Here is a 53252-nt window from a genome sequence, read left to right as displayed (position 1 = left end):
AATCCTCCTATCTGGCGGCCGCGGCTGCTTTGATCTGGCTGGCGCTCTATTACCTACCGGTTGGTGGAGCTCTGTTCCGCCTTGCCTTGCCTCTGCCACTCGCCCTGCTGGCGGTCCGGCGAGGTGCCCGTGCCGGGGTCGAGGGCCTAGCTGTGGCGATTCTTTTGCTGATCGCGTTGATGGGGCCGGTGCGTGGACCCTTGATGCTGTTTCCCTATGGCCTGCTGTCCATTTGGCTCGGCTGGTGCTGGCTGCATCGCTGCAGCTGGTGGCTGAGCTGGGGGATCGGCCTGCTGATCGGTGCTGCCGGATTCCTTGTAAGGGTTGTTGCGCTTTCTCTGTTGGTGGGTGAAAACCTTTGGGTGATCATCACCCGAGCTGGTGCAGGGCTGCTTGACAGGTTGCTGGAATTGCTGCAATTACCGCTTGCACCTGATCTGTTGCTGGTTCAACTGATGGCGCTCGCTCTTGTGCTCATTCAGCAACTGGTGTACGTCCTCGCTCTCCACGCCCTGGCCTACTGGATTTTCCCCCGGTTGCAGGCCCCCGTCCCTGACCCTCCACCGCTGCTTCATGGACTGGTCGCCCTCGACCCCCTCTGACCCTCCGTTTGGGGTGCGTCGTCTGACCGGCTCGCCGGCCACGGTTCAAGCAACTCGCTTTGCAAGCCTCTGGTCTGACCCGGCGCAACCGCTGCCGGATCTGTTGTTGGTGCTCGCGTCCACTAGGACCGCTGAACAACCGGGAATCTCCGCGGCGGGCTGCACCCCAGCAGCACGCCGTACAACGGCTCTGGCCGATGCGGAACTGCTGCTGAGGGGGCCATCCGTGCCTCCTCTCTGGTGCCTGCCACCTCTCCCTGCGGGGGTGTCACCAGCCTTGATCAGCTGGGTGGTCTGCCAGCAGCTCGGTCTCGATCCGCAGATTGCAGCTCTTGGATTGCCGATGCCACCGCAGTTTCCCCATCTCCGCTTTGAAGATCCAGCTTCCGGTCTGGCTGGGTGCGTCTCCAGCGGCCATGCGATGCAGCCCAAACGGGTGCAGCAGCTGTTGGATCGTGGTCGGCGCCTTGGGGAACGACTGCGTCGTCCACTGCTGCTGGCGGAATGTGTTCCTGGCGGCACCACCACAGCCCTGGCCGTGTTGACGGGGCTGGGGTTGCCTGTTCAAGCACTCGTCAGTGGCAGTGCTTTGCATCCCCCCATGGCGCTCAAGCAGCAGCTGGTGAGCGAGGGTCTGTCTCGCCTGCCTGCCCCCCCAAGCATCGATGCACAGGCCTTGCTCGCGGCCGTGGGTGATCCTTTTCAGGCCCTTGCTACAGGGCTGTTACTCGGGGTGCTCGATGCGGATCAGCCCGTTCTGCTTGCCGGTGGCAGTCAGATGGCTGCGGTGCTTGCGCTGGCGCTTCATGCGGTTCCCGTTGAGCGTCGTCAGCAGCTCTGCGATCGGGTTCTGATCGGAACGACTGCATGGCTTGCCGCGGAGCGTCTGCAGGCTGGAACATCTGACTCTTCCTTGATCACGCTGCTCAGCAATGTGGAGCAGCACTACTCTGTTTCACTCCAGGCCTATGCCGCTGGCCTGCGATTCTCTGCGAGCCGCCACGCGCGCCTGCGCGACTTCGAGCAGGGCCACGTGAAGGAAGGAGTTGGTGCCGGTGGCCTGGCTCTCCTGGCTCAATGGAGAGGGGTTTCCGTTGACACTCTCGTGCAGTCTTGTGATCGGGCCGTCGATCAGTTGCTCGCGGCTGGCCATGCAGGCACTGTCGCCCCGTAGGTTCGGAGCATGAACCCTGTTGTCGTCCCGGCGCCATTGCTGAACCGTCGTCGGTTTCTCCAGTTCGCTGCTTTGACAGCTGCTGGTGGGCTCAGCGGCTGCAGCCGGGGAGGATCGGTTCCCACGCTGCGTGCATCACCAGAAACTCTGCCGTCCATTTGGCGTCGTGATCTGCCGGGCCCCTGGCATTTCCATGCGCTTTCAGGGACGACTGCTCTAGAGAGTCCGTGGCCGTCGCCAACGGACCTGTTGGCTTTGAACGACGGCTGGTTGTCGGTGATCAGCCCTGAGCGTTTGCAGGCGATCGCTGCTGAGGCTCTTCAGTCGAGGATCGGCCCTCTTGGCCAACGCTTCCTCAACGAGGCTCCTTTGGTTTGGAAGAACCTGCTGTTGCCGGTGGCCTTCAGCCCGTGGGTCATGGTGATTCGGCGTGATGGCAAGACATCTCCAGCGCTGGAGGCCGGCTGGGACGCTTTGCTCGACCCGGAGCTCAAGGGCAAGCTGCTGCTGCCTTCCAGCCCGAGATTGCTGATCTCTCTCGCCGAGAGAATGGGAGATGGCAATGCCTTGCGTCGCCTGCGTGCGTCGGCTCTCAGTTTTGATGACCGTTTCGGCATGAACTGGCTGCTGCAGGGCGATGCCAGGGTTGCCGTGCTGCCTCTGCAGCGCTGCATGGCGACCCTCCAGCGCGATCCCAGGCTCACGGCTGTGCTGCCAGAGAAAGGCGCACCACTGCATTGGACGCTGCTGGTTCGGCCTTCACAGACCGCTGAACCCATCCCCCAGGACTGGGTGCTGAAGGCCTGGAAGCAACCGTTGCTGTCTCGTTTGTTGGCACAGGGCTGGATTCCGCCACTGCCCAGGGGGGAGCTTGTTGGAGCGCAAGGTCGGATTTCGCTGCGACTGCGCCCTCTCGTGCTTCCGCAGCAATCGGTCTGGGAACAAAGCTGGATGCTGTTGCCACCCGATGCTGCCGAGCAGCAACGTTTGCAGCAGCTCTGGGAGGCGTCAGCCCCATAGCCGCCGTCGCGGCGCGGCTGCCAGCAGTCGATGGGTCTCCGCCAGCAGCTCGGGGATTGGCAGCTGGTGCGGGCAGCGCGGTAGGCAGTCACCGCAGCGGTCGCATTGGCTCGCATCGACCGTTTCCCACCAGTGCCCGGCACGGCCGATCAGGTTGTAGCGCTCCCCGGCGAATTCCATCAGGTCATGGCCATGGGCAAGATTGCGCAACCTCAGTAGCTCTGGGATTGGAACGTCATTGGGGCATGGCAGGCAGGCACGGCACTGGCCGCAGAGCTCATGCCCCAGACGACTCTCCCGCAGCTGCTCAAGCTGTGCGAGCGCCCTTTGCTCCTCGAGATCCAATGGACCGTCGCTGGATGCGAGTGATCGAGCCAGTTTGAGGTCTGCGGCGCTCTGGGCTCCCACGGTGAGTGTGCTGATGCCAGCTGCGAGCAGAAAGCGATAAGCCAGCTGCAGGGGCTGGAAGGGACTGCAGTCAGCTTTGAGAAGATCACTCGGTGCCTGCAGGCGACCACCCTTGTCTGCTGGTGAAATCGCAAGTACGCCCATAGACCGCTCCAGAGCTCGCTGTGCCAGAGGCATGCGCGTTGGGTCTAGTAGATGCAGATGCAGGCAACAGAACCGAAAGCGGTCACTGGCGATTGCACGCTCGATCAGAGCATTGGACCCGTGGCTGCTGAAGCCCACCTGGCGGACCTTGCCACTTGTGAGGGCCCAGTCGATCAGCCGGGCTCCCTCGCCGGAGAGCACCCAGTCGAGATGGCTGTCCAGGTTCAGGCCATGAATGGCCAGATTGTCCAGGGTGTTGATCCCGAGCCTGCCGAGGCTGGCCTCGAGAGCCTTGCGCCCAGCCTGAAAACTCTGTCCGGGAAGCAGCTTGCTGGTGATCACCCAGCCACCGTCGGCAGGTGCTGAGCCTTCCTTGTTGAGTTGTGCCAGGGCCTTGCCCAGAAAAGCTTCAGCGGGCCCATAGGCCGGTGCTGTCTCGAGATGGTTGATGCCAGCCGCAATAGTTGCGCGTAACACCTGCAGCATCTGCTCCGGAGACTGGAGGGCGCGCATGGTGCCGAGCGTGAACAGGCTCACATCGGCTCCATCGCCAAATGAGCGACGCAGAACAGGCCGGGGGAGTGTGCTGCTCAAGGGGCCGGCGTGTCGCCCTGGGCGTCTCTGGGGTCCCCCGGCTGGCGTGATTCCAGGTGTCGTCCCAGGGCTGCGGGACTGATCCCGTCGAGGAAGCGACGGAATTCATCGCGATCCTCTGCATCCGCTTCGGCATCCACGGCAATCGAGGCTTCCGCAACGACCTCCTCAAGCATCCAGATGCTGCTGCCGGTGCGGATGGCCAGTGCGATCGCATCACTGGGGCGTGCATCGATCTCCAGGAGGTTGTCATCCGCGTCCACAGCAGCCTCAAGGTCATCTGTTTCGGCCATCGTCGTGTCGCTATCGCTGTCGCAAAGGCGTAGGACGGCCCTGAAGGTGCTGTCTTCAATCGCGTGAATAATCACCCGCTCCAGCTGCAATCCCCCTGCGTCGAGCAATGCAGCCATCAAGTCGTGGCTGAGGGGTCTGGGCTGAGGCGAGTCATTGAGGCCAGCCATGATGTTGTGCGCCTGAGCCTGATCAATCCAGATCGGCACCTGGCGACTTCGGGATGGGTCCCGCAGCAGCACGATCGGACTGCGGCTGCTGGCATCCAGGGCGATTCCCGCCACGCTCATCTCGATCAAGTACGGCTCCGCCGCTCTCTCGATTATGACCAGTGCAGAGGGGATGGAGATGGGCAATGTTCACGGGGTTGGTCCAGGCGGTCGGTCAGGTCGAGCGACGTGGTCGTGCTCTGCTCGTCGAGGGCTGCAGCGCTTTCTCTCCACTGCAGCTTGGTGACAGCGTCGCCGTCGACGGTGTCTGCCTCACGGTGGCTTCACTGGTGGGTGACGGCTTTCTGGCGGATGTGAGTGAGGAGACGCTGCAGCGCACCACCCTGGGTGCGAAGGCCGCCGGAGGAGGATCGGTGAATCTCGAACCTGCACTGCGTCTGTCCGACCGTTTGGGCGGACATCTTGTGAGCGGCCATGTGGACGGCATCGGTGAAGTGGTCGCAGTGGAGTCTCTGCCCCAGTCATGGCATCTGGAACTGCGCTGGCGGGATGCGGACTTCGGTCGCTATATCTGCGATAAAGCCAGTGTTGCGGTGAATGGCATCAGCCTCACGGTGGCGGGTTGTGCTGATGCAGGCGCACGGTTCTGGCTGGCCGTGATTCCCCACACGTGGTCGGTGACTGCCCTTCGTGATCTGCAGGTGGGTGATGAGGTGAATCTCGAGATCGATCTGCTGGCTCGCTACACGGAGCGGCTGATCAGTGCCGGTGGCCCCCAAGACAAAACACCCCCGGTCAGCGCTGCCTGGCTTGCTGAGCACGGCTGGGGTTGACCGGCGTCCACAAACCATGGCGGGATTTGTGAGGTCTCAATACCTTTCGGATGTTGTTCACTCTGAACTGTTCATGAATTCCGAGGACCGCTCTGAATCTCTGGGCACCTTCAAAGCCTTCTCAATCGCAGAGGGGATTCTGCTGATTGTCTTGGGCGTCCTGGCCCTGATTTTCCCAGTCATCGCTTCGTTCTGGACCACAGGTGTGATTGCCGTGCTGTTTCTCGTCGGCGGTGTGGTCGGCTGGATCAGCAACCTTGCTCGTTCCGGTCGGATGGGGCGTTGGATTTGCTTCTGGCGTTTGGTGGTGTCCACGTTGTTCATCGTGGCCGGCGGCTCGATGATCGGTAACTTCCGTGATCCCGGTGAAGCCGCAGAGCAAGTTGCTGCATTTGCCTTGGCCATCGGCATCGTCTTCCTTGTGGAGGGCGTCGTGGCCTTCTTCAACGGACTGGCCAACAGCGGTCAGCCCGGCGCTGGATGGGCGATTGCCAACGGCGTCATCACCTTCATCCTGGGCTTGCTCATCGTCACCCTTAAGTTCTGGGGTCTGCTATGGGTGCTCGGAACGCTGGTCGGCATCAGCTTCCTGTTCAGTGGAATCGAGCTGATTGCATTCAGCGCCAGCATCGATGAAGGCCAGGATCCTCCTGCCATCGCTTGAACAAAACCGCCGGAAACAACAAACCCAAGGAACAGCTGATCGCTGTCTCCTTGGGTGAATGCTTTGGCTGATCCCCTTGGATGATCGATGCCCTGACTGAACAGTCAGGGATGATTGAGTCAGCTGGATTCGGCCAGCGGCAGAAGCGTGATCGTGCCGGAATCCTTGTTCAGCTCAATCTTGAATTCCTGGCCAGGAACAAGATCAAGGCGTTTGGTGTAGGCATGGCCGATCAGAAGATTGCCGTTGCCATGAACGCGTGTGCGGAACTCGGCTTGACGTCCTCGGCTGCCTCCTCCTGAACCACCATTGCTGGAGGGAAGTTTGTACCCCTTGGCTTCCACCAGGGCTCTGTAAAAACTTTTGCGCATCAGGCGGCCACTCGGACCGACATAACCGCAACCTCGGGCGATTTCATCTTCAGGGCGGTTGCTCAGAGCTCGCGCCTTGTTCAGTAATTCCTCTCCAACCAGCATGTCTATCGGAAAAGACACATCAATTCTGACTCCAGACTGCAACCCGGGCAAGGATTACGTCGAAGTTCTTTCACTTGATTCGATCTTGATGCTCGTTAGATCAGGTACAGAATCACAAAAAGAATGACCCAGATTCCATCCACGAAATGCCAGTAGAGCTCGGCGGCCTCGAGCGGAAAATGATTGCTGGCGCTGACACGACCTGAAGGTGTGCGGCATTGCCACCACACAATCAGGATCATCAGGGTCCCCAGGGTGACGTGCAGACCGTGGAAGCCGGTGAGGGCGTAAAAGGTGCTGGCATAGAGATTGTCCGTGAGGCCAAAGGGCAAAGTGAAGTACTCCACCATCTGGCTGGCGAGAAAGGCCAGACCGAGACCGGCAGTCAGCATCAGCCAAAGCCGGCAGCGTTCGTTGTTCTGTCTGCGCAGATTCACGCCAGCGCGGTGAAAGGTTGCACTGCTCACCAACAGCAGAATGGTGTTGAGTGTTGGCAACGGCAGTTCAAGCTCATAAATCGCACCTGGCATCAACGGATTGACTGCCTTGAAGGTGAGATAAGCGGCGAAGAAGCCTGCGAAGGTCATGGCATCAGCCACGAGGAATGCGGCCAGGCCAAACATGCGGTGATCCGGATGTTCAGCCCCGTGCTCTGCTCCGTGATCATCAATGTGATCAAGCTGAGCATTTTGAGGAGTGAGGGATGTCATTGACCGCTTCTCCAAAGATCACTGCCGCTGGCGGAGTTCAGATCGATTTCGTCGGCGGGGGTGCCGTAGCCGTAGGGATGGGTCACCAGAGGGGGATCTCCTTTCCAGTTCTCAACCGGTGGTGGTGATGATGTCAGCCACTCAGGAGTGAGTGCTCTCCAGGGGTTATCGCCTGCGATGGCACCGTAAAAGGCGCTGGCGATCACATTCCAGAGGAAAGGAAGGGTGCTGATGGCCATCAACAGTGCTCCTGCGCTGCTGATCTGGTTGACGAGCTCAAACTGCGGGTCGTATTCGGCAACCCGTCGAGGCATGCCGTTCAGGCCAAGCCAGTGCTGGGGAGCAAAGCAGAGGTTGAAGCCAACGAAGGTCAGCAGGAAATGCAAACGCCCGAGATGCTCATCGAGCATGCGTCCGATGATTTTGGGGTACCAGTGATAGATCGAAGCGAAAATCACAAACACCGAGCCTCCGTAGACGATGTAGTGGAAATGGGCAACAACGAAGTAGGTGTCATGAACGTGAACGTCAAACGGAACCTGTGCGAGCGCGACACCAGTGATTCCTCCGAGCACGAAGTTCACAATGAAGCCACAGGAAAACAGCACAGCACTGTTCAAACTGATTCGACCTCCCCAGAGTGTTGCCAGCCAATTGAAGAATTTGATTCCAGTCGGAACCGCAATGAAGGCTGTCGCAATCGTGAAGAACAGACGCATCCAGGGTGGCGTGCCACTGGTGAACATGTGGTGAGCCCATACCACCAATCCAAGACCAACAATGGCCATGATCGAATACACCATGGTTGTGTATCCGAACAGAGGCTTTCGGCAGTGAACCGGAAGAATTTCACTCACCAGGCCAAAGGCAGGCAGCACCATGATGTAAACAGCTGGGTGAGAATAAAACCAGAAAAGGTGTTGGTAAACGACAACATTCCCGCCCATTCCAGGATTAAAGAAACCTGTGTGAGCAACAATATCGAAGCTCAACATAATGAGTGTGCCAGCAAGAACTGGAGTGGAGAGAACCACGAGAATGCTGGTGCCAAGCATCGCCCAGCAGTACATCGGAAGCTGCATCAGCTTCAGCCCAGGACGCCGGAGCTTGAGGATTGTGGCGATGAAATTAATGCCGCCGAAGATTGAACTTCCACCCAGAAGCAGAACACTCAGAATCCAGATGATCTGACCGGTAGCAGGCGTTGTGATGCTGAGCGGTGGATACGCTGTCCAGCCCGACTGGGCAGCACCCGTGATGAAATAGCTGCTGATAAGCATCAGTCCTGCTGGAGGAATCAGCCAAAAGGCAACCGCATTCAGCCTGGGATAGGCCATATCCCTGGCGCCCACATAGAAGGGAATCAGATAATTTCCGAAGGCTCCGTTCACCACCGGAACGATCCAGAGAAAGATCATCACCGTCCCGTGCAGGGTGAGGATCTGGTTGTAAACATCCCTGGCCATGAAGTCTGAAACCGGACTCAGCAGTTCGGTTCGGATCGCGCCTGCCATGGCGCCACCAACCAGATAGAAGGCAAATCCGCACACGAGATACTGCAGACCGATCACCTTGTGGTCGACGCTGAAGCTCAGATAGCGAAGCCATCCCGTTGGCTGCAGAGAAGGTGACGCAGGCGCTGTTTTTTTGGGAGCTGTGATTGTCATGCTTCAGCAGCGGGGAGCTTTCGGTTGGACTGGAGCCAGGTGTCGAAGTCATCGGCGCTGTCGACCACGACGCTCGAGCGCATGCCTCCGTGGTAAGGGCCGCAGAGCTCTGCGCATACGATCGAGTAACTGCCGGTGCGGGTTGGGGTGAAGTCGAGCACCGTCGGCTGTCCGGGGATCACGTCCTGCTTCAGGCGAAATTCCGGAATCCAGAAGGCATGAATCACGTCCTTGGCCTCCATCCGCAGTGAAACGGGTCGGTCGACAGGGACATGCATTTCTCCGGAAATGAAGTCACCCTCGGGGTAATGGAAGAGGAATGCGAACTGCATCGCTGTCACCTCGATGGGCAGGGGCGGGATCCCCGCCGTCGTGGCTGTCTGGGAGTCTTGCGTCGAGCCGATGCCACCCCAGACGCGCTCATCAACCACTGTCTCCGAACCATGGTTGCCATGGCCGAGTGGAACCATCCCACCCATGCGTTCGTAAATGTCGTAGCTGTAGAGACCAACAAAAAGAACGACGATTGCCGGTACTGCAGTCCAGAACACTTCAAGTGGAAGATTTCCCTCTAAAGCCAATCCATCGCCGATCTGTCCGGGGCGGCGACGGAAACGCACAAGACTGAAAAGAATTAATCCGACTATTCCTACGAAAAGGATTGTGCCGATACTGAACAAAACGCGAAACAACTCGTCGTAAATCGGCGCGTTGGCACTGGCATCAACTGGAAGAAGGTTGATGTTCTGACCGATCCACAGCCCCCCGAGGACGAGGAGCATTCCTAAGACCAGGGTGAGAATTGCTGAGGGGATGGGCACCCCGGACCTCAACTTGTGTCTCTTCAGGCTATGGAGGTTGGTTAATAATCACCACGCGTTGATTGTTAAGCAAGCCTGAAAATCCTTCGGCTTTTCTGAGTTCCAGGGCTCTCTTGTCAGCAAAGTCGCATCAAGTCTGAGATTGCAGATGTTGCAGTCGGCTACACATCGTGCCGTTCTGATTCAGACGGCTACGTTCCGTGGATAACCATCTCCATTAAGGAGTTTGCGTTGACTGCATCGTCTATCAATCCGATTCGTCTTCGTCTAGCTCAGTTGGCTGCCCATCTCGTGGTGGCCCTTGTGGCTCTGGTGGTGATCGGGGGAGCGACGAGGGTCATGGAGGCAGGTCTTGCCTGCCCTGATTGGCCTCTTTGTTACGGCAGTCTGCTGCCTGGTCGGCAGATGAACGTCCAGGTCTTCCTCGAATGGTTTCACCGTCTCGACGCCTTTGTTGTCGGTGTGGCACTGCTTGTGCAGATGTCAGTGGTGTGGTGGCACCGCCGCGACTTGCCCGGATGGTTGCTGCCGCTCAGCGCGCTTCTGGTGCTGATGGTTGTGCTGCAGGGAGGCCTTGGAGCGCTCACGGTGTTGAAGCTGTTGCCTTCCGGGGTGGTCACGGCTCATCTGGCCTTGGCTCTCATGCTGGTGATCACGGTCAGTGGTCTCACCCAGACTTTGCTCGCATCCCCCCAGTCCATTGCGGCCCCTCGCTGGTGGACCGTTCTTGGCTCATTCAGTGTGCTGGCGGTTTCAGCTCAGTGCCTTCTGGGTGCTGGCATGGCCACGTCCTGGGCCTCACAGCGCTGTCTTGAGGCTGGCCAGTCCTGTCAATGGCTGTCTTGGCATCGTGCCGCGGCCACGCCGGCTGCTCTTTGTGTGCTGCTGTTCGTGCTGGTGGCCTTGCTCAGTGGTCGCTGGGGTCGAGAGCAGTGGCCGCTTCTGCTGGCAGCTCCTTTGCTGGTGGGCACGCAGATCGGCCTTGGTGTCACAACGCTGCGTCTTGGCCTTTCACAGCCCGCAGTGACCGTGGCTCATCAGCTCGTGGCTTGTCTTCTGGTTGCCGTTCTCGCCGGCCTGACCTGCAGGCGTCAACCAGCTTCATCAAATCCACTGCCCGTCGTTCTCGACTCTTCCGCCCTGGAGGCCTGTCATGGCTAGTTCCACCACAGCTGCACCCTCGGCTCCACTAACGCGCGAACAGGTTGTTCCATCGCGCAAGCGCATCAAGCTGCCTCCCTGGCTTGAGGTGGCCAAGCCGCGACTGATCCCTCTGTTGTTGGCCACGACACTCGGGGGTATGGCTTTGAGCGAGGGCTGGCCACTCTCCTCTCCGCGGCTGGTCTGCACCCTCGGTGGTGGAGCTCTTGCGGCCGCAGCCGCAGGAGTCCTCAACTGTCTGTGGGAGCAGGAACTTGATGGCCGCATGCAGCGCACCAGCGGCCGTGCGCTGCCCTCGGGTCGACTGTCGCCAACAGCCGCTTTTATCGGCGCAATCTCCTGCACCCTGGCGGCGGCAACGCTGCTGGTTAGTGGTGTGAATTGTCTTGCCGCAGGGCTGTCGTTGCTCGGGCTCTGCAGCTATGTCTTGCTGTACACAGCCCTGCTCAAGCCAAGAACACCCCAGAACATCGTGGTTGGCGGTGTCGCTGGTGCCATTCCTCCTTTGGTGGGCGCAGCGGCAGCCACCGGACATGTGGGACTGAGCGGCTGGTGGCTCTTTGCGCTCGTGATGGTTTGGACGCCGGCGCATTTCTGGGCTTTGGCCCTGCTTCTGCGCGATGACTACCGAGCCGTTGGCATTCCCATGCTGCCTGTGGTGAAGGGGTCTGTGGTGACAGCTCGCGCCATTCGCCGTTATGGCTGGGCCACCGTGTTAATCAGCATGCTCGGGATCTGGGCACTGCCGGAGGGAGGATTGTTCTATGGCCTGCTGCTGCTTCCGTTCAACGGACGTTTGCTGCAGATGATCGGCAAACTCGCCGAAGAGCCTGACAGCATTGATCGAGCCAAAGGGCTGTTTCGCTGGTCGATTCTTTATCTGTTCGGGATCTGCTTGTTGCTGATCATCAGCCGTCTTCCTGCTGCTTCTCTGTTCGATCTGCAGCTGAGGGGATGGCTGATGACGCTGAGTGCAGGATTCCCTGGGATTGCTTCCTAGATTTCAAAGGATTGTTTCTGTGGGCGGGATGTCACTGCTTGAGCTGGATCAACTGGAAAAGTCCTATGGGACCGTTTCGGCTCTGAGCGGACTCAGCCTGTCGGTTCCCTCAGGCTGCCTGTACGGATTGCTGGGGCCGAATGGAGCTGGAAAGACCACCGCACTGCGCATCCTGGCCACACTGCTTGCTCCTGACCAAGGACGTGTCGTTGTTGCTGGGGTGGACGCGCTTCAGGAGCCTCGAACGGTTCGTCAACTGATGGGGTACGTGGCTCAGGAGGTGGCGATTGACAAGATCCTCACTGGCCGCGAACTCCTGGCACTCCAGGGTGATCTCTACCATCTGCCGCGGCAGGACCGGAACAATCGGATTGATCAACTGGTGGATCGGATGTCGATGGGTGACTGGATCGATCGTCGCTGCGGCACCTACTCCGGCGGCATGCGACGTCGCCTGGATCTTGCTTCCGGATTGCTGCATCAACCCCAGCTGCTTGTTCTGGATGAGCCGACGGTCGGTCTCGATATCGAGAGTCGCGCTGTGATCTGGGAGGTGCTTCGAGACCTTCGCGATCAGGGAACCACGATCCTGCTGAGCAGTCATTACCTCGAGGAAGTGGAAGCACTTGCTGATCGGATGGCGATTATCGATGCCGGTCGTGTGATCGCAGAGGGTGCCCCAGAAGCCCTGAAACGTGAGCTCGGTGGAGATCGGGTGACTCTGAGAGTGCGCGAATTTAGTGATCAGCCGGAAGCGGAACACGTTCGTCAACTTCTCGAAGTGGTGGACGGCGTGAGACGGATCGTGATTAATCGCGCTCAGGGTTATTCACTCAATCTCGTTGTCGACGGTGAGCATGTCCTTGCGGCGCTGAAGCAACGCTTGGCGAGCGAGGCTTTCGAAGTGTTTTCCCTGTCACAGAGTCGTCCCAGCCTCGACGATGTGTATCTGCAGGCCACGGGCCGCACGCTGATGGATGCCGAGCTTGCCGTGGCTGGTCAGCGCGATCCCAAGCAAGAGCGACGCCAGTCGATGCGTTGATGCCTCCCCTGATGTTCTTTCAGTTTCCGTCTTGTCAATGACCAGTCCTGCCCTCGGTACAAATCCCTCCAACTCCGACAACGGCTCGGCGATTGCCGAGCTTCTGCAGGAAACCCTCGCTCTCACGCGACGTCTGTTCCTTCAGCTGCAACGGAGGCCATCCACGTTGGTGGCCGGTGTGCTTCAGCCATTGATCTGGCTGGTTCTGTTTGGTGCACTGTTCTCACGCGCACCTGAGGGACTGCTGCCGGGAGGCATGAGCTATGGGCGTTTTCTCGGAGCGGGGGTGATTGTGTTCACCGCCTTCAGTGCTGCGCTCAATGCAGGGCTTCCAGTGATGTTCGACCGTGAATTCGGCTTTCTGAACCGCCTTTTGGTCGCTCCGCTGCGCAGTCGCAGTTCGATTGTTCTGGCCTCTGTGATTTACATCACGACGTTGAGTCTTGTGCAGAGTCTGGCGATCATGCTCACGGCATCTCTGCTCGGTTATGGGTGGCCAGGCGCGGCTGGTTTGCTGCTGGTGATGGTCACGTTGCTGCTGCTGGTGTTCGCAGTCACAGCATTGAGCCTCGGACTGGCCTTTGCCCTGCCAGGTCACATCGAACTGATTGCGGTGATCTTTGTGGCCAACTTGCCTCTGCTGTTCGCGAGCACGGCATTGGCCCCTTTGAGTTTCATGCCTCCCTGGCTGGGCTGGCTTGCATCGCTAAATCCCCTTACCTTCGCGATTGAACCCATTCGTGCCGCTTATGCCGGCCCGCTTGATCTGTCATCGGTTCTGTTGGAAGCGCCCTATGGATCCGTTACCGGCACCACCTGCCTTCTGGTGTTAACGCTGCTGACGGCCGCCTTGTTCCTCCTGATCCGCCCTCTGCTCAATCGCAAGCTTGCCTGATTCCGTGAACCATTCCCCTTACCAGCATCAGGACCCTCGTCAGATCAGCCTTCAGCAATTGATTGAAGAGGCGCTGCAACAGGACGATCACTCGTTGTTGACCCGGTTGGAACAGCAGTGGGTTCATCGCTTCGGTGTCGACTCCCTGCCGGAGGGTTTGCTGGCTTCTGAAGACTGTTCGCCACCATCCATGGCACAGCCAATGGCTGAGGTTGCTCCGATCGCTTCTCCTGAATCTTCTGCAGCGCCTGATGCGCCTGAGGCCAAACTCGAAGCAACATCAGCTGTGGAATCTGAGACCCCGAGTCCTGGGGTGAATCGTTTCAGCGCGTTGTTGAAAAACTGTCTGGATGACGTGGGTCGTGTTGTGGATCCTGAGATCAGTGCCGACACGCCGGCCCCGAGTCTTCGCCCGGTTCCAGCTGCCGGTCCTCAACGACTGCGTCGCTGGCTGACACCTCTCAGCGAGCATGATCTGCCCAAAGCGTCCTGAGACGTCATGGTCGTCTCGTCAGAGAATCGCTTGTCCCGGGACCATCTCCAGGGGGGCTTGATCATTTCGGTTCAGGCCCCGGAGGGTTCTCCGATGCGTCATCCCGATGTGATCGCCGCCATGGCCGAAGCCAGTCTTCGCAATGGTGCCGTCGGGGTGAGGCTTGAGAGCCCGGAGCACATCGGAGCGGTTCGGGAGCGTTGCCCGGATGCTCTGATCGTGGGCCTCTGGAAACGCTCCTTCCCTGACAGCTCCGTCTATATCACGCCTCGTTGGGAAGACATCAGGGCTGTCTGGGCTGCCGGTGCCGATGTGATTGCGCTGGATGCCACTGCTCGCAAGCGGCCCTCGGGCCAAGAGCTTGAGATGCTGATCGAGCAAGCGAGAACAGAGCTTGGTGCAACTCTGATGGCGGATGTCGACAGTGTTGAAAACGGCCTGAGGGCTGCGGCTCTGGGATGTGATTGGGTTGGAACGACCCTGTTTGGCTACACAGAAGACACCGCTCAGCTGTCTCCGCCGGCCATGAACCTGTTACATCCCTTGAGAGAGCAGCTTCCCTCTTCAACCCTGCTGGTGTGCGAGGGGGGCATCGCTTCGGCTGTCATCGCAGCTGATGCCATCGATGGGGGCGCGGACGCGGTGGTTGTTGGGACAGCCATCACCGGTGTTGATCTCCAGGTGGCGGCCTATTGCAGGCACCTGAAAAGGCAGACTGTCTGAGTCCCGCGAGACTCATGCCATGTTGCGCCTGATTTCCCTCCCGGCGATGGTCGGCGGACTGGTTCTGGCTCTGCCTGTTGCAGGTTTACCGATGGGCGAGCTCCAGGCTCTGAACAGAGAGCTGGGTCATCTCTGCAGCAAGCCCCCGCGAGAAGCACTGGCAGTTTGTCGGATTCACGCACGCCTGGTTCAGGCTCTCTGAGCAGAACCAGACGTGCGTTGACGCTTTACATCATTCCGGGCATTCCCATACCGCCCATGCCACCCATACCGCCCATGCCACCCATGGGATCACCGCCGGCTGCTGGCGGAGCAGCGGGCTCAGGTTTGTCGGCCACAACCACTTCAGTTGTGATCAGCAGTGATGCAATCGAAACGGCGTCCTGAAGTCCAAGGCGGACCACTTTGGCGGCATCAAGGATGCCCGCCTGCAGTAGATCCTCGTAATTGCCCGACACGGCATTGAATCCCTGGCCGGAGCGTTGCACCTGCTCCACGACGATATCCCCGTTCGCGCCGGCATTGATGGCGATCTGCTTGAGGGGAGCACTCAGGGCGCGCTGGACAATCTCCACGCCCGTTCGCTGATCACCTTGCAGCTCAGCAGCAATGGAATCAAGGGTTCCTGCCAGTTGCAGCAATGTGGAGCCACCCCCGGCAACAATGCCTTCCTCAACGGCGGCTCTGGTGGCATTCAGGGCATCTTCGATGCGCAGCTTGCGGTTTTTGAGCTCCGTTTCGGTGGGTGCTCCCACCTTGATCACGGCAACGCCACCAGCGAGTTTGGCAATGCGTTCGGTGAGCTTTTCGCGGTCGTACTCCGACTCGGTGTTGTCGAGTTCACGGCGAATGGAGGCCACACGCTCTGCCACTGCGTCTCGGCTTTCCTCGCCAGCGACGATCGTGGTGCTTTCCTTGCTGATCGTGATTCTGCGGGCGCGGCCGAGATCGGCGAGTGTGACCTTCTCGAGGGTCATCGCCCGGTCTTCGCTGATCACTGTGCCGCCGGTGAGGATGGCGATGTCTGCCAGTGCTGCTTTGCGGCGCTCGCCAAATGATGGAGCACGCACAGCAGCGACCTGCAGAACGCCGCGGTTTTTGTTGACCACCAGGGTTGCCAGAGCTTCCCCGTCAACCTCTTCGGCCAGAACCACCAGGGGAGAGCCGGACTGCTGAACGGCTTCGAGAACCGGTACCAGGTCGGCCACTGCACTCACTTTGCGGTCAGTGAGCAACAGCAGTGCGTTGTCGAATTCGCAGATCTGGCGGTCACCGTCGGTGACGAAATAAGGGGAGCTGTAGCCACGGTCGAAGGCCATGCCTTCAGTGACATCGAGCTCAGTGGCCAGCGATTTGGATTCTTCGACGGTGATCACTCCGTCGACGCTGACCTTATCCATCGCTTCTTTGACCATCTGACCCACCTCTTCATCGCCGCCGGCGCTGACCGTGGCCACCTGACGGATGGCATCTCCGCTGACGGCCTGGCTTCGCTCAGCAAGACCTTTAACCACATGTTCAACCGCCGCTTCCATGCCACGGCGAAGTTCGATCGGACTGGCTCCTGCTGCCGTGTTGCGCAGACCTTCCTCCACCATGGCTTGCGCCAGCACGGTCGCTGTGGTGGTGCCATCTCCGGCTTTGTCTTTGGTCTTGGACGCCACCTGCTGGATCAGTTTGGCGCCGATGTTTTCGAAGGGATCCTCGAGCTCGATCTCCTTCGCAATCGTGTCGCCGTCATTGATGATGTCGGGTGCTCCGAATGACTTCTCAAGCACCACGTTGCGACCGCGTGGACCAATAGTGACGCGGACTGCATCGGCGAGAGCATTCATCCCTCGCTCCAGCGCAGCGCGAGATTCATCCGAAAAACTGAGAAGCTTGGCCATGATCGACACTTACCCGCTCGTCAATGTCCCACAACGACAGGACTCTTGACTTCCTGCTGGAAGTGGGGAAAGCCGAATCTTCGGGCGCTGATCTCTGCTGGAGGGGGCTGCGCTCGTTAGCGTTGATCCATGGCCAATTCAGGAGCACTGTTCTTTGTTCTGCTGGCCGGGCTGGCCGGGATCATGGCTTTGGTCTACGTGCCGTTGCGGATCTTTCTTACCGCAACAGAGCGCAGCCGCAGATTCAGATTGCTGCAGCGGATCCGCAAATTGAGGGATGAACTGGGTCAACCTCTTGAGCCTTAACGCAGCAGGCCGCAGCTGACCTTCCTCAGCCCATCACCATGCCGCCGTCAACCTGCAGAACCTGACCGGTGATGTAGGCCGCCGCAGGGTCAGCTGCCAGAAACCTCACAGTCCCGGCGACCTGTTCCGGGGTTCCGAATTGACCCAGGGGGATGGCCGCGAGAATGCCTTCCGCATCCAGGTCCTTGGTCATGTCGGTGGCGATGAAGCCCGGAGCCACGGCATTCACGGTGATGCCACGGCTGGCCATCTCCTTGGCGGTGCTTCTGGTGAACCCCACGACGCCGGCTTTGGCTGCGGCGTAATTGGACTGTCCAGCATTGCCCATCAGGCCAACGACAGAGGTGATGTTGATGATCCGTCCACTTTTCTGCTTGAGCATTGGGCGGGTCACCGCCCTGGTGCAGAGGAAGACACCACTCAGGTTCAAATTGATGACGGCTTGCCAGTCTTCGGTCTTCATCCGCATCAGCAGACCGTCGCGGGTGATGCCAGCGTTATTGACCAAGACGTCGATCCGGCCACTCCGCTCGATCACGGACTTGATCAGGCCGTTGACAGCGTCCTCCTCGGCAACGTTGGCCTGAAGGGCATAGGCCTGACCACCAGCTTCCTTGATCTCATTGACCACCGCATCGGCTGCATCAGGTGAGCTGGAATAGTTCACGACCACTTCCGCACCCGCCTCAGCCAGGGCGAGGGCAACGGCACGACCGATTCCTCGGCTGGCGCCAGTTACCAGAGCGATCTGGCCATCGAGGGTGCGGATGCTGCTCATGCAAGGACCTGTGATCCGCTGATCGTACGGACCTGCAGGACCAGCTTTCATTCATTCGTTTGCATGCCTCGCATCGTTTCCACCTCGTCAATGGCATCGCCAAGAATTTGACGAAGATCTTGCAGTTGCTGCTTGCTTCCCATCACCACAAGCATCTGTCCTGGGGCCAAGGCGACTTCGCCATTGGGATTGGCCAACAGGGTGTTGTTGTCACGGATGGCGAGCACCATGGCTCCGGTGCGTCGTGCCAAGTCAAGGTCCTGCAGGCTGCGGTGGGCGATCTGACTCATCAGTAGGGGGTCTTCACTGAGGCGGAATTCTTCGATTTCGCAGTCGGATCCCGCCAGTAGATCCGTGAAGTCGACCGCCAGTGGTCGCAGGGCCGTCGTCGCCATCAGCCGACCACCGGCCACGTAAGGGCTCACCACCACACTGGCGCCTGCCAGTTCAAGTTTCGCCGCCGCTTCCTCGCTGTCAGCCCGCGCGATCAGACGACAGCGCTGCTCAAGTCCCCGGGCGCTCAGGATCACGTAGAGATTGGCTGCATTGCTCGGTAGTGCGGTCACCAGGCTTCGGCAACGATCGAGCCCTGCCTCCATCAAGGTTTCGTCCAGGGTGGCGTCGGCCTGGAGCACTTGGAGTCCGCGTTCTTCAGCAGCTTGTTTTCGCAAGGGGTCAAGTTCGACCACGAGCACCGGTGCTTGTTCGAGGAGCAGCTGCTCACCGATCTCACGACCGATCCTGCCGTAGCCGCAAAGAATGACGTGGTCTTGCATGCGCCGCAGCATCCGGCGAAACCTCAGCTCCCGTACCTGACGGAAGTATCCGGATTCTGACAACCCCAGCACGCGCTGAATCGAGAGCTGAACAACCAGCAGTCCTCCGGCAATGATCAACACCGTGACCAACCGCCCTGGCTGGGACAGAGGCTCCACTTCTCCGTAGCCAATGGTGCTGATCGTGATCAGCACCATCCAGAGGCAATCTCCCCAATCCCATCCTTCGGTGATTCGGTAACCGATGGCTCCGCCGAGGACCAACACGGTCAGTGCGAGACCTGGCAGTAACCAGGGCCTCGCGAGGTGTCTCAGTTGACGGCTACGGCCACTGAGTAGATCGTGTCGTCTGCTCCGCCGGGAGCGCATCATCAGAAGCCGAGAGCTTGCATCACGTCGGAGACCGTGAGTGAGGACAGATCCTCGCGATCAAGTCTGCGAATCATCTCTCTTTCGGGAAGCTGGTCCGCTTTGGCGCCCAAGGCAACCAGAGGCAGCCCGCAGTAGGTGGCCATCAACTGGGTTAGGGAACAACTGCTGAGAACGACATCAGCGCAGGCCACGGCAGCGGCTCGCTCGGCGACGGGCAGGTTGGTCGGCAGAACAAGGCTGCGCAATTGGGGCAGCTTGTTGCGGATGGTCTCCGGGAGTGACGCCCAGCGTTCCTGAGGCCAGTCACCAGGGAATGCGCCGGGGGCTAGCAGCAGCAGGGGGCCATCCCCTGATGGCTGAGCACTGCGGGCTTTCTCCATGGCATCCGCAGGCAGGCTGAGGCGGAAGGCATCGGCATTCAGAGAAACGCCCATCGGGGACAGAAAAGCTTCAAGCTTCTGGGGTGCCCAGCCTGATTCCACCGTGGCGGAGGCCGTACTGGCGAAGCCTTCCGTGGCCACCCGCATGGGGATATGGCTCATTGACAGCATTAAATTCACCTGCCTTCCGGTGGCGAAATTGAGGCATGCCTGGAAGTCAGGCTCCCTGACCAGTCCCAGAAGATTGGCCCAATCCGACAGATTCGGATCCGCCTCGAAGGGGAAGGGAATCACTTTCTTCACCGCCGGAAGCATGGTCCATAACCCGCGATGGGATGGATCGCAGGCCACCTGAAGGCTTGCCTCAAGCTGATCAGCGGCAGCAGCGAGAGCCGGCAGGCGCTCGAGCTGTTGCTGAAGGCTTCCGGGGCTGAGAGCGAGAACGCGCATGAAGCAGCAGCACAGGTGGTGCGAGCTGATTGTATGGAGGCCGTTTCAGACTGCTGGCAGCAGGAGTCGCTTGTGCATCTGTTGATTGCCGCAGCGGGCAGCGGCCGGCGTATGGGAGCTGATCGCAACAAACTGCTGCTGATGCTTCGGGGCAGGCCGCTGCTTGCCTGGACCCTGCGGTCGGCGTTTGCGGCTGAAGCCATCGATTGGATCGGGGTGATCGGTCAGCCTGCGGATCAGAACGAGATTGCCCCCCTTCTGCATGGAGCACCCAAGCCTGTTGCCTGGATCGAAGGTGGCAGCACACGCCAGGAATCGGTGGAGCGAGGCTTGGTCGCATTACCCGGGGAAGCGCGGCATGTCCTGATCCATGACGGTGCCCGCTGTCTGGTTGATCCCAGCCTGTTTAACCGCTGCGCTGAAGCGGTTCTTGGTGGTGATGCGGTGATCGCTGCGACACCGGTCACCGACACGATCAAGCGTGTGGATGGAGAGGGACTCATCACTGAAACACCGGATCGGGCTGAGCTTTGGGCCGCACAGACGCCTCAGGGTTTTGCTGTCGCTGCCCTGCGGGAAGGCCATGCCCAGGCCAGGTCTCTCGGTTGGTCGGTCACCGACGATGCCTCCTTGTTTGAACGCCTGGGATGGCCAGTCAGGGTGCTGGATGCTGGTCCCGCCAACATCAAGGTCACCACGCCATTCGATCTCACCGTGGCGGAGGCTGTGCTTGCTCAGCGTTGAGTCGGCAGCTGCAGAGTCAGGGTGGCGTTGATGCCATCCAATTGGGCGCGAACGCCCAACGGCAGAGCCGCATTGCCTCCGTTTCCGTGACCCACGGGTAAATCCGCAACCACAGGACACCCCAGGTCCTGAGTGCGTTCTCTCAAAACCTGTTCCAGGCTGAAGGTGTGAGCTGGATCGCTGTTCTCTGCGTCGTCGCAACCGCTGAATCGACCGAATCCAAGGCCTGCCAGATTCTGAAGAGCGCCTATCAGCCGCCAGTGGGTGAGCATTCGATCAAGGCGGTAGGGAGCTTCACCCACGTCTTCGATCACCAGGATTGCGCCACTCAGATCGGGTAGGTGACGGCTGCCGAGCAGGTGGGATGCCACCGTGAGATTCACCGTGATCAATGGCCCAGATCCCGTACCTTCAGCCCAGCTCGTCCCTTGAAGGGACGCAACTGGATGCCCAAACAGCAGATCATGAAGACGCTGTTGGCTCCAGGCAGGTTCGCCAGCCAGCGTTGTGACCAATGGTCCATGGATGCCGCCTCCAAAGCCGCTCGCCATCCGGCTGCAGAGCAAGGCCGTGACATCGGAGAATCCAAGAAACCACCCTTCCTTCCAGGGAACGCCATGTTCCAGAAGACGGGCGGCTCCCCAGCCCCCTCGGGCACAGGCCAGCAGTGGGCTCCCCGCATCAGCAGACAGGTCGCTGGATCGTTCGCTGTCGTGTCCTGCCAGATAGCCCCAGTGCCGCCCCAGACAGGTCGGGGTGTTCACGTTCAGCCCCCATGACTCGAGCACGGCGATCCCTGCATGCAGGCTGGCTTCATCGCAGACCGCCGAGCTTGGAGCAGCAATGGTGACGCTGTCGCCCACCTGCAAAGGACTGGGTAATGACCAGGGATGTGCGGATTGCGGCATCAGACCAGACGTGAAAGCACAAGGCCGATGAGCAGCAACGTACCGATCTGGACCTGACGTCCGAAATGGCGGGCGTAGACCGCTGCTGGCTGTTGTTCACTGGCTTGCAGGGTTTGTGTGGAGCGCCACAAACCAATGGTGGCAATCACCCAGAAGGGCCAGAAAACGATCCCCACATCAGCTGCTGCAGCGGCAATAGCCAGCGACGCTGCTGTGAGCCCATATCCCGCTCGCACGGTTCGGATGGCGTTGCGTCCGAGCGTCAATGCGCTGCTGCGCAGGCCGAGCCGCTTGTCATCCGGACGGTCGGCCATGGCGTAAACCGTGTCGAAGCTGAAGGTCCAGCACAGGGTGGAAAACCAGCATCCGATCAGGGAGATCGACGGGCTGATGCCGCCTGTGAAGGCAGCCCAGGGGATCAGCACCGCAAAGCCCCAGCAGATGGCCAGCAGTGCCTGAGGGAATGGAAACCAGCGCTTTGCGGATGGGTAGATCAGGATCGGGGGGAGGGCTAGGACGGCCAGTTGCAGGCAGATCAGCATCTGGGACGACAGGCTGAGCACGACCCCCAGGGATAGAGCCAGCAGCAGCACGAGCCCAGCAGTCGCCTGGCTCCGGTTCAATGCACCGCTGGCGAGGGGACGTTGGCGTGTGCGTTCGACCTCTTTGTCAATCCTCTGGTCCCAGAGGTCATTGGCGATGCAACCGGCCCCGCTCACGGCCAGGCCGCCGATCAGGATCTGCACGATCAGTGCTGCAGGGGGCGGGGCGTCCGGCGCGAGCCACAAACTCCAGCCCGCTGGCACGAGGAGGATCAGGCGCCCAGTCGGCTTGTTCCATCGCAGTAGTGCCACCCAGGGCGACATGACGCGAGAAAAGGTCGTGCCAGTCACGTGCGCAGAACCCGAAACTTGAATTTTCGGAACCTTAATCAGCGGCCACCCGGCCCGGAGCACCGATGGCAGAGTGGGCCCGTCTCCATCACGGTGCGCCATGTCAGGTGCCGAGTCTTCTCCAGCGGCCGCGGTGGACCCCAACAATCAGACGGCGAGACAGTCATCGCACCGTGATCCGGGTGGATCGCCAAAAGTCAGAACCGTGGCCGCAATTGACGTGGGTACCAATTCCACCCACATGCTCGTGGCTTCGGTGGATGTGGCATTGGGAACGTTCAGCATCGATCTGGCCGAAAAGTCCAATACCCGTCTGGGGGAAAGAGACCCCGAGACCGGTGAACTGACCCCTGAAGCGATGGCCAGAGGGTTGGAGAGCCTTCGCCGTTTTCGCGAGCTGGCTGTAAGCCATCAGGTGGAGCAGGTCGTTGTCGCAGCGACCAGTGCTGTTCGAGAGGCACCAAACGGCAGGGACTTCCTTCAAACCATCAAAGATGAACTCGACCTGGATGTGGATCTGGTCAGTGGTCCGGAGGAGGCACGACTGATCTACCTGGGCGTGTTGTCGGGCATGCCCTTCGGCGATCGTCCCCATCTGGTGCTCGATATCGGCGGAGGCTCCACGGAGCTGATCCTGGCGGACGGTCGGGACGCCCGCGCACTCACCAGCACACGCGTCGGTGCCGTGAGGCTGCAGCGGGATTTCGTCAAGGATGATCCGATCCCTCCCCAACGTCGCTCATTCCTGCAGGCGTTCATCCAGGGCTCGCTGGAACCGGCCGTGGACAAGGTGCACCGACGGATCAAGCCGGGAGAGACTCCGGTGCTTGTCGCGACCAGCGGCACGGCAATGGCTATCGGTGCGTTGGCGGCCAGCGAAGACGACCGGCCACCGCTCAAGCTGCATGGATACAAGGTTTCAAGGCAGCGCCTGAACCGTGTCGTGGACCGTTTGGCCGTCATGACACCGGAGCAGCGCCGTGGTCTGGCGGCCATCAACGATCGGCGCGCGGAAATCATCGTGCCGGGTTCGCTCATCCTGCAAACCACCATGCAGATGCTCGGAGTCGATGAACTGGTTCTGAGCGAGCGGGCGTTGCGCGAAGGGTTGATCGTGGATTGGATGCTGCGCCATGGCCTTCTCGAAGACCGCTTCAGTTTTCAAAGCAGTATCCGCCAGCGCACCGTGGTCCATCAGGTGCAACGTTTTGCGGTCAATCAGGCCCGTGCCGAGCGGGTTGCCAGTCACGCACTCACTCTCTACGACAGCACCCACAAGACCTTGCACCGTGATGACGGATCCGGTCGGGATCTCCTCTGGGCTGCAGCCATGCTTCATGCCTGTGGTCAGCACATCAACCTGAGTGCTTATCACAAGCATTCCTGGTATCTCATTCGCCACGGTGAGCTGCTGGGTTATTCCGAATCCGAACACCTGATGATCGCGGCTATCGCCCGTTATCACCGCCGCAGTCTTCCCAAGAAGCGTCATGAGTCCTGGCAGGCGCTTCAGACCCGGGATAACCGCAGGACAGTGTCAGAGATGGCGTTGTTACTGCGTTTGGCCGCTGCGCTGGACCGACGCCCCGATCCCGTTGTTCAGACGTTGAAAGCAGAAGTGAAAGGCAGTGATCTGATCCTGCAGTTGGTGCCGGAGCGTGTGAATCAGAACCTCAGCCTTGAACAGTGGAGTCTCGAGAGTTGTACAGCTCTGGTGAGGGATGTCACCAGTCTGCGCCTCAAGATCAGAGTTCAGGATTGAGTTTGTACCAGCGAACCTGATCGATGGGTCCGAGGGGCTTCGGTGCAGCGTCGCCCTCACTGATCGAAACCAGGTCAGGACGCCCGGGGAGGATCTCCAGTTGTGAATCTGCAGGGAGCATTTTGCTCTCAGAGAGGGTTCCCTCGTACACAATCTCGCCTTCGCCATTACGGATTGAGACCCAGCTTGGTTCTTGGCTGCTGATGGAGATATGTCCTGAGGCCTTCTCCTCGGGTGAAACGGGTTGAGGGGGTGTCGCAGTGGGTTGTTCAACCACCGTGACAGCCTTCATGGAGGCAAGCTCAACGGAGCGTCGCTGACTGGCCACCACCATCGCTCCACCGGTGACAGCGCCGATCGTCAGAGCGGCCAGGGCTAGGCGCTGCCAAGGCATCACAGGCCTTGTGCTGCTTTCCGAACTCGTCGAGATCCGACCATTGGCGACATCGCTTTTGGCATCAGCATCACCAGGAGCACCGGAAAGGTTGGTTGTGGTCTTGGGCGCTAGCAGAACTTTTTGAAGTTTGCTGATCAGGGAGTCGCCATCGAGGCCGAGCTTGGAAGCGACCCTGCGGGTCATCGCTTTGATAAAAACCGGTTCTGGAAGTTTCTCCAGTTCACCAGTCTCCAGAGCCTGCAACTGTTCGCTGCCCATCTTTAAAGATTGAGCCAGTTGATCGCAGCTCAGGCCCTGTGCTTCGCGGGCCTGACGGAGCAGGTCACCGATCTCCTGCAGGGTTGAGACGGTTGCTCCATCCTTCGCCTGCTCGGAATCCGACAACCACATCCGACCCTCACTGAATTCGATGCATTGAAATTAAGCTCGCTTTTCAATTCTGTCAGTGCCACGCGGCACATAGAGACAGTTGCCACATCGGAATTCATTCTTTCCTTGGATGGCATGCGGGTTTTCGGTGATCGTGAGAGCGGGAGTTCAGCATGATGAAATCAATCCGGATCACGCAACTTTTGCTGGCTGCTCTTGTGGTCACTCAGATCCCCAATCTCATCAGCTTCATCGGGGCTCTGGGCCGCTATGAGTCGCCGGAGTCAGCATTGCGTGCCTGTCATCGCTGGGATGACTCCGCTGGTCACTACAGGATCCGCAGAACTGATCTTTGGACCAGCACTTCGCAAAATCCAGTGCGGTTGTGCAAGCAAGGACCTCATCAATTTGTTGGTTACGAGGCGCCGAAGGCGGGTGCTGTTGAAGTCAGTGACAACCCTGAAGATCCGAAAGGATTTTTGGCAAGTGAAGTGCCAGAGCCGGAGAACTCAGGCAAGCGTTGGCGGTTCAGACGCAAACGCTGGTCGCTTGTCATTCCCTTCTGAACATGGACCCTGAAGTTCGCAATCTGGTGATTGCTCAGCTGCTTGTGATTGTGATTCCCGTTGGGACATTGTTTGCCATCTGGCTATGGATGCTCACGCTTCGTCAACGTTGATTTGTCAACGCTGATTGGAGCTGCTTGTTGAAATTTCAAGCAATCCCAATCATTGGTGCCAGCCATTCAGCATGCACGGCTGAGAGAGCTGTCATGTTGAAAGCATGCACTGCTGGATTGGTTTTATCAGCAACCCAGAGCAGCGCAAAAGGCGCGTTGAGGGCGATCTGCATGCGCCATCGCCAAGTGATGATTGCCCAGATTCTTTGAAGAATCGGGTTCTTCATTCGAAGCATCGAATGACCCAGTAAGTGTGCAGATTTTGGCGTATCCACTCACGGAACTGCGGATTGACTTCAGTCGCGATACCAAGTGTTGCTCATGAGCCAAGAAAAAAGGAGGGTCCCACCCCTCCTTGGCTCGACGCATCTCCGGTTGATAACCCGAAGACGAGTTGATTTTGCACGAAAGTCTTCAAAACATCCGTAGTGATCAACACCTTGAAGATCTAGGCAACTAATTCTTCTGAGATCGACAGGGTGAGCTCCGAGTGGGGTGTGCGTAGCTCAATCAGAGATTGATAGTCCGTTGACTCATAGGCCGATATGGCTGACTGGAGTGATGGGAACTCGATGATCACATTCAAAGAACCAGGGGTGCCTTCACGAACATCACATTGAACATCGCGCACCAGGAATTTGGCCCCGACGCTGGGGAGCCATTCCGTGAGTCGACTGATGTAGGGGACCATGGCCAGTGGTGTGTGAATCGTGCCGGTGCTGATCCAGTAGCCCTTTGCCATGACAACAGAAATCTGATGCACTGAATGTAGTTGGAACTGTGCTGTTAGGAGCTTTGCATGAAGCAGGTTTTTGATCACTGAAGCGTGATAACAGCTCAATGACAGGAGTGACAATCGAAGACGGCCAAGACCGCATCGTTTGAGATGCATCACATCCTGTGCTTTGAATCTCGAATGTGAGATCATTAATCTATCTAATAATTCTTTAATGTCCGGTTTCTCTGGCCTTGGTTAATGCTGATGCCGCCCGAAAACTGCGCTTGATAATGAGATGAAAACCCTGAAAAGCAAAGCTTTGAGGAGCATGGGCGATACTGGATTCGAACCAGTGACCCCTTCCGTGTGAAGGAAGTGCGCTACCACTGTGCTAATCGCCCGATCATTCAATCTTAAAACACCACCTGTCCGGATTTTTTACCGCTTGGGCCGGAACAAGTGGTCATGATCAGGCGAATAGAGCTTTGATCGCAGATTGGTTGAACGAAAGGCCGGACTGATCACATACAGCGTGGTGCGAATCAGATTGCGATCATGTGTGACCTTTGCGATCTGATCGAGAGGCACCAGATCGAGCGATTCATCAGGCCAGCTGACCCGGTATCCGATGGCGACCGGGGTGTCTGCGGGGTAATGCTCAAGCAGCGTCGACTGGACCTCGTCCACATGGCGGGCGCTGAGGTAGAGGCAGAGCGAGGCTCTCAGGCTGGCCAGGTGTCTCAGCTCTTCGCGTTCCGGAACGCCGGTTCGGCCTCCGCTGCGGCTTAGCACGATGGTTTGCACAAGGCCTGGGATGGTCAATTCAGCTTTGAGAGCCGAGGCGGTTGCCTGATAGGCGCTGATTCCAGGAACCACTTCCACTTCAATTCCTGCATCGGCAAGCCCGCTGACCTGCTCGCTGAGCGCTCCGTAGAGACAGGGGTCACCATCGTGAAGACGCACCACGTTCTTCCCGGTGCTCACACGCTCGATCATCAGGGGAAGAACCTGTTCAAGCGTGAGCGTGCTGGTGCGGATCTTTTCGCAGCAGGCCGGCGCAAGATCCGCGATCTGGGGCGATACGAGTGAGTCAGTCCAGATCAGAACATCAGCATGGGCAATGCGGTCTTCGGCACGGCGGGTCAGTAGATCAGGTGCTCCCGGGCCAGCACCCACGATCGAGATCTTGCTCATGAAGGGTCTGCCTTTTTGAGTCCGGGATCCGGAAGTGGCGACTTGCGTCCATACAGCCAGAACAGCCCCAAGCCAGCGATGGCCATCAAACTGAGACTCATCAGCTGAGCAATACGCAGGCCACCATCACAGAACGGAGGTTGTCCGCCGAGGCAGAGCGGGTCGATCCTCAGGCCTTCGATCCAGATGCGGCCAAGGCTGTAGCTGAGCAGATAGATGCAGCTGAGAGCTCCTGATGGCAGGGGAATTTTGTTTTGGCGGCCGAGCCGGAAAAGCACCATTAACAACACAAAGAGTCCAATGTTCCAGATGGATTCGTAGAGAAATGTGGGGTGGAAGAATTCAGCAGTTTTGAAAACACCTGGCCGGTTTGCTGCGGGAATAAAAAGTTTCCATGGCAGATCGGTGGGAACTCCAAACGCTTCTGAATTGAAAAAGTTCCCCCAGCGGCCAATGGCTTGTCCCAACACCACCGAGGGCACCAACACGTCCAAAACATTCCAGAACGACACCCGTCGCCAACGGCAGAACAAAATCACCGCCAGCGATCCTCCTAGGAGAGCTCCATGGATGGCAATGCCTCCTTTCCAGATTGCGAAGGCATCCCACCATGAGCGTTGGTAGGAATCCCATTCGAAGGCGACGTAATACGTTCTCGCACCGATGACTGCTGCCAGCACAAGGATTGGGAGCAGGTCACTGATCAGATTGGCATCCAGGCCGCGCTGTCGCGCCAACCAGCTGGAGAGATTGAGTCCGATCAAGACGGCAACCGCAATCAGCAGTCCGTACCAACGCAGTACGAAAGGCCCGAGCTGAAACAGCTCGGGCCCGGGGGAGGTGAAAATTGCGGGGATCAACACTGAGCTCAGACACCCTCAGCGGCTTGCACCTTCTCAATCTGCTTCTTCTTCAGAACCAACATGATCTGGGCCAGCGAAACAGCTGCGAAGAACGCCAACAGACCATAAATCCGAACGGGGTTCTGAAGCACAACTTCAGCATCAACCTGTCCGAAACCACCCACATTTGGATCGTCGGTCAGGGGAGTACCAGCTTCAATGGGGTCTCCGACTCCGACAACCAGAGCCGGACCCACGGGAATGGTTTCAGTGGCGGTCTCGCCGTCCGCGCTAGCGATGCTGACGATCTTGGCCCCATTGTCGCCGTCTTCAATTGATGAGACGGTTCCAGTAGCGGGAGAGGTGTAAACGGTGTTGTTGCTCTTTTCTCCGGTCGGATAGACCTGGCCACGGCCTCGGTTACCCCCAACGAAGATCTGATATTTGCCGAAGTGGATGTTGCTGTCGGTGGCTGGATCCGGTGAAAGGACAGGGAAGACGATTTCCTGGTGCTGATCACCTGGAATCGGACCTACAAGAAGAATGTTGGGTTGATCGTCGCTGTACTGCGTGAAATAAACACCTTCGGTTTCTTCCTTGATCTCATCGGTCCAGCGGTCCTGTGGGGCCAGGGTGAAGCCATCAGGAAGCTGGATGACAGCTCCGACCTGTAAGCCAACATCGCTGCCGTCGGCTCCGATTTCCTGGAGCCCTTGCTCATAAGGAATTTTCACTGACGCCTTAAAGACCGTGTCAGGAAGAACGGATTGAGGAACCTCTGCCTGGGTGATTTTCTTGGCAAGGTGGCAATTAGCACACACGATCTTGCCAGTGGCTTCTCTTGGCGAGGCGTAGTTCTGCTGAGCCCAGAAGGGGTAAGCCCAGCTGCTTGATGGAGCCGTGAACACGGCAAGGCCCAGGATCAGGGCTGCGAAAAGTGAGGGGAGAATGCGGCGCATCGGAGGCGTGTTTCGGGAGAGAGCGGTGGGCAAAAGGTTCTTGATCAGCCCCACCAAGGCTTCTCACCTGTGCGGAAGTCTGTTTCGGTCCATTGGCTCACAAAAACGTTGTCGTCCTCAACGCTCACATTGGCCAGGGCCAGCGAGAGTGGCGCCGGACCTCTCACAACTTTGCCGGTGGCGTCGTACTGGCTGCCATGACAAGGGCACATGAACTTGTTGGCGCCACTGTTCCAGGGCACAACACAGCCCAGGTGGGTGCAGATGGCATTGATGCCATAACTGCCGATGGCGTCTTCCCCTTCAACGATCAAATACGTGGGATCACCCTTCAGACCCTGAACAAGGCTGCGGTCACCTGTGGGGTGGTCACTGAGCCAGCCGCTGAGTGTTACGGGGTTGCCGAGCTCATCCTTGGCACTGGTGCCTCCGCCGCTTCCTGCAGCCCGTGGAGGAATGAAGTAATTCACCACCGGATAGAGCGCTCCGAGGGCGACGCCGGTCACGGACCCGAAGGTCAGCAGATTCATGAACTGCCTGCGGCCCATTCCGGGCACATCAGCGGCTGGCATCTGAGTCATATCTGACGTTCGTTGGGCACTGGATGGGGCCCATTATGGGCTCTATTAGGTCATGTCACACTTTGCGGAGACTGGATTTTCATTGATGTTCAAGGTCTTGTTCAGTGCGCACTGATCACTCCTCCCCGCTGGAGTCGCGCCCTCTGAGCGTCGATGAAGTCATCGACCTTTTGCGCTCTCGCTGGCAAGCCAGCTACGACCTGCAGCTGGTCACCAGGCGCAGACGGATGTACTTCCAGGTGATGTGGGCCTATCTCGAGCAACAGTCCTTTCCTTTGGATGAGCCTGACTACCGGGCTCATCTCGCGGAAGTCTTGGAAATCGTGAACCGACTGGGGGAAGCGGAGACTGTCCGGGACTGGTTGCTGACGACCCGGGACAAGCCGCGACTTGGAAAGGCGCTCAGTCTGCAGCTGCAGGGGGAGGGGACTCTGGAGGAGTTTCTGCTCTGAACCGTTGAACCGCTGCGACAAGAAGCACTCCGATCAGGTACAGAGCGGTGATCGCCCCAGCCAGCAGCAACATGGTGACCGGGTCTGTCGACGGCGTCAGGACAGCGCCGGCAAGGGCTGAGATCAACACGACCCAGCGCCATGCTGAAAGCATGCGTTGCCAGTTGACCAGGCCGAAGACTCCTAAAAGAAGCTGCAGAACAGGCAGCTGAAAGGCCAGTCCCGTCGACAGCATCAGTAAGAGCACGAAGTCCAGATAGCGCTCAATCGACCAGATGGGCTCCACAACATCGGCGCCGTAGCTGACGAGAAAATTCAGCGCAGCAGGCACTAGAGCCCACCAGGCAAATGCAAGGCCGGCCAGAAATAGAACGGCTGATCCAGCCACCGACGGCGCAATCAACCGGCGCTCTCCTTGGGTAAGACCTGGCAGAACAAAGGCCAGCCCCTGATACAGCACATAGGGCAGTGCCAGCGTGAGTCCTGCATAGCCGGCAACTTTGAACGACACGAACAAAAATTCGCCAGGAGCCAGTTGCAGGAAGCGGATCGAACCAGCAGGCTCTTCCAGAATTCTGACCAGAGGACGCACCGCCACAAGGCAGGCCAAGGCACAGACAACCACTGCGGCAAGACTGCGCAGCACTCTCTGACGCAGCTCCTCTAGGTGGTCGACCAGAGGCATTTCCACGTCGTTGGGGGGACCGGCCTGAACTCCGATCCGAATCGGCGGCGGCGGTGACAACTTCGGGGACTCTTCAGGCGTGATCGGCGTCAGAGGTGAGCGAGCAGTTTGCTGTAGTCAGGCTAGGGGTTCCCAAGCTTCAAGGGCTGTCTGTGCACGGTCCGGTTCCGCCCAGACCAACTCGGCTTGACGATGTCTCACGGTTCCTGGAGCAGTGCCCGGGATTCTCTGTAGATGTTCAACGCCAGTCATGACCACCGGCACACGTCGATTTCCTTTCGCCCGACTGAACCAGGCGGCAAGGTCTGCCGCAAGCTGCAGGTCTGGTTCGCCAGCGGCTGCTTCTGAGGCCTTCAGCACCACGTGGCTGCCTGGACACTCCTGCGCGTGAAACCAGAGGTCCCCTGCACGAGCTTGACGCAGGCTGATCCATTCGTTCTGGCGGTGGTTACGCCCCACCTGAATCACCAGTCCATGCTGAGAGCGGATCTCCAGTGGCTGAGGTTGCCCCGGTGGCGGACCGCTACGGCGACGGCGACGGCGACGGCGAGGGGTGAGCAGTTCCTCCAGTTCAACCTTCAGCTCAAGTAATTGTTGGTTGCGGTCGCCGGCCTCGTCCCAGTCCGACTGCATCAGGTCTGCCAGAAAGCCTGCGCTGCCGTCAATCAGTGCGAGGCGTTGGTCATGGTGGACCAGTCGCTCTTCGATTAAGGGAATGGACCTGCGCAGTCGCTTCGCCCGTTGGTAAAGCTTCTGGGCCTGCTCAATGCTTCCCCTATCAGGAGCTGCCTGACAGAGAATGGCATCCGCCTGACGTTGCAGATCATCGGCGCTGTCAGTGGCCTTCAGCCGCTCGACCTGCTCGAGGCGCTGAGCCTGTTCTCGTTGTCGGCTCTGTTCCAGAAGCTGTTGCAGGTCCTGGCTGTCTTTCAGCAGTTGTCGCTCGTTGAGATGCTTCCGGTAATAGAGCCCTAGACGCAGGCTGAGTGATTCGCTGTTGCTCGATGAGTCGGCCGGGTCGTTCCAGACGCGATAGCCACCGGCCTCATCCAGCTGAAGGATGAAATCGTCACAACTGAGTTGGTTCAGCCATCGCCTCCAGCGCGTATGAAGCAATCGCCATTGCTTGTCGCTGATCTCTTCGACAGGAGTGCTGGCTGAGATCGGTATCGGTGCCTCATCCTTCGAGGAGAATTGGATGAGTTGCTTCGTTAGCGCGGGGCTAATGCCTTGATAGGTGTCGCGCAGCGCTTTGCCGAGATCGACCGGCACCAAGGTCAGTCTGCGCCGCCATTGTTCGAATGGTTCCTCGCAGCTTGGCGGCAGGCTCTGCAGTGCCGGTGGTGGGATATAGGGGTCCCCAGTGCTGAGCGGACGGACCCGAGACTGGTGCTGTCTGACCTGCCTGGCAATGGCGGTGATCCGTTTCTGGTCATCGAGCAGCAGCACATTGCTGTGACGTCCCATCAGCTCAAGGACCAAAGTGCGTACGCTCACCTCGCCAGGGCGTGGAGCGAAATGAAACAGCACAACCCGCTCAAAGTTCCGCTGCTCCAGGTCCACCAGGGCCAGTTGCCTGAGGCCGTGCTGAACTTGCTGAGCCAGAGTGCTGCCACTCCCAATCCGACTCGGTGGTGGAATCTGTACCAATCTGGCGGCGTCTGCCTGCCAGCAGAGTTCCAGCCAGACCATTCCCTTGAGGGTTCTGAAGCCCAGCTGCAGGCTCTGCTGATTGGATTGTTGTGCCTTTTCAAAGCGACTTGGAATGATCTGTTCTCGCAGATCTGCCAGCACCGCCCGAAGGCTGGTGAGGTCCATCACCTGAAGCGTGCTCTTCGCCATCGCTGACGGGTGGCCTTTCGATTGGGGTGCCTTCCTACCCTGCTGCCTGACCGCACACAAGCCATGGCACCGACCAACCGCCGCGCCAGGTTCGCTTTGCTGACAGGCCCAAGCGGCGTTGGCAAAGGGACTCTGGTGGCACGCCTACTCGAGCGTCATCCCCAGCTTTGGCTTTCGGTTTCCGCCACCACCCGTGCTCCAAGAGAGGGTGAACAGGACGGTGTTCATTACTTCTTTCACTCGCGTGAATCGTTTGACCAACTGGTCAGCGAGGGAGGGTTGCTGGAGTGGGCTGAATTCGCCGGCAACTGCTACGGAACACCCAAGCAACCCGTAATGGAGAGACTTGAGCTAGGCACTCCTGTCTTGCTGGAAATTGAACTCGAAGGTGCTCGTCAGGTGCGCCGCAGCTTCCCTGAAGCTCTGCAGATCTTTCTTGCACCCCCAAGTTTTAAAGAGCTTGAGCAACGAATCCGCGGTCGCGGCACCGAAATGGAAGCCGCGATTGCGAAGCGCCTGGATCGCGCCAGAACTGAACTCCAAGCTCAGCAGGAATTCGATGCTGTTGTCATCAACGATGACCTGGAAACCGCTCTGATTGATCTAGAGCGGTTGATGGAGCTTGCCGAGGCCTGAGCGATCAGAGCGGGTGGAACAGCAGGTCTGGGAAGAATCTGTTCCACTCGATCAGGATGCCCGCAGTCAACGTGAACCAGATGGCGGCAACCACAGGTGCAGTGGAGAGAAATTTTTTCATCGTTGAACAGTTCAGAGAGGGGAGATTTTGTAATCAGCGGGGTGAAACTGTGATTTTCGAATCACTTTCAGTCAGCTTGCCACTGTTGAACTCTGCAATGGCAGCAACGGGCCATGTTGCTGCTTTAACAACGGAGTTCAAGGCTAATTTCATGTCCAGCTGAATCTCGAGCATGTTCTGGTCCTTGCGACCACGAATGGCTTTGAGATAGTCACGACCAGCCCAGCCAATGGTTCCTGTGATGTATAGGAACATCAGCCCGGGAAGCACGAAATCGCCAGCATGGTTCCAGCGACCGTCAACGATCAGATGAGGCAGACCATCTTCACCACAGGAGGCCTTGCTGTACATCTTGAAGCGAGCGACAGCCTGTGGCGTTGAGGCTGCACTGGCACGTTGCTGGAATCGTGCACTTTCAGAACAGGGAGTCAGTCCTGCAACATCAGCTCTGGCGACCGGTGCGAAGCCGAATACCAGCAGGGCCGACAGCGCGAGGGCGAAGAAACGACGCATCGGAACGGTTCCTGTTGAACCTGCCCCGGAGAGGCAGGATGTATCAAATGGACAGTAGTGGAGGCTGTTGACCTGCATGGCCAAGGTCCTAGCCCTCGAAACAAGTTGTGACGAGTCTGCCGCGGCTGTTGTGGAGCACAGCGACGGACGCCTGAGGGTTCTGTCGCATCGGATTGCGTCTCAGATCGAGGAGCATGCCCAATGGGGCGGCGTGGTGCCGGAGATCGCCTCACGCCGGCATGTGGAAGCCCTCCCCCACTTGATCGAGCAATCGCTCAATGACGCGGGACTGTCGATCAGCGATTTGGATGCGGTGGCAGCCACTGTCACCCCAGGTCTGGTCGGGGCCCTGATGGTGGGTTCCGTGACGGGCCGCACCCTGGCAGCGCTTCATCGCCGGCCGTTCATCGCCATCCACCATCTCGAAGCCCATCTGGCCTCGGTTCGGCTGGCGTTATCCCCGCCAGCTTCGCCCTATCTCGTTTTACTGGTGAGCGGAGGACATACGGAACTGATTCGCGTCGATGCGACGGGAGTGCTGGAGCGCCTCGGGCGCAGTCATGACGACGCCGCTGGGGAAGCCTTTGACAAGGTCGCCCGTCTGTTGGGACTTGAATACCCAGGAGGGCCTGCGATCCAGGCCGCCGCCGTTCAGGGGGATGTCAGCCGTTTCAGCTTGCCTAAAGGCCGAGTTTCAAAACCTGGAGGTGGGTTCTACCCCTACGACTTCTCATTCAGCGGCCTGAAAACGGCGATGCTTCGTCAGGTGGAGGCTTGTCGGACTTGGGACGAACCCTTTCCCCTTGCGGATCTCTCCGCCAGCTTCCAGCAAGTCGTTGTGGATGTATTGGTCGATCGCAGCCTTCGATGCTGTTCTGAGCTCGGCCTGTCCACACTGGTGATGGTGGGTGGAGTTGCGGCCAATCAACGGTTGCGTGAATGCATGCATGCAAGAGGTGCTGAGCAGGGGGTTGATGTACACCTGGCGCCGCTTAGCTACTGCACTGATAACGCCGCAATGGTGGGGGCTGCTGCCCTTGGACGTCTGAACTCCGAAGCGATCTCCAGTTCTTTGGCTCTGGGCGTTTCAGCACGCTGGGCTCTCGAAAACTGCGCTCCTCTGTATCAATCGAATCCGCCTTTCTGAATTTCAGTGCATAAGGTGTCGCGACTTGCACCACGGTGATGTCGATCAAGGCCGAGACGCGCCAGCAGAACAACCTGGAGGAAGTTGATTCCGGTGAATTGAATGCCTGGCGTAGAGGTTTCACCCCCCAGGCCGAAATCTGGAATGGCCGCCTGGCCATGCTCGGTTTGTCGATTGCACTCGGAACTCTGTTTGTTATCAGGGCCTCAACCACTGGCATGCCTGCCGCCTGACGGCACGAGGTGATTGTCATCCCCGTCCCCTCAGGGCCTGAGCCAGTTCAATCGGTTTCAAGCTCTGAGCGACAGCATTATCCGGTTCGACTTTCTGTTGCCCCACAAGATCCTGGAGGCATTGATTGGCGGTGATCATGCCGTCGAAACCACTTCGTTCCATGATTTCTTCCACTTCACCCAGGGCTCCCCGCTGGATGTAGTCCGTGCAGGCCTCAGTGTTGATCAGGATGTTGTGGAAGGCCGCCCGCTTTCCATCCGTGGTGAGAATCAGACCCTGTGAGATCACATCGAGCAAAGAATCCGACAGAGAACGCCGCACGCTCTCCTGGTCCTCAGGCGGGAACATGCCGAGCACCCTCTCCACGGTTTTGACCGCGGAGTTGGTGTGCAGTGTTCCAAACACCAGCTGCCCGGTTTGAGAGGCCTCCAGCGCTGTACTCAGTGTTTCCTGGTCGTGGATCTCACCGACGAGGATGACGTCGGGAGCTTCACGCAGTGCCGCTTTCAGAGCTTTGTGAAATTTCAGGGTGTGCAGTCCGACCTCCCGATGTCGGATCAGTGACCGCTGGCTTGTGTGCACGAATTCGACCGGGTCCTCAATGGTGAGGATGTGTCGATTCTGGTTTCGATTGATTCAATCGATCATCGCCGCAAGCGTTGTGCTTTTCCCGGATCCGGTCGGGCCGGTGATCAGGACGAGACCCTTGGGGCGTGAGGACAGCTCACGTAGAACATCGGGCAGTTTGACTTGCTCAAGGGTCAGGATTGTCTGGGGAATGAGCCGTAGAACCATCGCTGGCCCACGCAGAGAGTCCAGAAGGTTGATGCGCATGCGCACGAAAGGAAACGCATGCCCCCCCCATCGAATTCCTTGATCTGATGGAAATCATCGATCTGCTGCGGGGTCAGGATTTCCTTCAGCCAGTGTTGGAAGGTGTGCTGAGTTGAGCAGGGCCACTTAGTCGTCAGCATCTCACCCCGGGCCCTGTATCGAGGACGTTCACCGACGCCAAGATGAACGTCTGAATCTCCTTTGTCATGGGCGATGCGCACAATTTGCTCCAGGCTGGGTGCCTCATCCTTCCCGTCGCTGATCCCTGCGGCTGCTGGTGATGGATGCCCTGGTGTGGAGACGGCACCAGCGGGAAAGCCCGGTGGAAAGATCGGCTTGCTCACACAAGTTCTGGACGTCTTCGATCAGCTTCGCCAAAGCTGGGCTATTGGCAAGTGAACGCTTGCTGGGAGGTGTGTGAAACCCGCTTAAGATTTCGCCATTAACACACGGTTTATGGCTGCCAGGCCCCGCGTCACCATCGTCCTTGGCACCCGCCCGGAAGCCATCAAGCTTGCCCCAGTCATTCAGGAATTTCGAGGCTGTTCAGCTCTCGAAACACGGGTGGTTCTGACTGGACAGCATCGTGAGATGGTGACGCAGGTGATGGATCTCTTTCAGTTGAAGGCCGATCAGGACCTTGATCTGATGGCGCCGCGCCAGACCCTCACCCATGTGACCTGCGCGGCTCTTCAGGGCCTCCGCGATGACTTCCAGGCGTTCCCCCCGGGGTTGGTTCTGGTCCAGGGAGACACCACCACTGCCTTCGCAGCAGCCCTAGCTGCCTTTTATGAGCAGATTCCGGTTGGGCATGTGGAGGCTGGTCTGCGAACAGACAATCTTTTGGACCCCTTCCCAGAAGAGGCCAATCGCCGTCTGATCTCCCAGGTTGCCCATTTGCATTTCGCTCCCACGGAGCGCTCGGAAGCCAACTTGAACGCCTCCGGTGTAGTTGGTCGTGTGATGGTCACTGGCAACACGGTGATCGATGCGCTGCTGCGCATGGCTGAGCAGGCACCGGCACTCTCTGATCTGCCCATCGACTGGGCCAATCATCGCGTGATTTTGGCCACGGTCCATCGCCGCGAGAACTGGGGTGAGCGCCTGAACAGCATCGCTGCGGGCATGCTTCAGGTGCTTGACAGTCATCCGGACACGATTCTGTTGTTGCCCCTGCATCGCAATCCCACGGTTCGCGAGCCTCTGCGTGCCTTGCTCGGCGACCATCCCAGGGTCGTCCTGAGCGAGCCCCTGGACTATGACCGGCTAGTCGCTGCGATGAAAGGGTGCACACTATTGCTCACCGATTCCGGTGGCCTCCAAGAGGAAGCTCCTGCGTTGGGGAAGCCGGTGCTGGTGCTGCGTCGCACGACTGAACGGCCCGAGGCTGTGGATGCCGGCACCGCTCGATTGATCGGGACCGATAGTGACTCGATCGCCCGTGAGGCTTCACGCCTCCTCGATGAGCCGAAGGCCTATGAACAGATGGCCAGGGCCGTGAACCCCTTCGGAGATGGTCGAGCCAGCGGCAGGATTCTTGAAGCTGCACTTGCCCTGCTCAACGGCTGATGCCGCCTTCAGTCCCTGCGGCCATTACCGCTGGGTGCTGCGTCGTTCAATCCGCAGGCCGTCGCAGACTGATCCCTGCAGGGAGCTCCTGTTTGTTGGTCTCAATCCTTCTTTGGCCGATGCTGGTCGTGATGACCCCACGCTGAGGCGACTCCAGGGTTTCGCTCGAAACTGGGGCTATCACCAGCTGGTGGTCCTCAATCTGTTCGGGAGGATCTCACCATCCCCAACAGCTTTGCGTCGTTGCAGTGATCCCGTCGGCCAGCATTACGACCGCGTGCTGATGCGCTGGTTTGAGAGATGGTCCCGCTCACCCACCTGCGACCTCTGGTTGGGTTGGGGTGCGTCGGGCTCCCTGCACTGCCGTGACCAGCAGGTGCTGATGATGCTCGCCAAGGCTCTGGCTGTGCGCCTGAAGGGGGCTTCTCCACTCGTGATCGGAACCACCCGCAGCGGGCAACCTCGTCACCCGCTCTATATGGCTGCGGGGAGCCAGCTTTTCCCCTGGGCCTGTACGGTTCGCTGATGACACGCACCCCTCGCCACTACAAGATTTCGCTTCATCTCTCGGGAGGTCAAACAGAGGTGGTGCATTTCCCGACTCTCGAGACATTCCAAGAGTGGTATCAGGGTCTGGTTAACGGCGGGAGTGGTCAGGCTTTCGTCAACATCCCATTCGGCGATCTCGAAGGGGAATATCTGGTGATCCGTCCCGAAGCGATCATCGGCGTGCGTGTGGAACCGCAATTCGCATCCATCGATGACGCCTGAGAGGCTCGGACTGCTCTGGGGCATCACGGTGTTTGCCGGGGCCGGTGCGCGATTGCTCGCTGCCCTGTCAGGACTGCCAGGGGTGGTGCTGTTGCTGTTGTCAGGACTGCTGATCGGACGTTCTGGCCTCGGCCTTGTGGAGCCTCTGGACCTGGGAGAGGGGCTCGAGACAACCGTTGGCCTGCTTGTCAGTCTCGTTCTGTTTGATGGAGGGCTGAATCTGCGCTTGCCCGGCGACACCATCAAGGCGACCGTGCTGCGGATTTCCGTGCTGCGTTTGTTGCTGTCGCTGGGTGCGGGAATCCTGGCAGCGCATTGGCTGGCCGGACTGGGATGGTCCGTAGCTGCCGTCTACAGCGCCATCGTGTTGGGAACTGGGCCCACGGTGGTCACGCCAATCGTGCAACAGATCCGCCTGGCTCCTCCCCTTGGGGATGTTCTCGAAGCGGAGGGACTGGTGCTCGAGCCTGTGGGAGCCGTTCTGGCGCTGCTGCTGCTTGAGCTGTTGCTTGGCGATCTCTACGGCTGGAGAGGTCTTGCGATTGGTCTGCTGTCGCGCCTCGGTGGTGGGGTACTGATCGGAGTTGCGGTTGGATGGCTGCTGGCAGAGCTGTTGAGACGTTTGCCTTCAGAGCATGCCGTGGGCTTACGGCTGCAGTTGACCCTTGGCGTTCTCTTTCTGATGTTTGCCATTTGCGAATGGTTGTTACCCGAGTCCGGTTTGCCGGCATCAGTCGCTGCAGGCGTTGTGGTGGGCCGTCGTCCCTCAACACAGGCTGCACAGCTCGACGAGCTGATCCGCGAATTGGCCAGATTGGCGATCACGATGCTGTTCCCGCTGCTGGCGGCTGATGTGTCGTGGGCTGAACTCAGTCCGCTGGGTTGGGGGGGTATCAGTTGTGTTCTGGTGCTGATGCTGCTGGTGCGACCGGCGGCAGTGGGCGTGGCCACGATTGGCTTGCCATTGGACTGGCGCCAACGACTGTTCATGGGATGGCTGGCGCCGCGAGGAATTGTCACGGCCGCCGTGGCATCCCTTTTTTCGATTCGTCTTGAGCAGGCCGGGATTCTTGGCGCAGGACGACTTCAGGGTCTGGTGTTCCTCACGATCCTGATGACTGTGGGATTCCAGGGTCTGACAGCCCAACCCCTGGCACGCGTTTTGGGTTTGATTCAATCCGAGCCTGAGGCGTCAGGTGAGGCAGCGCTTGAGCCGGGGCAGGTCTTGCCCGATCCTGGCCAGCAATGACCAGGTCGTGATCAGATCCGGCCCCTGGAGACGGCCAAGTAGAGCACCACGCAACGATTTCATCAAAACGCCCTTTTTTACGCCGGCTTTGTTTGCGGCATCTGCAAGCAGTGACTGAGCCTCTGCGGAGTCACTGCCGTCCCATGGATCACTCTCAAGTGATTCCACAAGCTGACCGATCGCGACCTTGGCTCCATCGGCTTCCAGTTGCTTGAGGCCATCGTCCTCAAGCTCAGGGCAAACAAAAAAGGGCTGTGCCTGGTCAATGCCGTCTTTCAGCAGGGTTAGAGAAGGGCCTAGCAGTTCGCATAAAGCCAGGCTCCAGCTCACATCCTCAGGCAGGTTCCATCCCTGCTCTTTCCAGAGCGGCGAGATGTCAGCCAGCAGTTGCTGCGGTGTGAGGCCATGCAGAACCTGTGCATTGAGCCAGTTGAGCTTGTCCCAGTCGAAACGCGCACCTGCTTTGTTCACTCGATCGAAGCTGAACACCTCGGCTGCCTGCGTGAGGGTGAAGCGTTCCTCCATGCCTTCGGGAACGGACCAGCCCAGCAGGGTCATGTAATTGGCGATCGCTTCCGCCGTGTAACCCATGGACCGGAAATCATTGATCGATGTGACGCCGTCACGCTTGGAGAGTTTGCGTCCCTCGGCATTGAGGATCAGCGGGGTGTGGGCAAAGACCGGAGCGGCTAGCTCGAGAGCCTGGTAGAGCAGAAGTTGCTTGGCAGTGTTGGCAATATGGTCTTCGCCTCGGATCACATGCGTGATCGCCATGGACGCGTCATCGACCACCACCACAAGGTTGTAGAGAGGGTCTCCGATCTGATCGGCTGGAGCACGTCGGGCAATGACCATGTCACCGCCGAGATCAGCTCCGCGCCAATGCATTGGCCCTCGGACAAGGTCACGCCACTGAATCTCTTCACTGTCATCGATCCGGAAGCGGATCACCGCTTCACGGCCCTCGGCTTGGAACGACGCCTCCTGCTCGGCCGTGAGCTGCCGATGTCGATTGTCGTAGCGAGGTGCTTTGTTCTCAGCTTTCTGGGCCTCTCGCATTCTTGCGAGCTCCTCTTCGCTGGCGTAACAGCGATAGGCGAGGCCGCGGTCGAGCAACAGCTGGATGGCAGCGCGATGCTCGTGGACCCGCTCGCTCTGAATCGTGGGATCTTCATCCCAGTCGATGCCTAGCCATGCCAGTCCATCGAGGATGTTCGCGGTGAATTCCGGCTTGGAGCGCTCCTTGTCAGTGTCCTCAATTCTCAGCAGGAACTGACCCTTCTGGTGTCGCGCGAACAACCAGTTGAAGACCGCTGTTCTCGCTGTTCCAATGTGGAGAGTGCCCGTTGGACTTGGGGCCAGACGAACACGCACCATTGCGGGGCTCGGGATGAAGAACGGGACCGACGGGATTCGAACCCGCAACTTCCGCCGTGACAGGGCGGTGCTCTAACCGGTTGAACTACGGTCCCAGATCGGATTCAGATCGACGGTGCTCGTCCGTTGGAATCTGATCTGTGTCGCTCGCGCGACATCGAAAGTATCGACTGTTGCCCTGCCCTCCGTCAATAAGCGCGTTGGTCGGGTTCTGAACAATTGGCTTCAGAACCCACCACGCCTGGATTGCTACCAGCCGTTGCGATGCGATCGTGTTTCAGATTCCGCTCAATGGATCCCTCGTGTGGATGGCATGCAGAGCATGGGTTCTTCTTCAAGCTCTGGCAGCGTTCTGAATCGGACTTGAATCTTTGCTCAACCACCAACAATGATTCGTGCCGACAGCACACCCGCGGACGCCATAAAAAACCGGTGGCAGCAGCCACCGGCTTCAGTGATCCCATGAAGGGATGAATTCAGCTTGGTCAGGGACGGAAACCTGCAGGCTCAATTAAGCGAACTTGATTGCCACGGGCAGTGAACTCACGGCCCTGGTCGCTTTGCACGACCACACGTCCTCCGGATTTGACGCGAATGACACGGGCACGAACCCAGCCGAGGGCGGCTGATTCGAGGACCTTGACCACATCACCAGGTTGAAGATCCAACTCCATGCTCGAAACTAGGAAACTGCAGAAGGGGCCATCGGACGCGCCGTGGAGGACTTGAACCCCCGACATCAGGTTTTGGAGACCTGCGTTCTACCAACTGAACTAACGGCGCAAGGCGATGGGCCCCTCGACCATCACAAAAGCGATGGCATTGGATTGAACGAGGCCTAAGCCTCAGCGATCGAAGCGCTGCTTCACGCGGGTGGCCTTGCCCACCCGTTCCCGCAGATAGAAAAGCTTCGCCCTACGTACCTTACCGCGGCGCTCCACCTTGATGGAGGCAACTTGAGGACTATGCAGCATAAAGACTCTTTCAACGCCGATGCCCTGAAAGATCCGACGGACCGTGATGGTCTGATTGACCCCGCCGTGACGCTTGGCGATCACCACTCCTTCGTAGGGCTGGACGCGTTCCTTGTTGCCCTCGCTGATGCGAACGCCGACACGAACAGTGTCCCCGACATAGATGTCGGGAAGGTCGGTTTTCTGCTGCGCTTGCTCAAACTCTCTGATCAGCTCAGCAGGTTTGAGGCGTGCAGCCTTGGTTGCGGCTGGAGCAGCAGTCTTCGGGGACTCGTTCTCAGTGCTTGTGACGTCTGCGCTGTCTTGTGCAGATGTGTCTTTCTGGTCCGCTGCCATCCCAGCTCCGGGTAATCACGCCAAACAACCAGCTTACCCTGCCGGCCCACCGTCTACTGAGCGTTTTTTCCAAGCGTTTCTCCAGGACTGCAACATCATTCCTCCGCCGGTGATCAACATCCAGAGCACTCCCAGTGCATTGAGAACAACCACGACGGGTTCAAGCTGCGGTCCCAGCCATTCCCCTTCATGCAGGCTCATCAGCCAGTGGGCGCTGTCTCGACTCACTCCGAACCAATCGCGCGCGACCCGGTAGCTCAGACCTGTGATGACTGTGGTCATCAACGGCAGAAGAACCAAGGGCGCCACCCTGCTGTGCCAGCGCCGCAGTCGTGCCATCCAGAGAGCCACCGGCATTAGCTCGTCACCATTGATAGCGTGACAGCAGGACGTCGGGACTGCCCGAAGGAATCACCGATGAACTTGTTCGCTGATCTGCTTGCTTCAACCAAAACCGGCAGCGTGACTGCCACAGGCCCGCGCATCCAGCAGCGTCGGGGAGTGGAGATCAAGTCGGCGAGAGAGCTGAAAATCATGGCCAAGGCCAGTCGCATCGTGGCGACTGTGCTCCGGGAAATCATGGAGATGGTCGAGCCCGGTCAGACCACCGCCGATCTGGATGCCCATGCCGAGCGGCGCATCAGGGAAATGGGAGCAACCCCAAGTTTCAAGGGATACCACGGGTTCCCCGCCAGCATTTGTTCCAGCATCAACGATGAGGTGGTGCACGGCATTCCCAACAACAGGAAGGTGATTCATGCCGGCGATTTGCTCAAAGTGGACACGGGAGCCTTTTACGAGGGCTATCACGGCGACAGCTGCGTCACCATCTGTGTGGGAGAGGTCAGTGATCAGGCGGCAGCCCTCAGCAAGGTGGCTCAGGAATCACTGATGGCCGGATTGGCTCAGATCCGCTCGGGGAACACGCTGCTCGATATCGCTGGAGCCGTTGAGGATCGTGTCCATGAAGGTGGTTTCAGTGTGGTGGAGGACTACACGGGTCATGGTGTTGGCCGCAATCTCCACGAAGAACCTTCCGTGTTCAACTTCCGAACGGACGTTCTGCCGAACGTGAAGTTGCGTCCTGGCATGACCCTGGCTGTGGAACCGATCCTGAACGCCGGCAGCAAAGCCTGTCGCACGCTCAAGGACCGCTGGACTGTGGTCACCCGCGATGGCAGCCTGTCCGCGCAGTGGGAACACACGATTGTCGTGACATCCGACGGATGCGAGATCCTCACGGATCGTGGCGATTAGCCCACAACAGTCGGTTGTAGGTCAACCGTCCCAGCTCAACCAAAGGCATCGCCAGCAAGGTGAGTGGATTGGGGGTCACGATGATCAGTGGCAGTCCCAAGTCGGCTTGCCAAAGAATCTGACCTGCCACGAAATCAGCTGACATCACACCGATCGGATTGAGGTCAGAACGGAACGGACCGAGCACCAGCTTGCGTAGGGTCGGCAGCCTGGTCCGTGGCTGACGCGGTGCACTCCAGCGCAGGCTGACGAGTTGGCCGATCAAGCGCTTGCTCAGTTCATAAGCAGGGCTCAGGGCCGGTTGGATCTCGGCTTCCGATGTGTTCACCCACAGTTCCGGTGGAGATGAGTCTTGCTGAAGGTTCCTCTCCAGCTGCTCAAAGCGCTGCAGAAGCCTCCATTGGCTGAGAGCATTGATCTCAAGTGCGTTGTTCAGGCTCTCGGGGCTCTGGTCGCCTCCGGGGTTAATGCCGTGGTTGAGCACAAGCAGATCGAGACCCCTCAGGGTGGGATCGAGTTCCTCTTCCTTTCCGCAGTTCCAGCAAACCCACTCCTGTGGTCCGGTCAGACTGTTCAGCTCCGTTGGCTTAGGGCGATGACTCAGAGCAACGACCCAGGCGCCCTTTTGTCTGAGTCGGCGCGTGAGTGCACGACCCAGTTCACCTCCTGCTCCAGTGATTCCCACCCTGCGACCTGACCAGGTCTCTGCCATGGAGCTTGAGTCGGAGGTCCTTCGCAAAGGCTGGGACATGGCGGTGAACTGGTGCATGCTTTGAACAGCTCGACGGTATGACGTTGTCCAGTCCGTCCAGTGACGCCCAACTGGCGCTGTTCGCTCCTTATTGCGGGGGGCTCCGTCGAGAGCAGTCCCTCAGGCATCCTCTTGAACAACTGCCACTGGGCCAGTTCGATGGCGAGCGAGTCCGCAGTTCTCAGCCCCATCGATACCTGCTGACCTGGAGTCCTGCCAATGCCCCGCTGCAGACGTGCCGCTGTGAGTTGCGATTTCAGGAACAGGGTGATCAGCTGTATCCGTTCGAATGCCCTGCGCATCAACTGCTCGATTGGCTGATGCAAGTTGTGGAAGCTGGCCGTCAGGATCTGCCGGACAGCTTCTGGCAGTGGTTGTTGCTTGAGCAGATTGAGGAGGATGGTTCCCCTTAAATTGTGGGAATCAACCTCAGATCTCCCTGATGGGCTCAACGCTGCTGATCGGATCCTGTGAACCCTTCAGCGGTAAGTCCGCCCTAGTGCTCGGGATTGCAAGGCATCTGCGCTCGGTCGGCATTCGGGTTCTTTTTGGAAAACCGCTTGCCACAAGTCTGGACTGGGAGTCTGATCAAGGCGTTCTGCCTTCGCCGTTGATCGATGACGATGTCCGTTTTGTCGGAGAGACCCTCGGTCTTCCTCATCAGGACCTGATCCCCTCTCTGCATCTCCTCTCTCCAGAGACTGCACAGCAACGGCTTGCGAAGGGAACCTTGGCTGCTGGAGAAGGTCTTGAGCAACTCAGGACCAGTCTTGAGCAGTCAGAAAACAGTGTCACCCTGCTGGAAGCCGCCGGCAATCTCCATGAGGGTTTGCTCTACGGCCTGAGTTTGGTGCAACTGGCCCGCGATCTCCACGCACCGGTTGTGCTCGTGCACCTTTGGGAAGACAGTCGCAGCGTCGATGCGTTGCTGGCGGCCAGTCAGCAGCTCGGTGATCGACTCCGCGGGGTGGTGCTGAACGCAGTCACTCCTGATGATGTGGAAAGCCTGGAACGTGATGTCGTGCCGTCTCTTCAGGCCCTTGGCATCCAGGTGTTTGGTGTGATGCCCCGTTCTCCTCTGCTGCGCAGCGTCACGGTGGGCGAACTCGTGCGTCGGCTCGATGCTCGGGTGATCTGCTGCAAAGAGAAGCTCGATCTGTTGGTGGAGACTCTCAGCATCGGGGCGATGAATGTGAATTCAGCAATGGAGTTCTTCCGCCGCCGCCGCAACATGGCTGTGGTGACAGGAGCAGATCGCACCGATATTCAGCTGGCAGCCCTGGAGGCTTCCACGCAATGTCTGATTTTGACCGGTGCTGGAGATCCACTCCCCCAGTTGATCAGTCGAGCGGATGAACTGGAAGTTCCCCTGCTCAAAGTCGAGCAGGACACACTCGGGACCGTTGAAGTGATCGAGCAGGCGTTCGGTCACGTGCGACTGCACGAAGCGGTGAAAGCGACTTATGCCTTCCGTCTTGTGGAAGAACACTGCCGGCTTGCAGACTTGCTCAGTGCTGTGGGACTGGAACACCTTGTCATCGGCTCAAAGTGATGGTCCCGACAGGGTTCACCGCTGCTAGCGTCTGGGAACGCTCGCAGGTAGTCATTGAGCCGATCCCTTGATCTTCCTGCAATGGACAGGGTCGACACCCTTGCCCAGGAATTGGCCTTGCTCCAAGACAAGGGAGCAAGGAGGATTGCCATCCTCGGAAGTCGTCATGTTCCCGTGGTCGCCATCCACCTGATCGAGCTGATCGCCCGATCGCTTGCTCAGGAAGGCCACTCTCTCGTCACATCAGGTGCGCAGGGGGTCAATGCAGCCGTGATTCGAGGAGTGCTGGCTGTGGATGCCTCCAAGCTCACGGTGTTGCTGCCGCAGAGTCTGAGTCGCCAAGGGCCTGAGATCCGTGATCAGTTGGAGACGGTTCTGCACCTGATCGAGAAGCCTGAGCACGACGATCTGCCTCTGCCGATGGCCAGCAGCCTCTGCAACCAGGACATCATCAGTCGTTGCGACCAACTGATTTGCCTGGCTTTCCATGACAGCGAGACATTGCTTGCCAGCTGTCGCAATGCCGAAGACATGGGCAAGGTGGTCAGCCTGCTCTTTTTTGACTGACCTTCAAGGCGAAGGCGGGGTTGGCAGAACCTGAAGCCTGGTTCCCTCCCTACTGATCACAAGCACGCGATCTCCGGCCTGCAGAGGAGTCTCGATATCCAGTGAACTGGCAGCCCAGCTCTGGCCATGCCAGCGAACCCTGCCTTCTCCTCCGGGCTGAATCGGGGCCAGGACCTCGGCTGTGTTGTCTTTCAGCAGTCGCCGTCCGGGCCGTGGATTGCGTTGCGATGACCACCTGGTCAGCCAAAGCGTTCCCAGCACTGTGATGAGACTGAACAGGAAGATCTGAATCCAAACCTGCAGCGGCAGCAAGGCTGTCACTACGGACACGACAAGACCGGCGAAGACGCCGAACATCAAGCCATCGAAACTGGGCTGCACCAGCTCCACCACCAGCAGAACACCAGCCACCAGCAACCAGATCAAAGGACTCCAAAGAGTTGGCATGTCTGATGGCTGCTCCCCCTCACTTTGGGGACTAGCGTCGCTTCAGACATGCATTCGTCATGGAAGCGCTGCTGAGCCTGCCTGCACTGATCCTGATCGCACTTCTGGGCAGTGGAAGCGTCAAGGTCACCAGCGGAGGCCGCTCGCGTCTCGTCGAGCGGCTTGGCAAGTTCGACCGTGAGTTGCAGCCTGGGCTCTCTGTCGTGATTCCCGTTGTCGAACGGGTGGTGAGTCATGAGTCGCTCAAGGAACGGGTTCTGGATATTCCCCCCCAGCTCTGCATCACGCGAGACAACGTCTCGATCGAGGTCGATGCGGTGGTTTATTGGCAGTTGCTCGAGCATTCCCAGGCGTATTACGCAGTGGACAACCTGCAGGCAGCGATGGTGAATCTGGTGTTGACCCAGATTCGTGCCGAGATGGGCAAGCTGGATCTCGACCAGACCTTCACCACTCGCAGTGAGGTGAATGAGCTTCTGCTGAAGGAGCTTGATGAGGCCACCGATCCATGGGGTGTGAAAGTGACTCGCGTTGAAATGCGCGATATCAATCCTTCGCCGGGCGTTAAGCAAGCGATGGAGGCTCAGATGACTGCCGAACGGGAGAAGCGCGCTGCGATTCTGCGTTCCGAAGGAGAAAAGGAAGCCCAGTTGAATGAGGCGCGTGGCCGTGCTGAGGCTCTCGTGCTTGACGCACGTGCCCAGAAGGAGGCAATTCTGCTGGAGGCCGAAGCCCAGGCGAAGCAGCAAGGTGTGATGGCTGATGCGAAGTCCGAAGCGGCACGTGTCATGGCCAGGGCACTGTCTGAGAGCCCGGAAGCGGAAGAGGCCGTACGGCTGATGCTGGCTGAAAACTGGATGGCCATGGGGCAGCGCATGGCTGACTCTCCGGCCGGCAGCGTGCTGATGGTGGATCCCCAGTCACCTGCCTCACTTCTGGCTGCTCTGAAGCAATTCCAGCAAGCCAAGGATTAGGCAGCTAGTAGAGCTTTGACTCCTTCGATGTAGAGGATTCCGGTGCAAAGCAGAGCACCGGCCCAGCACAGTCCTCGCAGGGGCGGAACATTGGCCACATAGGCCGGCAAATAAATCAGACGCAGCACCGGCTGGAGCAGAGCTGCGGGGATGGCAAGGCCCTGAAGCTCTCCGATTTGCAGCACGGCGATCAGGGCTAGAAGTGCTGCTGGAGCATGAAGGCTGAACGCTTCGAAGCTGTTCTGATGGGCCCAGCTGGCTCGTTTCCCCCAGTCTGGAAGGCGGTCGAACATGGCCCTCGGAGCTTTCATGTCGTCCAGGGTGAAGTCTGCCTGTGAACGGGCAGCACCCAGGGGAATGATGCTGGCGATCACTACAGCTCCCGAGAACACAAGCGACAAGGCATAGGGCGCCGAGGGTGTCTGGGTGAGAAGGTCCGTGATGAACACAATCAAGGCAATCGCGGTTGAAACGATAGTGATCGACTCTCGATCGACGCGATCAACACGTCTGGATCACCAATTCGTCTGCGTCCGTTGTCCTTCTGGCTGCCTGAAGCGGGGTTTGCAACGCAGTTGCTGATTGAAGATGACGCTTTTATGGCTATCCGTCTGTTGTTAGATCTCCTGCTGAGAGCGGCTTCAAGAGCGTTGCTAACCTTCAACCACTGACGATTGTTCAATGGCTTCGTATTCATTTGATGTGGTCTCTGATTTTGACCGTCAGGAGTTGGTGAATACGCTTGATCAAGTCCGTAGGGACGTTTCTCAGCGCTATGACCTCAAGGATTCTGGTACTGAGATCGATCTTGAAGACGCAGCGATTGTGATCACTACGGCCAGTGACATGACCCTTCAAGCTGTTGAAGATATTCTGCGAGCCAAGGCGACAAAAAGAAATCTCTCTTTGAAGATTTTTGATTTCCTGGCGGCGGAGACAGTGGGTGGTAATCGTGTGCAGCAGACCGTTCAATTGAAGAAGGGACTCAGTCAGGAACTTGCTAAGAAAATGAGCAAGATTGTCCGAGATGAGCTTAAGAAAGTAACCGTGGCGATTCAGGGAGATAGTCTCAGGGTGACAGGCAAGAGTAAGGATGATCTCCAGCAGGTGATTCAGTTGTTGCGTTCAAAAGAGGATGAGCTGGATGTGCCTCTTCAGTTCGAGAACTATCGCTGAATTTTAGAGACTCAAATTGATCTGTATGCCTCCGGCCCAGATGCCTGGGACTTTGCCTTCACAGACTGGATTAATAATCCATTACTTCACTGGTTGAATTTGCAAGATTTCCGAAACATCAAAGGAATCATTCAATTCAATCGCTCCCTCGTGGCTCAGCCAAGGGTTGATGGTTGGGCTGAAACTGGTTCGACCTAGTTCCAAAGTAAGAACGTCAAGCAGTCGGCCAAGAATGATGCCTTGGCTCCGCGAGCCACCTGCGTTAAATGTTGGATAAAGGTTATTGGCAGGGTCCAAGTTCACTATTCCACCACTGGCTTCACCTGGGTCTGCAGTGATGGAACCACGAGGGTCAGCTCGATCACCGCCTTTTTGATTTGGTTCCCCATGCCGATGCTGAAATGTGGCATCGGAGTGACCCAGATTCAGGCTTTAGGCGATCGCAGCGAAGCTGTCGCGGAACGCCTGAATCGTGGCTTCGATGTCTGCGTCGGAATGGGCCAGGGAGGTGAACCCTGCCTCGAAGGCAGACGGAGCTAGATAAACACCACGCTCGAGCATGGCGCGATGCAGTTTGCCAAAGCGTTCAGCGTCTGTTGCCTTCGCTTCTTCAAAGTTGCGCACAGGTCCTTCGCAGAGGAAGAAGCCGAACATGGCGCTCACGCTTCCACTCGTGATCGGAAGGCCTGCAGAGGTTGCTGCTTCCTTGATGCCAGCGACCAGTTTTTCAGTGGAGGCGGAGAGCTTTTCGTAGCTACCGGGCTGTTTCAGAAGCTCAAGTGTCTTGATGCCCGCCGTCATGGCAAGGGGATTTCCGCTCAGGGTGCCGGCCTGGTACATGGGGCCTGCAGGAGCCACCATCTCCATGATTTCGCGTCGACCGCCGTAGGCACCTACAGGAAGCCCTCCACCGATCACCTTGCCCATGGTGGTGAGATCAGGGGTCACGCCGAAATGGGCCTGGGCTCCGCCGTAACTGATGCGGAAGCCTGTCATGACCTCGTCAAAGACCAGCAGAGCGCCGTTTTCCTTGGTGAGTTCGCGCAAACCCTCGAGGAAACCAGGCTCAGGCTGGATAAATCCTGCATTGCCAACGATGGGTTCAAGGATGACGCCTGAAATGGCATCTGGGTTTTCAGCGAATAGCTGCTTAACAGCCTCCAGATCGTTGTAAGGCGCGGTCAGGGTATTGGCTGTGGTGCTGCGGGGGACGCCAGGTGAGTCAGGCAGGCCGAGGGTGGCCACACCGGAACCGGCCTTCACCAGGAACATATCCGCATGGCCGTGGTAACAACCTTCGAACTTGATGACCTTGTCGCGACCTGTGAAGGCGCGCATCAGACGCAGCACAGCCATGCAGGCTTCGGTGCCGCTGTTCACGAAGCGAACCATCTCCACGCTGGGAACGGCGTCGATCACCATCTCCGCCAACGTGTTTTCGAGTGCGCAGGGAGCTCCGAAGCTGGTGCCCTTCTCAATCGTTTCCTGCAGCGCACTGATTACTTCTGGATGGGCATGACCGCAGATCGCGGGTCCCCAACTGCCGATGTAGTCGATGTATTTGTTGTCATCAACGTCCCAGGCGTAAGCGCCCTTGACCCGATCGAAGACGATCGGCTGGCCACCCACAGATTTGAATGCACGCACTGGGGAGCTCACGCCACCAGGCATCAGAGCCTGGGCGGCACTGAAGAGCTCCTGGGAGCGACTGGTGTTCAAGCTTGGTGCTGTCACGGGGGCGGATGCCAAAGGGCCGATGCAAACCGTGCCACATCCTGACCCAAGAACGTGCCAAAACGGCTGATCTGTGTACGAAGAGCGGATTCCGGAACTTGTGATACGAGCCTCGGCATCGTGTCTGAGCTCCTGATCAACCCGTCTATGAACAGCGTCTGAGCTGGATTTGAGCCGATTTCAGCCTCATGCGGCGTTGCATCACCTGCGCAAGAACGGCTTGTTTAAGACTGTGACGGATCGAGCATGAACTTGCCCTCCCTTGCTTCAGACCAAAGCAACAGAGCCTTGGAATCGCCTTTTTGCGATCAGATTGCTTCAAAACAGCCTGTGGCTTAATCCATGCCGAAGCTGTCCGGATCGTCCTCGCACTCCTCCTCCAACTCCCAGGAGAGGTCAACGACCACAGGTGCATGGTCGCTGGGTTGCTCGCGGTCGCGCTCCTGTTTGTCGATCTGGCAGCTCAGGGCAAGCTCCTGCAGGTCGGAGCTGAGATAGATGTGATCAATTCTCCAGCCGGTGTCGCGGTTCCATGCACCGCTGCGGTAGTCCCACCAGCTCCAGTGACCGCTGCCCGATTCGAAAAGACGAAAGGCGTCTTTGAGATCATCTCCAAGCGCTTGAGCAAGGGCGTTGCGTTCGGAGTCTGAAGCCATGATTCCGCCGCTGAGACGATCAGGGTCATGCAGGTCTCTGGCTTCCGGTCCGATGTTGAAATCACCGACCATGCAGAGCGGCTCATCCCTGGCCTGAGCTGCCCGCAGATATCTCTCAAGGCATGAGAGCCACTTCAGTTTGTAGTCGTATTTCTCGGATTGGAGGCTGGAGCCGTTTGGCACATAGAGGTTGACCACCCGGATCCCATCCACTAGAGCACTGATCACCCTCTTCTGCTGGCTTAGTTCTTCAGCTTCAGGATCAGCCTCCAGTTCTCCCATGAACCCCAAGCGCACATCTTCCAGAGGCTGCCGGCTGATCAGGGCCACGCCGTTGTATGACTTCTGACCATGGAAGCTGACCTCGTAACCCCTTGAGCGGAAGGGTTCGAGCGGAAAGAGTGGATCATCAACCTTGGTCTCCTGAAGGGCCAGCAGATCAACATCGCTCTGATCCAACCAGCGGAGGACGTGATCCAGTCGCGTGCGAATCGAATTGACATTCCAGCTTGCGATCTGCACTGAGACCCTGATGCACCTGATTGGAGACCCTTAGCATCACCCGGAACCGAGCATTTGATTTCATGCAATCGCTCCGCGTGACTTCTGGTCTGGCGTTCGCTATCTGCAGTGGCTTGCTTTCGGTTGGCCCTGCTGCTCAGTCTCAGACCACGATGTCACAGCCGACTGTGCTCGAGCGCAACGAAGACCGCGATATCTTCAACACTCTTCCAGGTGAATCCAAGCAGAAGGGATCGGTGCTGGATGTCACTAATCCCATGGAGTTGATGCGTTCTCTGCGTCAAGCAACGTCCATGAACGATGCCACCGATCCAGTTGATGCAATTGATGAGGCACTCAGGGATTTTTCACAGCCTTAGGGCCTGGACTTGCCTGTCGATTGCGAGCCGCTTCGAGCGCCCAGCGCAGTTCAAGTGTCTCTAGATCCATACCCGTTGAGGCCAAATTTTTGCTCAAGGGCATGGCTTTGCGCAGCAGAGCGATGGCATCGTCTCCTCGACCTTGATCCCGTTTCAGCAGGGCAAATGCCAGTAATGGTTCAGGTCGTTTGGGGTTGTCATTGATCAGATTGCGATAGCGATTGGCAGCAGCTTTTGATTCTCCGGACAAGCGCTCGAGATCGGCCAACAACAACCCCAGTTTCAGTCGCCGTGTAGCTGGCAGGGAGTCGAAACGTTTGTTCAATTGCTTCATTGGCTCTGTGACCTGGTCGGTCTCCTGTGCGAGAAGAGCCCATAGGGTCATCACCTCAAGCCGATCGGGGTGAAGTCGCTGCAAAGGTCTCAGGATGCGAACCGCTGCTTCGCGATTTCCGTTCTCGTAGTGAGTGCGAGCCAGCAACAGTGCCCAGCGCCAGTCGCTCGGATGATCCTGAACCTGGATTTTGAGAACCTCCAGACCTGAGACGTCGCTGTCGGAGGACTGGCTCTGGAGAGTGGTTGCAGAGGGCGTCTCGGGCCAGATCTGGTTCACCATCCAGCCTGCGATCAAA

Annotated in this window: 66 protein-coding genes, 3 tRNA genes and 1 pseudogene (1 of these 70 running past the window's edge); 32 read left to right on the top strand and 38 right to left on the bottom strand. The window is 58.6% G+C overall.

Annotated elements, in window-relative coordinates; genetic code table 11:
- The 3 genes in view from DXY37_RS02135 to DXY37_RS02125 are tightly spaced (at most 9 nt apart) and all read left to right on the top strand, a layout consistent with a single transcriptional unit that may run on beyond the window.
- Window positions 1–602 carry the 3' portion of a DUF2232 domain-containing protein gene (locus DXY37_RS02135; RefSeq protein WP_115125127.1) on the top strand. The gene continues 43 nt to the left of window position 1, outside the view, so 602 of the gene's 645 nt are visible here — the last part of the coding sequence; the start codon falls outside the window, past its left edge; it ends in the stop codon at window positions 600–602.
- Entirely contained in the window at window positions 574–1776 is a 1203-nt protein-coding gene (locus tag DXY37_RS02130) for a nicotinate-nucleotide--dimethylbenzimidazole phosphoribosyltransferase (RefSeq protein ID WP_115125126.1), read from the top strand. Before DXY37_RS02135 ends, DXY37_RS02130 begins: the two co-directional genes overlap by 29 nt.
- 9 nt (window positions 1777–1785) lie before the next feature.
- Complete coding sequence (locus DXY37_RS02125; protein WP_115125125.1) at window positions 1786–2796, top strand: ABC transporter substrate-binding protein; 1011 nt, start codon at window positions 1786–1788, stop codon at window positions 2794–2796.
- Here DXY37_RS02125 and DXY37_RS02120 read toward each other — a convergent pair.
- Together DXY37_RS02120 and DXY37_RS02115 are read right to left on the bottom strand one after the other, a co-directional pair.
- Entirely contained in the window at window positions 2785–3861 is a 1077-nt protein-coding gene (locus DXY37_RS02120; RefSeq protein ID WP_115125187.1) for an aldo/keto reductase, read from the bottom strand. The two genes, DXY37_RS02125 and DXY37_RS02120, sit on opposite strands and share 12 nt — an antisense overlap.
- 77 nt (window positions 3862–3938) lie before the next feature.
- On the bottom strand, window positions 3939–4523 hold the full coding sequence (locus DXY37_RS02115) for a bifunctional nuclease family protein (RefSeq protein WP_115125124.1): 585 nt from the start codon (window positions 4521–4523) through the stop codon (window positions 3939–3941).
- 65 nt (window positions 4524–4588) lie between these two features.
- On the opposite strand from DXY37_RS02115, the gene DXY37_RS02110 reads away from it, so the two are divergent.
- A complete protein-coding gene (locus tag DXY37_RS02110; protein WP_115125123.1) occupies window positions 4589–5236 on the top strand; it encodes a riboflavin synthase in 648 nt (215 codons plus the stop codon).
- Between the two features lie 73 nt (window positions 5237–5309).
- Window positions 5310–5900, top strand: coding sequence for an HdeD family acid-resistance protein (locus DXY37_RS02105; RefSeq protein ID WP_115125186.1), 591 nt, complete (start codon window positions 5310–5312; stop codon window positions 5898–5900).
- Window positions 5901–6019: 119 nt separating this feature from the next.
- Here the strand turns inward: DXY37_RS02105 and DXY37_RS02100 are convergent, their stop codons facing one another.
- The 4 genes from DXY37_RS02100 to DXY37_RS02085 all read right to left on the bottom strand — a co-directional run bounded on the left by DXY37_RS02100 (window position 6020) and on the right by DXY37_RS02085 (window position 9574).
- A complete protein-coding gene (locus DXY37_RS02100) occupies window positions 6020–6376 on the bottom strand; it encodes an AbrB family transcriptional regulator (RefSeq protein WP_067092772.1) in 357 nt (118 codons plus the stop codon).
- Between the two features lie 95 nt (window positions 6377–6471).
- Window positions 6472–7086 (bottom strand): cytochrome c oxidase subunit 3, encoded by a 615-nt coding sequence (locus DXY37_RS02095; protein WP_115125122.1) that lies wholly within the window; start codon window positions 7084–7086, stop codon window positions 6472–6474.
- Window positions 7083–8753 (bottom strand): cytochrome c oxidase subunit I, encoded by a 1671-nt coding sequence (ctaD, locus tag DXY37_RS02090; RefSeq protein WP_115125121.1) that lies wholly within the window; start codon window positions 8751–8753, stop codon window positions 7083–7085. The genes DXY37_RS02095 and ctaD overlap by 4 nt, the downstream gene beginning before the upstream one ends.
- Window positions 8750–9574, bottom strand: a complete 825-nt coding sequence (locus DXY37_RS02085; RefSeq protein ID WP_115125120.1) for a cytochrome c oxidase subunit II — start codon at window positions 9572–9574, stop codon at window positions 8750–8752. The genes ctaD and DXY37_RS02085 overlap by 4 nt, the downstream gene beginning before the upstream one ends.
- Window positions 9575–9805: 231 nt before the next feature.
- Here DXY37_RS02085 and DXY37_RS02080 point away from each other — a divergent pair, with 231 nt between their 5' ends.
- From DXY37_RS02080 to DXY37_RS02050, 7 genes are read left to right on the top strand one after another with little or no spacing between them, the layout of a single operon-like run.
- On the top strand, window positions 9806–10735 hold the full coding sequence (locus tag DXY37_RS02080; RefSeq protein WP_115125119.1) for a heme A synthase: 930 nt from the start codon (window positions 9806–9808) through the stop codon (window positions 10733–10735).
- On the top strand, window positions 10728–11735 hold the full coding sequence (locus DXY37_RS02075) for a heme o synthase (protein ID WP_115125118.1): 1008 nt from the start codon (window positions 10728–10730) through the stop codon (window positions 11733–11735). The genes DXY37_RS02080 and DXY37_RS02075 overlap by 8 nt, the downstream gene beginning before the upstream one ends.
- 28 nt (window positions 11736–11763) lie before the next feature.
- A complete protein-coding gene (locus DXY37_RS02070) occupies window positions 11764–12777 on the top strand; it encodes an ATP-binding cassette domain-containing protein (protein ID WP_115125117.1) in 1014 nt (337 codons plus the stop codon).
- Window positions 12778–12814: 37 nt separating this feature from the next.
- Window positions 12815–13672: an ABC transporter permease gene (locus tag DXY37_RS02065; protein ID WP_115125116.1), complete on the top strand. Its 858-nt coding sequence runs from the start codon at window positions 12815–12817 to the stop codon at window positions 13670–13672.
- Between the two features lie 4 nt (window positions 13673–13676).
- On the top strand, window positions 13677–14165 hold the full coding sequence (locus DXY37_RS02060; RefSeq protein ID WP_136975529.1) for a hypothetical protein: 489 nt from the start codon (window positions 13677–13679) through the stop codon (window positions 14163–14165).
- Window positions 14166–14171: 6 nt separating this feature from the next.
- Window positions 14172–14888 (top strand): N-acetylmannosamine-6-phosphate 2-epimerase, encoded by a 717-nt coding sequence (locus tag DXY37_RS02055; protein ID WP_115125114.1) that lies wholly within the window; start codon window positions 14172–14174, stop codon window positions 14886–14888.
- A gap of 19 nt (window positions 14889–14907) precedes the next feature.
- Window positions 14908–15090 (top strand): hypothetical protein, encoded by a 183-nt coding sequence (locus tag DXY37_RS02050; RefSeq protein WP_066905948.1) that lies wholly within the window; start codon window positions 14908–14910, stop codon window positions 15088–15090.
- Window positions 15091–15115: 25 nt separating this feature from the next.
- On the opposite strand, the gene groL is transcribed toward DXY37_RS02050, so the two are convergent.
- Window positions 15116–16777, bottom strand: a complete 1662-nt coding sequence (gene groL / locus DXY37_RS02045; RefSeq protein ID WP_115125185.1) for a chaperonin GroEL — start codon at window positions 16775–16777, stop codon at window positions 15116–15118.
- A 129-nt stretch (window positions 16778–16906) separates the two neighbouring features.
- Here groL and DXY37_RS02040 point away from each other — a divergent pair, with 129 nt between their 5' ends.
- Window positions 16907–17083, top strand: coding sequence for a hypothetical protein (locus DXY37_RS02040; RefSeq protein WP_115125113.1), 177 nt, complete (start codon window positions 16907–16909; stop codon window positions 17081–17083).
- A 25-nt stretch (window positions 17084–17108) separates the two neighbouring features.
- Here the strand turns inward: DXY37_RS02040 and fabG are convergent, their stop codons facing one another.
- Genes fabG through DXY37_RS02025 form a run of 3 tightly spaced genes read right to left on the bottom strand, consistent with a single transcriptional unit; the run spans window position 17109 to window position 19839 of the window.
- The gene (fabG, locus tag DXY37_RS02035; protein WP_115125184.1) at window positions 17109–17861 is read right to left on the bottom strand and encodes a 3-oxoacyl-[acyl-carrier-protein] reductase; all 753 of its coding nucleotides are present in this window, start codon (window positions 17859–17861) and stop codon (window positions 17109–17111) included.
- Between the two features lie 47 nt (window positions 17862–17908).
- Window positions 17909–19009 (bottom strand): TrkA family potassium uptake protein, encoded by a 1101-nt coding sequence (locus tag DXY37_RS02030; protein ID WP_115125112.1) that lies wholly within the window; start codon window positions 19007–19009, stop codon window positions 17909–17911.
- Entirely contained in the window at window positions 19009–19839 is an 831-nt protein-coding gene (locus tag DXY37_RS02025) for a glycosyltransferase family 9 protein (protein WP_115125111.1), read from the bottom strand. Before DXY37_RS02025 ends, DXY37_RS02030 begins: the two co-directional genes overlap by 1 nt.
- A gap of 72 nt (window positions 19840–19911) precedes the next feature.
- Between DXY37_RS02025 and ispD the strand changes: the two genes are divergently transcribed.
- Window positions 19912–20583 (top strand): 2-C-methyl-D-erythritol 4-phosphate cytidylyltransferase, encoded by a 672-nt coding sequence (gene ispD / locus DXY37_RS02020; RefSeq protein ID WP_115125183.1) that lies wholly within the window; start codon window positions 19912–19914, stop codon window positions 20581–20583.
- On the opposite strand, the gene DXY37_RS02015 is transcribed toward ispD, so the two are convergent.
- Both DXY37_RS02015 and DXY37_RS02010 read right to left on the bottom strand, forming a co-directional pair.
- Entirely contained in the window at window positions 20574–21491 is a 918-nt protein-coding gene (locus DXY37_RS02015) for an LD-carboxypeptidase (RefSeq protein WP_115125110.1), read from the bottom strand. The genes ispD and DXY37_RS02015 overlap by 10 nt on opposite strands.
- Complete coding sequence (locus DXY37_RS02010) at window positions 21491–22384, bottom strand: 4-hydroxybenzoate polyprenyltransferase (protein WP_256377357.1); 894 nt, start codon at window positions 22382–22384, stop codon at window positions 21491–21493. Before DXY37_RS02010 ends, DXY37_RS02015 begins: the two co-directional genes overlap by 1 nt.
- A gap of 100 nt (window positions 22385–22484) precedes the next feature.
- Here DXY37_RS02010 and DXY37_RS02005 point away from each other — a divergent pair, with 100 nt between their 5' ends.
- Window positions 22485–24146 carry a Ppx/GppA phosphatase family protein gene (locus DXY37_RS02005; RefSeq protein WP_115125108.1) on the top strand — a complete coding sequence of 554 codons (1662 nt, stop codon included), beginning with the start codon at window positions 22485–22487 and terminating at the stop codon, window positions 24144–24146.
- On the opposite strand, the gene DXY37_RS02000 is transcribed toward DXY37_RS02005, so the two are convergent.
- Entirely contained in the window at window positions 24130–24927 is a 798-nt protein-coding gene (locus DXY37_RS02000) for a helix-turn-helix domain-containing protein (protein ID WP_170951743.1), read from the bottom strand. The genes DXY37_RS02005 and DXY37_RS02000 overlap by 17 nt on opposite strands.
- Before the next feature lie 158 nt (window positions 24928–25085).
- On the opposite strand from DXY37_RS02000, the gene DXY37_RS01995 reads away from it, so the two are divergent.
- Window positions 25086–25478, top strand: coding sequence for a hypothetical protein (locus DXY37_RS01995; RefSeq protein ID WP_115125106.1), 393 nt, complete (start codon window positions 25086–25088; stop codon window positions 25476–25478).
- A gap of 148 nt (window positions 25479–25626) precedes the next feature.
- On the opposite strand, the gene DXY37_RS01990 is transcribed toward DXY37_RS01995, so the two are convergent.
- The 7 genes from DXY37_RS01990 to petC all read right to left on the bottom strand — a co-directional run bounded on the left by DXY37_RS01990 (window position 25627) and on the right by petC (window position 29885).
- The gene (locus tag DXY37_RS01990) at window positions 25627–25818 is read right to left on the bottom strand and encodes a hypothetical protein (protein WP_067093121.1); all 192 of its coding nucleotides are present in this window, start codon (window positions 25816–25818) and stop codon (window positions 25627–25629) included.
- A 221-nt stretch (window positions 25819–26039) separates the two neighbouring features.
- Window positions 26040–26333, bottom strand: a complete 294-nt coding sequence (locus DXY37_RS01985; protein WP_115125182.1) for a DUF1330 domain-containing protein — start codon at window positions 26331–26333, stop codon at window positions 26040–26042.
- Between the two features lie 305 nt (window positions 26334–26638).
- Window positions 26639–26710, bottom strand: a tRNA-Val gene (locus DXY37_RS01980).
- A 37-nt stretch (window positions 26711–26747) separates the two neighbouring features.
- Window positions 26748–27503, bottom strand: a complete 756-nt coding sequence (cobM, locus tag DXY37_RS01975; RefSeq protein WP_115125105.1) for a precorrin-4 C(11)-methyltransferase — start codon at window positions 27501–27503, stop codon at window positions 26748–26750.
- Window positions 27500–28351 (bottom strand): prolipoprotein diacylglyceryl transferase, encoded by an 852-nt coding sequence (gene lgt / locus DXY37_RS01970; RefSeq protein ID WP_115125181.1) that lies wholly within the window; start codon window positions 28349–28351, stop codon window positions 27500–27502. The genes cobM and lgt overlap by 4 nt, the downstream gene beginning before the upstream one ends.
- Before the next feature lie 20 nt (window positions 28352–28371).
- Window positions 28372–29304 (bottom strand): cytochrome f, encoded by a 933-nt coding sequence (gene petA / locus DXY37_RS01965; RefSeq protein ID WP_115125180.1) that lies wholly within the window; start codon window positions 29302–29304, stop codon window positions 28372–28374.
- Between the two features lie 44 nt (window positions 29305–29348).
- Window positions 29349–29885, bottom strand: a complete 537-nt coding sequence (gene petC, locus DXY37_RS01960; protein ID WP_115125104.1) for a cytochrome b6-f complex iron-sulfur subunit — start codon at window positions 29883–29885, stop codon at window positions 29349–29351.
- A gap of 104 nt (window positions 29886–29989) precedes the next feature.
- Here petC and DXY37_RS01955 point away from each other — a divergent pair, with 104 nt between their 5' ends.
- Complete coding sequence (locus tag DXY37_RS01955; protein WP_115125103.1) at window positions 29990–30337, top strand: DUF3067 family protein; 348 nt, start codon at window positions 29990–29992, stop codon at window positions 30335–30337.
- On the opposite strand, the gene tatC is transcribed toward DXY37_RS01955, so the two are convergent.
- Together tatC and DXY37_RS01945 are read right to left on the bottom strand one after the other, a co-directional pair.
- Entirely contained in the window at window positions 30288–31022 is a 735-nt protein-coding gene (gene tatC, locus DXY37_RS01950) for a twin-arginine translocase subunit TatC (protein ID WP_115125179.1), read from the bottom strand. The two genes, DXY37_RS01955 and tatC, sit on opposite strands and share 50 nt — an antisense overlap.
- Window positions 31023–31139: 117 nt before the next feature.
- A complete protein-coding gene (locus tag DXY37_RS01945) occupies window positions 31140–32864 on the bottom strand; it encodes an NFACT family protein (RefSeq protein ID WP_115125102.1) in 1725 nt (574 codons plus the stop codon).
- Between the two features lie 63 nt (window positions 32865–32927).
- Here DXY37_RS01945 and gmk point away from each other — a divergent pair, with 63 nt between their 5' ends.
- Complete coding sequence (gene gmk / locus DXY37_RS01940) at window positions 32928–33500, top strand: guanylate kinase (protein ID WP_115125178.1); 573 nt, start codon at window positions 32928–32930, stop codon at window positions 33498–33500.
- Between the two features lie 4 nt (window positions 33501–33504).
- Here the strand turns inward: gmk and psaJ are convergent, their stop codons facing one another.
- Both psaJ and DXY37_RS01930 read right to left on the bottom strand, forming a co-directional pair.
- Window positions 33505–33621 carry a photosystem I reaction center subunit IX gene (gene psaJ, locus DXY37_RS01935; RefSeq protein ID WP_066905917.1) on the bottom strand — a complete coding sequence of 39 codons (117 nt, stop codon included), beginning with the start codon at window positions 33619–33621 and terminating at the stop codon, window positions 33505–33507.
- 33 nt (window positions 33622–33654) lie between these two features.
- On the bottom strand, window positions 33655–34134 hold the full coding sequence (locus tag DXY37_RS01930) for a Photosystem I reaction center subunit III (protein WP_067092821.1): 480 nt from the start codon (window positions 34132–34134) through the stop codon (window positions 33655–33657).
- Between the two features lie 76 nt (window positions 34135–34210).
- Between DXY37_RS01930 and tsaD the strand changes: the two genes are divergently transcribed.
- A complete protein-coding gene (gene tsaD / locus DXY37_RS01925) occupies window positions 34211–35281 on the top strand; it encodes a tRNA (adenosine(37)-N6)-threonylcarbamoyltransferase complex transferase subunit TsaD (RefSeq protein WP_115125101.1) in 1071 nt (356 codons plus the stop codon).
- 38 nt (window positions 35282–35319) lie between these two features.
- Window positions 35320–35514 carry a high light inducible protein gene (locus DXY37_RS01920; RefSeq protein ID WP_115125100.1) on the top strand — a complete coding sequence of 65 codons (195 nt, stop codon included), beginning with the start codon at window positions 35320–35322 and terminating at the stop codon, window positions 35512–35514.
- A 16-nt stretch (window positions 35515–35530) separates the two neighbouring features.
- Here DXY37_RS01920 and DXY37_RS01915 read toward each other — a convergent pair.
- Both DXY37_RS01915 and DXY37_RS13715 read right to left on the bottom strand, forming a co-directional pair.
- Window positions 35531–36310, bottom strand: a pseudogene (locus DXY37_RS01915) (type IV pilus twitching motility protein PilT).
- The gene (locus DXY37_RS13715; protein WP_371637760.1) at window positions 36277–36693 is read right to left on the bottom strand and encodes a hypothetical protein; all 417 of its coding nucleotides are present in this window, start codon (window positions 36691–36693) and stop codon (window positions 36277–36279) included. Before DXY37_RS13715 ends, DXY37_RS01915 begins: the two are co-directional and overlap by 34 nt.
- 112 nt (window positions 36694–36805) lie before the next feature.
- On the opposite strand from DXY37_RS13715, the gene wecB reads away from it, so the two are divergent.
- The 4 genes from wecB to DXY37_RS01895 are packed head-to-tail and all read left to right on the top strand — an operon-like array spanning window position 36806 to window position 39938.
- Window positions 36806–37918, top strand: coding sequence for a non-hydrolyzing UDP-N-acetylglucosamine 2-epimerase (gene wecB, locus DXY37_RS01910; RefSeq protein ID WP_115125099.1), 1113 nt, complete (start codon window positions 36806–36808; stop codon window positions 37916–37918).
- Window positions 37899–38444, top strand: a complete 546-nt coding sequence (locus DXY37_RS01905) for a DUF1643 domain-containing protein (protein ID WP_244276782.1) — start codon at window positions 37899–37901, stop codon at window positions 38442–38444. Before wecB ends, DXY37_RS01905 begins: the two co-directional genes overlap by 20 nt.
- On the top strand, window positions 38444–38689 hold the full coding sequence (locus tag DXY37_RS01900) for a hypothetical protein (RefSeq protein WP_136975527.1): 246 nt from the start codon (window positions 38444–38446) through the stop codon (window positions 38687–38689). Before DXY37_RS01905 ends, DXY37_RS01900 begins: the two co-directional genes overlap by 1 nt.
- On the top strand, window positions 38679–39938 hold the full coding sequence (locus tag DXY37_RS01895) for a sodium:proton antiporter (RefSeq protein ID WP_115125098.1): 1260 nt from the start codon (window positions 38679–38681) through the stop codon (window positions 39936–39938). Before DXY37_RS01900 ends, DXY37_RS01895 begins: the two co-directional genes overlap by 11 nt.
- Here the strand turns inward: DXY37_RS01895 and gltX are convergent.
- From gltX to DXY37_RS01860, 6 genes are all read right to left on the bottom strand, one after another.
- Complete coding sequence (gltX, locus tag DXY37_RS01890; RefSeq protein ID WP_115125097.1) at window positions 39882–41315, bottom strand: glutamate--tRNA ligase; 1434 nt, start codon at window positions 41313–41315, stop codon at window positions 39882–39884. The genes DXY37_RS01895 and gltX overlap by 57 nt on opposite strands.
- A 21-nt stretch (window positions 41316–41336) precedes the next feature.
- Window positions 41337–41410: transfer RNA gene (locus DXY37_RS01885), tRNA-Asp, on the bottom strand.
- Between the two features lie 390 nt (window positions 41411–41800).
- A complete protein-coding gene (locus DXY37_RS01875) occupies window positions 41801–41989 on the bottom strand; it encodes a hyperconserved protein Hcp (RefSeq protein WP_006043540.1) in 189 nt (62 codons plus the stop codon).
- Window positions 41990–42025: 36 nt separating this feature from the next.
- Window positions 42026–42098: transfer RNA gene (locus DXY37_RS01870), tRNA-Trp, on the bottom strand.
- Between the two features lie 62 nt (window positions 42099–42160).
- Entirely contained in the window at window positions 42161–42625 is a 465-nt protein-coding gene (gene rplS, locus DXY37_RS01865) for a 50S ribosomal protein L19 (protein ID WP_115125095.1), read from the bottom strand.
- Between the two features lie 33 nt (window positions 42626–42658).
- Window positions 42659–42982: a peptidase gene (locus DXY37_RS01860; protein ID WP_082824963.1), complete on the bottom strand. Its 324-nt coding sequence runs from the start codon at window positions 42980–42982 to the stop codon at window positions 42659–42661.
- 60 nt (window positions 42983–43042) lie between these two features.
- Between DXY37_RS01860 and map the strand changes: the two genes are divergently transcribed.
- The gene (gene map, locus DXY37_RS01855; protein ID WP_115125094.1) at window positions 43043–43882 is read left to right on the top strand and encodes a type I methionyl aminopeptidase; all 840 of its coding nucleotides are present in this window, start codon (window positions 43043–43045) and stop codon (window positions 43880–43882) included.
- Here the strand turns inward: map and DXY37_RS01850 are convergent.
- Window positions 43863–44651 carry an SDR family oxidoreductase gene (locus DXY37_RS01850; protein ID WP_115125093.1) on the bottom strand — a complete coding sequence of 263 codons (789 nt, stop codon included), beginning with the start codon at window positions 44649–44651 and terminating at the stop codon, window positions 43863–43865. The genes map and DXY37_RS01850 overlap by 20 nt on opposite strands.
- 20 nt (window positions 44652–44671) lie before the next feature.
- Here DXY37_RS01850 and ebsA point away from each other — a divergent pair, with 20 nt between their 5' ends.
- The 3 genes from ebsA to DXY37_RS01835 are packed head-to-tail and all read left to right on the top strand — an operon-like array spanning window position 44672 to window position 46752.
- Complete coding sequence (gene ebsA / locus DXY37_RS01845; protein ID WP_115125092.1) at window positions 44672–45046, top strand: type IV pilus biogenesis protein EbsA; 375 nt, start codon at window positions 44672–44674, stop codon at window positions 45044–45046.
- A 29-nt stretch (window positions 45047–45075) separates the two neighbouring features.
- Complete coding sequence (locus tag DXY37_RS01840; protein ID WP_115125091.1) at window positions 45076–46185, top strand: phosphotransacetylase family protein; 1110 nt, start codon at window positions 45076–45078, stop codon at window positions 46183–46185.
- A 54-nt stretch (window positions 46186–46239) separates the two neighbouring features.
- Window positions 46240–46752, top strand: coding sequence for a DNA recombination-mediator protein A (locus DXY37_RS01835; protein WP_115125090.1), 513 nt, complete (start codon window positions 46240–46242; stop codon window positions 46750–46752).
- Between the two features lie 3 nt (window positions 46753–46755).
- Here DXY37_RS01835 and DXY37_RS01830 read toward each other — a convergent pair whose 3' ends face one another.
- Window positions 46756–47199: an NfeD family protein gene (locus DXY37_RS01830; RefSeq protein ID WP_115125089.1), complete on the bottom strand. Its 444-nt coding sequence runs from the start codon at window positions 47197–47199 to the stop codon at window positions 46756–46758.
- A gap of 59 nt (window positions 47200–47258) precedes the next feature.
- Here DXY37_RS01830 and DXY37_RS01825 point away from each other — a divergent pair, with 59 nt between their 5' ends.
- Window positions 47259–48173, top strand: a complete 915-nt coding sequence (locus tag DXY37_RS01825) for an SPFH domain-containing protein (RefSeq protein ID WP_115125088.1) — start codon at window positions 47259–47261, stop codon at window positions 48171–48173.
- On the opposite strand, the gene DXY37_RS01820 is transcribed toward DXY37_RS01825, so the two are convergent.
- On the bottom strand, window positions 48170–48622 hold the full coding sequence (locus DXY37_RS01820; protein WP_115125176.1) for an MAPEG family protein: 453 nt from the start codon (window positions 48620–48622) through the stop codon (window positions 48170–48172). The genes DXY37_RS01825 and DXY37_RS01820 overlap by 4 nt on opposite strands.
- An 87-nt stretch (window positions 48623–48709) precedes the next feature.
- On the opposite strand from DXY37_RS01820, the gene DXY37_RS13650 reads away from it, so the two are divergent.
- Window positions 48710–48844: a hypothetical protein gene (locus DXY37_RS13650; RefSeq protein ID WP_256377356.1), complete on the top strand. Its 135-nt coding sequence runs from the start codon at window positions 48710–48712 to the stop codon at window positions 48842–48844.
- A 10-nt stretch (window positions 48845–48854) separates the two neighbouring features.
- Window positions 48855–49349: a YajQ family cyclic di-GMP-binding protein gene (locus DXY37_RS01815; protein WP_115125087.1), complete on the top strand. Its 495-nt coding sequence runs from the start codon at window positions 48855–48857 to the stop codon at window positions 49347–49349.
- A gap of 432 nt (window positions 49350–49781) precedes the next feature.
- On the opposite strand, the gene hemL is transcribed toward DXY37_RS01815, so the two are convergent.
- Window positions 49782–51083 (bottom strand): glutamate-1-semialdehyde 2,1-aminomutase, encoded by a 1302-nt coding sequence (gene hemL, locus DXY37_RS01805; protein ID WP_115125175.1) that lies wholly within the window; start codon window positions 51081–51083, stop codon window positions 49782–49784.
- 335 nt (window positions 51084–51418) lie between these two features.
- Entirely contained in the window at window positions 51419–52261 is an 843-nt protein-coding gene (gene xth, locus DXY37_RS01800) for an exodeoxyribonuclease III (protein WP_115125085.1), read from the bottom strand.
- A gap of 62 nt (window positions 52262–52323) precedes the next feature.
- Here xth and DXY37_RS01795 point away from each other — a divergent pair, with 62 nt between their 5' ends.
- Window positions 52324–52620, top strand: a complete 297-nt coding sequence (locus DXY37_RS01795) for a hypothetical protein (protein WP_136975525.1) — start codon at window positions 52324–52326, stop codon at window positions 52618–52620.
- Here the strand turns inward: DXY37_RS01795 and DXY37_RS01790 are convergent.
- Complete coding sequence (locus tag DXY37_RS01790) at window positions 52598–53236, bottom strand: lipopolysaccharide assembly protein LapB (RefSeq protein WP_170951741.1); 639 nt, start codon at window positions 53234–53236, stop codon at window positions 52598–52600. The genes DXY37_RS01795 and DXY37_RS01790 overlap by 23 nt on opposite strands.
- Window positions 53237–53252: the final 16 nt, after the last annotated feature.

Origin of the sequence: Synechococcus sp. GEYO (genome assembly GCF_900473955.1) — a bacterium.
GTDB lineage: Bacteria > Cyanobacteriota > Cyanobacteriia > PCC-6307 > Cyanobiaceae > Synechococcus_C.
The sequence above is the reverse complement of the archived record's forward strand: the minus strand, read 5'-3'. Positions and strand labels throughout refer to the sequence as shown.

Bases quoted from the DNA above. Each gene is read 5' to 3' on its own strand.
- DXY37_RS02130 (WP_115125126.1), top strand. From the start codon at position 574: ATGGACTGGTCGCCCTCGACCCCCTCTGACCCTCCGTTTGGGGTGCGT.
- DXY37_RS02125 (WP_115125125.1), top strand. From the start codon at position 1,786: ATGAACCCTGTTGTCGTCCCGGCGCCATTGCTGAACCGTCGTCGGTTT.
- DXY37_RS02120 (WP_115125187.1), bottom strand. From the start codon at position 3,861: ATGCGCGCCCTCCAGTCTCCGGAGCAGATGCTGCAGGTGTTACGCGCA.
- DXY37_RS02115 (WP_115125124.1), bottom strand. From the start codon at position 4,523: ATGAGCGTGGCGGGAATCGCCCTGGATGCCAGCAGCCGCAGTCCGATC.
- DXY37_RS02110 (WP_115125123.1), top strand. From the start codon at position 4,589: ATGTTCACGGGGTTGGTCCAGGCGGTCGGTCAGGTCGAGCGACGTGGT.
- DXY37_RS02105 (WP_115125186.1), top strand. From the start codon at position 5,310: ATGAATTCCGAGGACCGCTCTGAATCTCTGGGCACCTTCAAAGCCTTC.
- DXY37_RS02100 (WP_067092772.1), bottom strand. From the start codon at position 6,376: ATGCTGGTTGGAGAGGAATTACTGAACAAGGCGCGAGCTCTGAGCAAC.
- DXY37_RS02095 (WP_115125122.1), bottom strand. From the start codon at position 7,086: ATGACATCCCTCACTCCTCAAAATGCTCAGCTTGATCACATTGATGAT.
- ctaD (WP_115125121.1), bottom strand. From the start codon at position 8,753: ATGACAATCACAGCTCCCAAAAAAACAGCGCCTGCGTCACCTTCTCTG.
- DXY37_RS02075 (WP_115125118.1), top strand. From the start codon at position 10,728: ATGGCTAGTTCCACCACAGCTGCACCCTCGGCTCCACTAACGCGCGAA.
- DXY37_RS02070 (WP_115125117.1), top strand. From the start codon at position 11,764: ATGTCACTGCTTGAGCTGGATCAACTGGAAAAGTCCTATGGGACCGTT.
- DXY37_RS02065 (WP_115125116.1), top strand. From the start codon at position 12,815: ATGACCAGTCCTGCCCTCGGTACAAATCCCTCCAACTCCGACAACGGC.
- DXY37_RS02055 (WP_115125114.1), top strand. From the start codon at position 14,172: ATGGTCGTCTCGTCAGAGAATCGCTTGTCCCGGGACCATCTCCAGGGG.
- DXY37_RS02050 (WP_066905948.1), top strand. From the start codon at position 14,908: ATGTTGCGCCTGATTTCCCTCCCGGCGATGGTCGGCGGACTGGTTCTG.
- groL (WP_115125185.1), bottom strand. From the start codon at position 16,777: ATGGCCAAGCTTCTCAGTTTTTCGGATGAATCTCGCGCTGCGCTGGAG.
- DXY37_RS02040 (WP_115125113.1), top strand. From the start codon at position 16,907: ATGGCCAATTCAGGAGCACTGTTCTTTGTTCTGCTGGCCGGGCTGGCC.
- fabG (WP_115125184.1), bottom strand. From the start codon at position 17,861: ATGAGCAGCATCCGCACCCTCGATGGCCAGATCGCTCTGGTAACTGGC.
- DXY37_RS02030 (WP_115125112.1), bottom strand. From the start codon at position 19,009: ATGATGCGCTCCCGGCGGAGCAGACGACACGATCTACTCAGTGGCCGT.
- DXY37_RS02025 (WP_115125111.1), bottom strand. From the start codon at position 19,839: ATGCGCGTTCTCGCTCTCAGCCCCGGAAGCCTTCAGCAACAGCTCGAG.
- DXY37_RS02015 (WP_115125110.1), bottom strand. From the start codon at position 21,491: ATGCCGCAATCCGCACATCCCTGGTCATTACCCAGTCCTTTGCAGGTG.
- DXY37_RS02005 (WP_115125108.1), top strand. From the start codon at position 22,485: ATGTCAGGTGCCGAGTCTTCTCCAGCGGCCGCGGTGGACCCCAACAAT.
- DXY37_RS01995 (WP_115125106.1), top strand. From the start codon at position 25,086: ATGATGAAATCAATCCGGATCACGCAACTTTTGCTGGCTGCTCTTGTG.
- DXY37_RS01990 (WP_067093121.1), bottom strand. From the start codon at position 25,818: ATGAAGAACCCGATTCTTCAAAGAATCTGGGCAATCATCACTTGGCGA.
- DXY37_RS01985 (WP_115125182.1), bottom strand. From the start codon at position 26,333: ATGGCAAAGGGCTACTGGATCAGCACCGGCACGATTCACACACCACTG.
- cobM (WP_115125105.1), bottom strand. From the start codon at position 27,503: ATGAGCAAGATCTCGATCGTGGGTGCTGGCCCGGGAGCACCTGATCTA.
- petA (WP_115125180.1), bottom strand. From the start codon at position 29,304: ATGCGCCGCATTCTCCCCTCACTTTTCGCAGCCCTGATCCTGGGCCTT.
- petC (WP_115125104.1), bottom strand. From the start codon at position 29,885: ATGACTCAGATGCCAGCCGCTGATGTGCCCGGAATGGGCCGCAGGCAG.
- tatC (WP_115125179.1), bottom strand. From the start codon at position 31,022: ATGCCTCTGGTCGACCACCTAGAGGAGCTGCGTCAGAGAGTGCTGCGC.
- DXY37_RS01945 (WP_115125102.1), bottom strand. From the start codon at position 32,864: ATGGCGAAGAGCACGCTTCAGGTGATGGACCTCACCAGCCTTCGGGCG.
- gmk (WP_115125178.1), top strand. From the start codon at position 32,928: ATGGCACCGACCAACCGCCGCGCCAGGTTCGCTTTGCTGACAGGCCCA.
- psaJ (WP_066905917.1), bottom strand. From the start codon at position 33,621: ATGAAAAAATTTCTCTCCACTGCACCTGTGGTTGCCGCCATCTGGTTC.
- DXY37_RS01930 (WP_067092821.1), bottom strand. From the start codon at position 34,134: ATGCGTCGTTTCTTCGCCCTCGCGCTGTCGGCCCTGCTGGTATTCGGC.
- tsaD (WP_115125101.1), top strand. From the start codon at position 34,211: ATGGCCAAGGTCCTAGCCCTCGAAACAAGTTGTGACGAGTCTGCCGCG.
- DXY37_RS01920 (WP_115125100.1), top strand. From the start codon at position 35,320: ATGTCGATCAAGGCCGAGACGCGCCAGCAGAACAACCTGGAGGAAGTT.
- wecB (WP_115125099.1), top strand. From the start codon at position 36,806: ATGGCTGCCAGGCCCCGCGTCACCATCGTCCTTGGCACCCGCCCGGAA.
- DXY37_RS01900 (WP_136975527.1), top strand. From the start codon at position 38,444: ATGACACGCACCCCTCGCCACTACAAGATTTCGCTTCATCTCTCGGGA.
- DXY37_RS01895 (WP_115125098.1), top strand. From the start codon at position 38,679: ATGACGCCTGAGAGGCTCGGACTGCTCTGGGGCATCACGGTGTTTGCC.
- gltX (WP_115125097.1), bottom strand. From the start codon at position 41,315: ATGGTGCGTGTTCGTCTGGCCCCAAGTCCAACGGGCACTCTCCACATT.
- DXY37_RS01875 (WP_006043540.1), bottom strand. From the start codon at position 41,989: ATGGAGTTGGATCTTCAACCTGGTGATGTGGTCAAGGTCCTCGAATCA.
- rplS (WP_115125095.1), bottom strand. From the start codon at position 42,625: ATGGCAGCGGACCAGAAAGACACATCTGCACAAGACAGCGCAGACGTC.
- DXY37_RS01860 (WP_082824963.1), bottom strand. From the start codon at position 42,982: ATGCCGGTGGCTCTCTGGATGGCACGACTGCGGCGCTGGCACAGCAGG.
- map (WP_115125094.1), top strand. From the start codon at position 43,043: ATGAACTTGTTCGCTGATCTGCTTGCTTCAACCAAAACCGGCAGCGTG.
- DXY37_RS01850 (WP_115125093.1), bottom strand. From the start codon at position 44,651: ATGCACCAGTTCACCGCCATGTCCCAGCCTTTGCGAAGGACCTCCGAC.
- ebsA (WP_115125092.1), top strand. From the start codon at position 44,672: ATGACGTTGTCCAGTCCGTCCAGTGACGCCCAACTGGCGCTGTTCGCT.
- DXY37_RS01840 (WP_115125091.1), top strand. From the start codon at position 45,076: ATGGGCTCAACGCTGCTGATCGGATCCTGTGAACCCTTCAGCGGTAAG.
- DXY37_RS01830 (WP_115125089.1), bottom strand. From the start codon at position 47,199: ATGCCAACTCTTTGGAGTCCTTTGATCTGGTTGCTGGTGGCTGGTGTT.
- DXY37_RS01825 (WP_115125088.1), top strand. From the start codon at position 47,259: ATGGAAGCGCTGCTGAGCCTGCCTGCACTGATCCTGATCGCACTTCTG.
- DXY37_RS01815 (WP_115125087.1), top strand. From the start codon at position 48,855: ATGGCTTCGTATTCATTTGATGTGGTCTCTGATTTTGACCGTCAGGAG.
- DXY37_RS01795 (WP_136975525.1), top strand. From the start codon at position 52,324: ATGCAATCGCTCCGCGTGACTTCTGGTCTGGCGTTCGCTATCTGCAGT.
- DXY37_RS01790 (WP_170951741.1), bottom strand. From the start codon at position 53,236: ATGGTGAACCAGATCTGGCCCGAGACGCCCTCTGCAACCACTCTCCAG.